Raw genomic sequence first — 57,671 nt, forward strand, 5'->3', positions numbered from 1 at the left:
GGCTGCGGGCGGCGGCGGGGCAGGGCGCGAGGTGATCCCCGAGCAGGGCCTGCCGCAGGCGGTCGACGGCGAGGCGCGGCCGGGGGGCGGGGGCCGGGGGGGGGCCCCCCCCCCCCAGGGGGGGGGGGGGGGGGCGGGGGGGGGGGGGCGCCCGGGGGGGGCCCGGGGGGGGGGGGGGGGCCGCGGGGGCCCCCCCCCCCGCCGGCGGGGGGGGGGGGGGGGGGGGGCGGGGGGGGGGGGGCGCCGCCCCCCCCCCCCGGCTCGTCCCGGCCGGTCTCGGCCGCGATGGCGCTGACCAGGTTGTGCGCGTCCGGACCCGACTCGTTCTCCTTGCCGTACGAGAAGAGGTCGTTGCACCAGCAGACCAGGTCCGCGGCGAGGGTCTCGACGTCGACCAGTGCCGGCTCGACCCGGCGTGCCGCCGCGGGCGGGGCGTCGTACGCCAGGTCGGTCAGGGTGAACGCGGGATGCACGGCGCCGGTGTGCCGGCGTAGCTGGACGTACTCCGCCACCCCGGGGGTGCGCCGGCGCTCCCGGTTCGCCGCCTCCCAGAGCAGGGCCAACAGGTAGTCGCGCACCTGGCCGACGAAGCGCAGCAGCAGCCCGGGGGAGCCGTGGGTCCGGGTCCGCCGGCACAGGTCGTCCAGGGCGCTGCCGAGCGGGTCTCCGCCCGCGTTCCCCGGCGCGCCGTGCCGGTCGAGCACGTCGAGCAGGTCGGCGACGGCCGGGGCCAGCCGGGTGGGTGCCGCGCCGAGGCCGTCCTCGTCGCAGGCGTCGTCGACCACGAACAGCCAGGTGACCAGGTCGGTGAGCAGGCGCAGGCGTTCGCCGGCCGCGTCCGGGCAGGTGCGCCCGGCCAGTTCGGCGGCGGCCGCCCCGCGCAGCCGGATCAGCCGGTGCCCGTTGGTGATCAGGCCGAGTTCCTGTGCCCAGGCCAGGCTCGCCGCGGCGGCCAGGTCGGTTTCGGCGTGCCGGCGCGGGGGGAACGGCGGTTCGTTCAGGGCCGAGACCGCGAAACTTCGCATGTCGCCCTTCCGGATGTGGCCGCCCCGGGGTGGGGCGACGGCCGGACGAGGGTACGTCAGCGCCGATCGACATTCATAATTCGGTCACGAACGGTTCACACCCGTGTGTGATCGGAGAATCGCGATCCGTCAGATGCCCAGCTTGGCGGACCTCAGCCGCCCGGCCAGCTCCGCAGGCCCGTCCACCTGAACCCGGGCCACCCGCTGCCGGCCGGTCAGGAACAGCACCAGTTCGCCCGGCGGGCCGACCAGTCGGGCCCGCTGCCCGCCCCGCCCCGCCGACAACTCGCCGTGCCCGGGCGCCTGCACCAGCAGGTCGGCCGGGAAGCGGCGCAGCGCCAGCCGGCCCAGCACCGCGGCCCGGCGCCACAGAACGGCGTGCAGCCCGGCCGGCAGGTCCCTTGGCTGCCACCCGGGCCGGGCCCGGCGGACGTCCTCGTGGTGGATGTAGAACTCCATGGTGTTGACCAGCTCGTCGGTGAGCGGGTTGCTCACCGGGCTCCACACCGGCGGGCGGCGGACCTGGCCGACCAGCTCGGCGAACGGCCGGGCCGCGATCCGGGCCCGCACCCCCTCGGCGTAGTTGCGCAGGGGCGGCAGCATGATCCCGCCAGCGGCGTCCGGCCGGCGTTCCCGGACAATCAGGTGGGCGGCGAGGTCGCGGACCGACCAGCCCTCGTTGATCGTCGGCGCGTCCGGACCCAGGCTCAGCATGAGGTCGGCGAGCGCGTCGCGCTCCGACCGGGCGTACCGCGTCATCGCCCGATCGTAGGCCGGTCCGGCGCGGTCGGCGCGGCGGTGGCGTCGAAGGCCGGGACGTGATCACCGACATACCCGATGCGGGACGGCGAGATGGACCGGACCCGGTAAGGACGAGGGGGATAATTGCAGCTTACGGCGGGGGAGAGCGTGACCAGCAGGACAAGTCGGGACGTGCTCGGCAGAGGACTGTCCGTGCTCGGCCGGGCGATCCGGGAACAGCCCCGGATCTTCACGGTCGCGGTGGCCGGCAGCGTGCTGTTCGGCGGGCTGGTCATCGCCAGCGCGTACATCGTCGGCGCGGTGGTCGGTGACGTGGTGGTGCCGGCGGTCGAGCGCGGGTCGGTGGGCGTCGCGGCCATCGCCCTCGCCGCCGGGGCCCTGTTCGGCATGAGCGTGCTGCGGGTGGTCGGCATCTTCGGCCGCCGGCTCGGTGCCGGCTACATGCAGTTCCGGCTCCAGGCCGCGTACCGTCGCCGGGTCACCCGCCGCTACCTGGACCTGCCGCTGTCCTGGCACCAGCGCAACGCCACCGGCACCCTGTTGTCCAACGCCAACTCCGACGTCGAGGCGGCCTGGTACCCGATCGCCCCGCTGCCGTTCGCGGTCGGCACGCTGGTGATGCTGGTCGGCGCGGTCGCCTCGCTCTTCGTCACCGACTGGGCGTTGGCCCTGGTCGGGCTGGCCGTGTTCCCGGCGCTGTTCGCCCTCAACGTGGCCTACTCCCGCTGGATGGCCCCCCGCCAGGCCCGCGCCCAGCGGCTGCGCGCGGAGGTCAGCGGGATCGCCCACGAGAGCTTCGACGGCGCCCTGGTGGTCAAGACGATGGGCCGCGAGGCCCAGGAGACCGCCCGGTTCTCCGCCCGGGCCGGTGAGCTGCGCGACGCGCTGATCGCCGTCGGCCGGCTGCGCGGCGTGTTCGACCCGCTGCTGGAGACCCTGCCCAGTCTCGGCACCCTCGCCGTGCTGGTGGTCGGCGCGTTCCGGCTCCGGCAGGGCGCCATCACGGTCACCGAGCTGGTCAGCGTGGCGTTCCTGTTCACCGTCCTGGCGTTCCCGGTGCGGGCCATCGGCTGGGTCCTGGCCGAGCTGCCGCGCAGCGTCGCCGGCTGGGACCGGGTGCGCCGGGTGCTCGACGCCACCGGCGAGATGTCGTACGGGGACGTCGCGCTCGACCCGGCCGACCCCACCCCGGCCACCCTGACCTTCGCCGACGTCGGCTTCGCGTACGAGCCGGCCGAGGCGCACCTGCCCGGCGTCGAGGTGCTCGGTGAGGTCTCCTTCACCGTGCCGGCCGGGAAGACCGTGGCCCTGGTCGGGCCGACCGGCTCCGGGAAGTCGACGATCACCGCGCTGGCGGTCCGGCTGGTAGACCCGCACACGGGCGCGGTCCGCCTCGACGGGGCGGACGTCCGCCAGCTCACCGCCGGATCGCTGGCGGGCGCCGCCGCGCTGGTGGCCCAGGTGCCGTTCGTCTTCGACGACACGGTCCGGGCCAACATCACCCTGGACCGGCCCGACATCGCCGACGACGACGTCTGGGCGGCGCTGCGGCTGGCCGAGGCGGACGGTTTCGTCGCCGCGCTGCCCGACGGGCTGGACACGATGGTCGGCGAGCGGGGCACCTCGCTCTCCGGCGGGCAGCGGCAGCGGCTCACCCTGGCCCGAGCGCTGGCCGGGCGTCCCCGGCTGCTGGTCCTCGACGACGCCACCAGCGCGGTGGACCCCCGGGTGGAGGCGGCCATCCTGGCCGGGCTGCGCGCCCCGACCGCCGGGGGGCCGGCCGCCTCGATCCTGGTGGTGGCGTACCGGCGGGCCACCATCGCGCTCGCCGACGAGGTGATCTACCTGGAGCACGGCCGGGTGCTCGCCCGGGGCACCCACACCGAGCTGCTCGCCACCGTTGCCGGCTACGCCGGCCTGGTCACCGCCTACGAGCAGGCCGAGACCGACCCTCAGCAAGAGCGCACGCCCGACGAGGTAAAGCCGTTGGCCTCGGGCCTGGAGATCGAGGTGGACCGGTGAGCGCGAGGAGTGAGCCTGCGAGCCCCGCAGTCGTGAACGAAAGTGGCAGGGTGAGCGCGAGGAGTGAGCCTGCGGGCCCCGCAGTCGTGAACGGAAGTGGCAGGGTGAGCGTGAGGAGTGAGCCTGCGAGCCCCGCAGAGGAGGGCACCTGGCAGACCCTGCGGCGGGGGCTGGCCCTCTCCCCGGAGCTGCGCGCCGGCCTGGCCGGCACGATCGCCCTGGCGTTGGTCTACATGGTCGGCCGGGTGGCCGTGCCGGTGGCCGTCCAGCAGGGCATCGACAAGGGCATCGTCGGCGGGCTCAACCTGGATGTGGTCTGGACGGTGGTGGCGGTTGCCGTCGCCGTGTTGGTGGTGACCACCACCTGCGGCTACCTGATGATGCGGCGGCTGTTCACGGTCAGCGAGACCGCCCTGGCCAACGTGCGCACCCGGGCGTTCCGGCACGTGCACGACTTGTCGATGCTGCACCAGCAGTCCGAGCGGCGCGGCTCCCTGGTCTCCCGGGTGACCAGCGACGTCGACCAGATCACCCAGTTCCTCCAGTGGGGCGGGGTGATCCTGATCGTCAACCTCGGTCAGCTCGCGGTGACCACGGTGGTGATGCTGGCGTACTCGTGGCAGCTCACCCTGGTGGTGCTCGCCGCGTTCGCGCCGGCGGTGCTGGTGATCCGGCTGCTCCAGCGCCGCCTCGCCGGGGCGCACGGGGTGGTCCGGCAGCGGATGGGGGCGCTGCTCGGGACGATCGCCGAGAGCGTGGTGGGGGCGCCGGTGATCCGGGCGTACGGGATCGCGGGGCGGACGGCCCGTCGGCTGGACGTGGCGATCGAGGGGCAGCGGCAGGCCCAGCAGCGGGCGATCCGGATCAGCATCCTGGGCACCTCGGTGGGGGAGCTGGCGGCCGGGCTGGCGCTGGCCGGCGTCGTCGTCCTCGGGGTCACCCTCGGGGTGGACGGCACCCTGTCGGTCGGTCAGCTCACGGCGTTCCTGTTCCTGGTGACGTTGTTCATCCAGCCGGTGCAGATCGCCACCGAGGTGCTCAACGAGGCGCAGAACGCGATCGCCGGCTGGCGGCGGGTGCTCGACGTGCTGGACGTCGTCCCGGACGTGGCCGACCCGGGCGAGCGGGGGCGGGAGCTGCCGCCCGGCCCGCTGGACATCCGCTTCGCCGGGGTGGGTTTCGCCTACCCGGGTGGCGCGCCGGTGCTGCACGACGTCAGCCTGGAGATCTCGGCGAAGAGCCGGGTGGCCGTGGTGGGGGAGACGGGCAGCGGCAAGACCACCTTCGCCAAGCTGCTCACCCGGCTGATGGATCCGACCGGCGGCGAGGTGCTGCTGTCCGGGGTGCCGCTGCCGCAGGTCCGGTTCGCCTCGCTGCGCACGCGGGTGGTGATGGTCCCGCAGGACGGCTTCCTCTTCGACGCCACTGTCGGGGAGAACGTCCGGTTCGCCCGGCCGGAGCTGACCGACGCCGAGCTGACGGCAGCCTTCACCGAGCTGGGGCTGGTGGACTGGCTGGACGGGCTGCCCGCCGGGCTGGCCACCCCGGTCGGCGAGCGCGGCGAGGCGTTGAGCGTGGGGGAGCGGCAGCTCGTCGCGCTGGCGCGGGCGTACGTCGCCGATCCTGACCTGCTGGTGCTGGACGAGGCGACGAGCGCGGTCGACCCGGCCACCGAGGTCCGCCTACAGCGCGCCCTGGACACGGTGACCCGGGGCCGGACCACCCTCGCGATCGCGCACCGGCTCTCCACGGCGCAGGCCGCGGACGAGGTGATCGTGGTGGACCGGGGCCGGATCGTGCAGCGCGGCCCGCACGACGAGCTGGTCCGCGAACAGGGCTCGGTCTACGGGCTGCTCTACGCCTCCTGGCTGGAGCAGACCCGCTGACCCGGTGGACCGGCCGGAACCCGGCAAGGCGGTGGACGTGGGGGCGCGGGTGGTCTACGGTGCCACTTAGGTAAGCCTAACCTTTGGAGGTGGGTCATGCGCCCCAGCACCGCCCTGCGGCCCAGTCCCGCCGAGATCGTCCGGACCCTGGCCGCCGGCCGGCTGCCGGGCCTGGCCTACCTCGCCCAGCGGCCCGGCCCGTTCCACGTCCGGCACGTCACCGACGCCGAGGGCCGGGTGCTGCTGCTCGTGCCGGTACACAGCGACCTCGCGGCGGCGCTGCCGTCGGGCGACGACGTCGCCGTGGCGCTCGACGTGCTGGACCTGCCGCCGGCTGCCGGCGCCCCGTCGCTGGGTCGGGCCTGGGTCTCCGGCTGGGCGGCCGCGCTGCACGGCGAGGCCGCCCGTCGCGCCGCGCTGGACTACGCCGAGGCGGACCCGACGGGAGACCTGCTCGACGTCGGCACCCGGTTCCGGCTGTACCGCTTCGAGGTGGCCGAGGCCCGCCTGGAACGCCCCGACGGACTGCTCCGGATCGACCCACTGGCGTACGCGGAGGCCGAGCCGGACCCGCTGCACCCGGTGGAGGCGGAGCTGCTGGCCGAGCTCACCGTGCACCACGGCCGGGAGATGACGGCGTACGTCCGGCGGCAGCTCGGTCTGGCCGACGCGGCCCGGGCCGAACCGCCCCGGGTGGTGCGGGTCGACCGGTACGGCCTGGTGGTCTCCTTCGGTTCCCCCGGCGCGCGGCGGCGGGCCCGGTTGGCCTTCCCGAGCCCGGTGGCCGACCACGGCGAGCTGGCCCGGATGCTGCACCCCGTGTTCTTCCGGCACGCCGAGTCACCCCGCCCGACCGGTGCCGCCTGACGGGCCCCGCCGCGCCCGCGTCCCCCGCACCCCCCGCCCGCGTCCCGGCCGCGAGCGGGGGACCAGCTCCGCCGGAGGCGTCGACCGGGCACTACGAGAGGTCGCCGCACAGGTATCGCTGGACCGTCGGGGCGATCGCGGCGACCAGGGTCTCCGCCGGCGCGGAGGCGACCGGCTTCAGCCGGATCACGTGCCGCGTCATGGCCAGCCCGATCATCTGGGTGGCCACCAGCGACCCGCGCAGCGGCCGTTCGGCCGGGTCGACGTCGAGGTGGTCCAGGACCCGGCGCAGCACCTGCGTGACCAGGAACTCGCGCAGCAGCCGGGCGGTCCACTCGTTGCTCACCCCGGATCGCAGCAGGGCCACGGCGCCGGCGCCCGACGGGGAGTCCCAGATCTCCAGGAACGTGCGGACCAGCCGCTCACCGACGCCGTCGGCGTCCCCGCCGAGCACCCGGGGGAACAACTCGCCGGGGTCGATCGGGGCGTCCATCGAGGCCAGGAAGAGCCGGTCCTTGGTGCCGAAGTAGTGGTGCACCAGCGCCGGGTCCACCCCCGCCGCCCCGGCGATCGACCGGACCGAGGTCGCGTCGAAGCCCCGCTCCGCGAATGCGGCCCGGGCCGCGTCGAGGATCGCCTCCCGGGTGTCCGGGTTGCCGGGTCGTCGACCGGTCCGCCGCGCCATCGTCGCCCTTTGCTCGTCCGTCGTCGTGCGGTCCGCGCCCCGGCGGCTCAGCCGCTGCGGCGGCGCAGGGTCGCCGCGGCGAGCACCAGCGCCAGCACCACCGCGCCGGCCACCACCCCGAGGTCCCGCCACATCGTGCCGGTCGGTTCGGCGTGCGCGCCGACCTCCTGCAACGCCTCGACCGCGTACGACAGGGGGAGGGCGTAGCTGACCGCCTGGAGCCAGCCGGCCATCTCGTCGCGGGCGACGAAGAGCCCGCAGAGCAGCAGCTGGGGGATCACCACGACCGGCATGAACTGTACGGCCTGGAACTCGGTGCGGGCGAACGCGCTGCAGAACAGCCCGAGGGCCACCCCGAGCACCGCGTTGACCACCGCGATTCCGATCACCAGGGCGCTGCTGCCGGCGGTGGTCAGCCCGAACACCCAGTACGCCACGGCTGCGGCGATCGCGGCCTGCCCGGCGGCGGCGACGCCGAACGCGATGCCGTAGCCGAACAGCAGGTCGAGTCGGCCGAGCGGGGTGGTGAGCAGCCGCTCCAGGGTGCCGGACGTGCGCTCGCGCAGCATCGCGATGCTGGTCACCAGGAACATGATCACGAACGGGAAGACGCCGAGCAGCACCAGCGCCACCCGGTCGAACATGCTCGGCCGGCCGGGTGGGGTGGGCTGATCGGCATACATGAAGTAGACGAGGGTGAGCAGCAGCGTCGGCACCACCACGAGCAGGGCGACGGTGCGTCGGTCGTGCCGGAGCTGGCGCAGGATGCGTCCGGTGGTGGCGGCCAGGATGCGCGGACTCACGACGCGCCCCCGTCCGGGCCGCCCGGCCGCGACGCGTCCCCGTCCGGGCCGGTGGAGCGGCCCGTGCCGTCGGCCGTGATCCCGGCCGTGCCGCCGGCCCGGATCAGGCGCAGGAACGCCTCGTCGAGGTCGTCGACCCCGGCGGCGGCGCGGACCGCGTCCGGGGTGTCGTCGGCGATCAGCCGGCCCTCGCGGATCAGCAGCAGCCGGTCGCAGCGGGCCGCCTCGTCCATGACGTGGCTGGACACCAGCAGGGTCGTCCCGGCGGCGGCGAGGGCGTGGAACCGGGCCCACAGGTCGGCGCGCAGCACCGGGTCCTGCCCGACGGTCGGCTCGTCGAGGACGATCAGCTCCGGCTCGCCGACCAGGGCGCAGGCCAGCGACGCCCGGCTGCGCTGGCCGCCGGAGAGGGTGCCGACGAGCTGGCCGGCCGCCTCCGCCAGCCCGACGTCGGCCACCGACCGGTCCGCCTCGGCCCGGCCCCGGCCCTGCAGGACGGCGAAGTAGCGGGCGTTCTCCCGGACGGTGAGGTCGGCGTACACGCTGGGCGCCTGGGTCAGGTAGCCGACCCGGCTGCGCAGCGGGGCCGAGCCGGCCGGGCGGCCGAGCACGGTCACCGAGCCGGAGCGGATGGTCTGTACGCCGACGACGGCCCGCATCAGGGTGGTCTTGCCGCTGCCGCTCGGCCCGAGCAGCCCGGTCACCGAGCCGCGCGGCACCGCGCAGCTCACGCCGTGCAGCACCCGCCGCCGGCCACGCTCCACGACCAGGTCGCGGACCGCGATCGCGTGGTCCATCGTCACCTCCAGATTTCATCACCTAATGAAATCAACGCTAGATGAATTGCTTGCCGCGCACAACCGGGGGTTGGCCTCGCACGCGTTCCCAGCGGCACCGCGCTCCGCGTGGTGCCCCGGCTCGTGGCCGGCGAAAGGGGCCCCGGGGCAGGAATGAGAACGACCGGGCACTAGCCTTCGGACCGGGCACTAGCCTTCGGATCCGGACAGCCAGTCCGGCATCGGGCATTGCGCCCCGAACGGGCGTACGGCACGATGGCGCGGTGGGTCACGCTGCGTCACCTGAGAGTGGGTTCCTCGACGACTGGGCCGCGCGGCTGCGGCAGGGGGCCGAGCGGCCCGTCGTCGGCATCCTGTTGCGCGGCAGCCACGCCCGACGAGCCGCCACGGCGCACAGCGACGTCGACCTCGACGTGCTCGTCACCGACGGGGCGCCGCCCCGGTCGGCAGCCCCGCCGATCAACGCCCCGTACGCCGCCCGCCGCGCCTACCTCGCCGAATCCGGCGGTCGGCTGACCCACGTCTCGGTGGCGGTCCGGGACGTCCGCTCCTGGCTGGCCCGGCTGGCCCAGCCGGCCGACTGGGCGTTCGGGTTGCCGGTCACCACGCCCACCCGGCTGCTGTGGGCCGACGAGCACTGGCGCGACCGGATCGACCTGACGGTGCTCTGCCAGCCCGCCGACGAGCCGCGGCTGGAGGAACTGATCGCCACTCTCGGTAAGGTCGCCGGGGCCCGGGCCCGAGAGGACCACCTCGGCGTCCGGCTCGCCGCCGCCGACCTGGCCCGGCTCTGCCCGTCCGTGCTCCGGCTGGCCAACCCGTCGGTGCGGGTGGTGTCCCGGCGGGCCGCGTTCACCGCCGCCCTCGACCTGCCGGTCGCCCCGCCCGGGTACCGCGACGACATGCTGCTCTGTCTCGGCGGGCGGCCGGGCTCCACCGGGCAGCTCTGGGCCGCCGCCGGGCGGCTGGTCACCGGCACCGTCCCGCTGATCCGCCCGTATGCCGACGAGATCGCCGCGGTGGCCGGCACGGACCTGGCCGACGCCCTCGCCGACGGGCGGCTGGACCGCTACCTCGCCCAGCTCACCGGCGTCGCGACGGCCGTACCACGGCCGCGGCGGGAGCCGTCGCCGGCTCCCGCGCCGCGTCCGGGACAATGGGTCACTGTGCCCGTACCTGACGCGCCGACGACCGGCGCCAACGCCCCTGCGAACCCGTCGGCGGCCGATGCGCCGGCCGGCCCGTCCCGGCTCGACCCGGCCGTCGCCGCCCGGCTGCGCCGCGACTCCGACGGCCTGGTGGCCGCCGTGGTCCGCCAGCACGACACGGGCGAGGTGCTGATGGTCGCCTGGATGGACGACGAGGCGCTGCACCGCACCCTCACCACCGGTCGGGCCACCTACTGGTCGCGCAGCCGCCAGGAGTACTGGGTCAAGGGCGCCACCTCCGGCCACCACCAGTACGTCCGCTCCGTCGCCCTCGACTGCGACGGCGACGCGCTGCTGGTCAGCGTCGAGCAGGTGGGCGCGGCCTGCCACACCGGCGAGCGGACCTGCTTCTTCACGGAGCTTCCGGTCACCTCCACCCCGGGAGACCCCTCATGACCGACGGCTCCGTCAGCCCGGACCAGGTCACCTTCGCCGACCTGGCGGCCCGCTGGCGGGTCGTCCCGGTCACCCGCCGGCTGCTCGCCGACGCGGAGACCCCGGTCGGGGTGTACCGGAAGCTGGCCGGCGGGCCGGGCACGTTCCTGCTGGAGTCCGCCGAGCAGGGCGCCGGCCCGGCCGGGTCGGCCTGGTCGCGGTACTCGTTCATCGGGGTACGCAGCGGCGCGACGCTCACCGAGCGGGACGGGACCGCGTACTGGACCGGCCAGCCGCCCACCGGGCTGCCCACCGGGGGCGACCCGGTCCGGGTGCTGCGCGAGACGGTCAAGGCCCTGGCCGGCCCGGCCTGGGATCCGGCCAGCGGCATGCCGCCGCTCACCGGCGGCATGGTCGGCTTCCTGGGGTACGACCTGATCCGCCGCTTCGAGCGGCTGCCCGAGCTGACCGAGGACGACCTCGGCGTGCCCGAGTTGGGCATGATGCTCGCCACCGACCTGGTGGTCCTCGACCACTACGACGGCTCGGCGATCCTGATCGCCAACGCGGTGCTCCCGCCGCCGGACGAGCCGGACCGCGACGCCCTGATCTCCGCCGCGTACCACCACGCGGTGGGGCGGCTGGACGCGATGACCACCGCGCTGTCCCGGCCCATCCCGCCGATGATCTCCACGGTCGACCGGCCGGCGGTCGGCGACGTGGTCAGCCGCACCGAGGAGGGCGGCTACCCGAAGGCCGTCGAGGCGGCCAAGGAGGCGATCCGGGCCGGCGAGTGCTTCCAGATCGTGCTCGCCCAGCGCTTCGAGCGGCCGACCCACGCCGACCCGCTGGACGTGTACCGGGTGCTGCGCACCACCAACCCCAGCCCCTACATGTACCTGCTGCGCTTCGACGGCTTCGACGTCGTCGGCTCGTCGCCGGAGGCGCACCTGAAGGTGAGCGCCGGCCCGGACGGGCAGCGCCGGGCGCTGCTGCACCCGATCGCCGGCACCCGCCCGCGCGGCGACAACCCGGAGGAGGACGCCCGGCTCGCCGCCGAACTGCTCGCCGACCCGAAGGAACGCGCCGAGCACGTGATGCTGGTCGACCTGGGCCGCAACGACCTGGGCCGGGTCTGCCGGCCGGGCACCGTCGAGGTGTCCGAGTTCGCCACCATCGAGCGGTACAGCCACGTCATGCACATCGTCTCGACCGTGGTCGGCACCGTGCGGGAGGACCGGACGGCCTTCGACGCGCTCGCGGCGACCTTCCCCGCCGGCACCCTGTCCGGTGCGCCGAAGGTCCGGGCCATGGAGATCATCGAGGAGCTGGAGCCGGTCCGGCGCGGCCTGTACGGCGGCACCGTCGGGTACTTCGACTTCGGCGGGGACCTGGACATGGCGATCGCCATCCGCACCGCGCTGATCCGGGACGGCCGGGCGTACGTGCAGGCCGGGGCCGGGGTGGTGGCCGACTCCGACCCGGCCGCCGAGGACCAGGAGACCCGCAACAAGGCCGCCGCGGTGCTGGCCGCCATCGCCGCCGCCGAGACCCTCCGGCCGGCCCGGTGACCGGCCCGGCGACCGACCCGACAACCGCGGCGGGGGCGGGCGCGCCGGCCGCGCGGCACCGGCGCGAGATGACGTACGCGGTGCTGCTCTGCCTGGCCGGGGCGGGCCTGGCGCTGTGGGCGTCGACCCGGACCTGGTCGGTCGAGCTGACCGTCCGCCCCGCGCCGCTGCCGCCGGTGCGCGAGGCGCGCACCGGGGCGGGGCTGCTGCCCTGGCTGTCGGCGCTGGCCGTGGTCGGGCTGGCCGGCGGCGGCGCGGTGCTGGCCACCCGGGGGGCGTCACGCCGGCTGATCGGTGTGCTGCTGCTGGCGCTCGGCGTCGCCGTGGCGGCCGGTGGAGGGTACGGCCTGGTCGCCGCGTTCGACGGCGAGGTCAGCCGGCAGTGGCCGGCGCTGTGCCTGGTCGGCGGGCTGCTCGCCGGCGCCGGGGGGGCGCTCACCGCGCTGCGCGGCGCGGGCTGGCCGGCGATGGGGGCCCGCTACGACCGACCGGCCCGGCGGGTCGCCACCGATCCGGGGCCGGCGGCGGCCGGCCCGGTGACCGGGCGGCGCACCACCGAGGCGTGGGACGCGCTGGACCGGGGCGAGGACCCGACGGCCGGCTGACGGGCGGTCAGCCGACCGGCTGGCGCTCGCGGTCGGCGGCCCGGGTGGCAACCAGCTCGGCCACCAGGCGGTCCAGTTCGGCGCGCTGGTCGGCGCGGGCCCGGTCGGCGCAGACCGCCTCCCAGGCGTTGCCGCGCGCGGTACGGATTTGGCCGTCGCCCACCACGGCGCGCTCCAGGGTGTGCACCACCCCGACAGCGAGCGACGCGACGGTACGGGAGATGGTGGTCAGTCGAATGGTCGGGTTGGGCTCGACGTTGCTCATGGTCACCCCGCACGAGGATCGTTCCGACGGTCTCGGGCTGCGCGTCGCCGCGTCACCCGACGCCCCGGGCAGGCGCGTAACCGAGTCTGCCCGAGACAGACGATGCCCGGCTCACGTTTCGCCCCGGTCACCGGCAGATCAACTCTCCGCCGGAGCGGGCGGCCTGGACAGGGCCGTTCCGCCTTGACCTACGTCACAGCACAGCACCCACCGAGATGCGCGGGGGGTGGGCGCGGGCCGACAATGGCCGAATGGGAATGGGTACCCGTCGATGGGCCGACCGGCGCACCCGCCGGCCGCGGGGTCACCGCGATCGATGGGAGTGGTGGCGCTGTGTGACGCGGCGTTCACCGGAAGTCGGGCATTATGCCGCAGCCCATTTCGTGAGGAGCGCCATACCCCCCGGCATCCGGTCCCAGGTGGCGCCCCCTAGCATCGGCCCATGACACCCGGAGAGGGGAGTCCGTTGGTGACTGCTGACCATGCGCACGCGGAGGGGGACGGGGCCGGTCCGGCGGCGTCCGGAAGCGTGCTCGACGAGATCCTGGCCGGCGTCCGAGAGGACGTCGCCCGGCGGCAGGCGCAGGTTCCGCTGGAGCGGATCCGCGAACTGGCCGCCGCCGCGCCCCCGCCGCTGGACGCGTACGCGGCCCTGCGCCGGCCCGGCGTGGCCGTGATCGCCGAGGTGAAGCGCTCGTCGCCGTCCAGGGGACAACTGGCCGAGATCGCCGACCCGGCCGAGCTGGCCGCGGAGTACGCGGCCGGTGGCGCCCGGGCGATCAGCGTGCTCACCGAGGGGCGCTGGTTCGGCGGGTCGCTGGACGACCTGGCCGCCGTCCGGGCCGCGGTGAATGTCCCCGTGCTGCGCAAGGACTTCGTGGTGTCCAGCTACCAGGTGCACGAGGCCCGCGCGCACGGCGCCGACCTGGTCCTGCTGATCGTCGCCGCGCTGGAGCAGAACGCCCTGGTCGGGCTGCTGGAGCGGATCGAGTCCCTCGGGATGACCGGGCTGGTCGAGGTGCACACCGAGGAGGAGGCCGACCGGGCCATGGAGGCCGGCGCCCAGGTGATCGGGGTCAACGCCCGTGACCTGCGTACGCTGGAGGTCGACCGCTCGGTGTTCGAGCGGATCGCCCCCGGCCTGCCCAGCAGTGTCGTCAAGATCGCCGAGTCCGGCGTGCGTGGCCCGCACGACCTGATCCGGTACGCCTCGGCCGGCGCCGACGCCGTGCTGGTCGGCGAGGGCCTGGTAACCCAGTCCAGCCCCCGCGATGCGGTGGCCGGACTGGTCAACGCCGGCAACCACCCGGCCACGCCCCGCCCGGCGCGCTGACCCGCGCCCGGGGCGACAAGCAGCAGCGAGAGGACACCGCGATGAGCGCCGACGCCCCCGCCCCGCCCGGCCGGCTCCCCGACGCCGCCGGTCACTTCGGCCGGTTCGGCGGCCGGTTCGTCCCGGAGGCGCTCGTCGCGGCGCTCGACGAGCTGGACGCGGCGTACCGCAAGGCGATGGGCGACGAGGAGTTCCTCGCCGAGTTCGACGGGCTGCTGCGCGGCTACGCCGGCACCCCCTCGCTGCTCTACCCGGCCGAGCGGTTCTCCGCGAAGATCGGCGCCCGGGTGCTGCTCAAGCGGGAGGACCTCAACCACACCGGTGCGCACAAGGTGCGCAACGTGCTCGGCCAGGCGTTGCTGACCAAGCGGATGGGCAAGCGGCGGGTGATCGCCGAGACCGGCGCCGGCCAGCACGGCGTGGCCACCGCGACCGCCGCCGCCCTGTTCGACCTCGACTGTGTGGTCTACATGGGCGAGGTCGACACCCGGCGGCAGGCGCTCAACGTGGCCCGGATGCGGATGCTCGGCGCCACCGTCGTCCCGGTCACCACCGGCTCGCGCACCCTCAAGGACGCGATGAACGAGGCGATGCGGGACTGGGTCGCCAACGTCGACGACACCCACTACCTGATCGGCACCGCCGCGGGCCCGCACCCGTTCCCCGAGATGGTCCGGGACTTCGTCCGGGGCATCGGCGAGGAGGCCCGCCAGCAGTGCCTCGACCTGACCGGCGCGCTGCCGGACGCGGTCGCGGCCTGCGTGGGCGGCGGCTCCAACGCGCTGGGCATCTTCCACGCCTTCGTCGGCGACCCCGGCGTGCGGCTGTACGGCTTCGAGGCCGGCGGCGAGGGCATGGAGACCGGGCGGCACGCGGCCAGCATCACCGGCGGCTCCTCGGGGGTGCTGCACGGCACCCGCACGTACGTGCTCCAGGACTCCGACGGGCAGACGATCGAGTCGCACTCGATCTCGGCCGGCCTGGACTACCCGGGTGTCGGCCCGGAGCACGCGTGGCTGCACGACAGCGGCCGGGCGACGTACACGCCGGTGACCGATCGCGAGGCGATGGCCGCGTTCGAGCTGCTCTGCCGCACCGAGGGAATCATCCCGGCGATCGAGAGCGCGCACGCGCTCGCCGGCGCGCTGAAGATCGCCCCGGGGCTCGCCGCCGAGTTGGGCCGGGAGCCGGTCATCGTGGTCAACCTCTCCGGCCGGGGCGACAAGGACGTGCACACCGCCGGCGAGTACTTCGGCATCCTCGACAAGGAGCAGTGAGAACGTGAGCCGCATCGGGGTGGCGTTCGACAAGGCCCGCGCCGACGGGCGGGCCGTGCTGGTGGGCTGCATGCCGGCCGGGTTCCCCACGGTCGAGGGCAGCATCGCCGCGATGACCGCCATGGTCTCCGCGGGGGTGGACGTCATCGAGGTGGAGATCCCGTACTCCGACCCGGTGATGGACGGCCCGGTGATCCAGAAGGCCAGCGACATGGCCCTGGCCGGCGGCGTCCGTGTCGCCGACGCGCTGCGCATCGTCGAGGCGGTCGCGGCCACCGGAGCCCCGGTGGTCACCATGACCTACTGGAACCCGGTCGAGCAGTACGGCGTCGACGCGTTCGCCCGGGACCTGGCCGCGGCTGGCGGCACGGGCCTGATCACCCCCGACCTGATCCCCGACGAGGCCGACGAGTGGCTGGCCGCCTCGGACGCGCACGGGCTGGACCGCACCTTCCTGGTCTCCCCGTCGTCCACCGACGCGCGGCTGAGAATGACCGCGGAGCACTGCCGGGGATTCGTCTACGCCACCGCGATCATGGGGGTCACCGGCGCCCGCGCGCAGACCTCCGACGCGGCCCCCGTCCTGGTCTCCCGGCTGCGTGAGGTCACCGACCTGCCGGTCGGCGTGGGGCTCGGCGTCGGCACCGGCGCGCAGGCCGGCACGGTCGCCGGGTACGCCGACGGGGTGATCGTCGGCAGCGCGCTGGTCCGCTGCGTGCTCGACGCGCCCGACCCGGCCGCCGGCCTGGCCGCCCTGCGCACCCTGAGCGCCGAACTCGCCGACGGGGTGCGCAACCCGCGTCGCTGACCCGACCGGGGTGCCGCTGCGGCGGTGCACAGCGGTAGCGTGTGCACCCGTGACCCTCGCCTCGACGATTCCCCAGGCGGCCCTGCCGAGCCCCAGCACGGCCGTCTGGCAGCTCGGCCCGCTGCCGCTGCGGGCGTACGCGCTCTGCATCATCGCCGGCATCGTGGTGGCCTGCGTGGTCACCGAGCGGCGGCTGCGCCGGCGCGGGGTCGCCCCCGGCGCGGTCCTCGACATCGCCGTCTGGGCGGTGCCGACCGGCATCATCGGCGCCCGCATCTACCACGTGATCACCTCCCCGGAGAAGTACTTCGGCGCCGGCGGCGAGCCGCTCAAGGCGTTCGCCATCTGGGAGGGCGGCCTGGGCATCTGGGGCGCGGTGGCCGGCGGGGCGCTCGGCGCCTGGATCGCCGCCCGCCAGCTCGGCATCCCGTTCACCGTGGTGGCCGACGCGCTCGCCCCGGGGCTGCCGCTGGCCCAGGCGGTGGGCCGGCTCGGCAACTGGTTCAACAACGAGCTCTACGGTGGCCTGACGACCCTGCCCTGGGGGCTGCGGGTGCACGACATGGACCCGAGCAACCCCGGCCACGCGAAGGTCGTCGACGGCGAGCCGGTGCTGCTTCCCGGGCTGTACCACCCGACCTTTCTCTACGAGGCGCTGTGGAACGTCGGCGTCGCCGCCCTGGTTCTCCTGCTCGACCGGAAGCTGCGTCTCGGCAAGGGGCGGGCATTCGCGCTCTACGTGATGGGCTACACCGCCGGCCGGTTCTGGATCGAGCTGATGCGCACCGACGAGGCCACCCACATCCTCGGCGTCCGGCTCAACGTCTTCACGTCCGCCCTGGTCTTCGTCGGCGCGCTGATCTACTTCCTGCGGGTCCGTGGTCCCCGGGAATACCTGGTTCCGATCGGCGGGCCCACCCCCGCCCCGGCCGCCACCGGCGGCGACGTCTCCCAGGTCGACCTGTCCCAGCGCGGGGCGGGTGCGCAGGCGACCGCCCCGGAGGGCTACCGGGTGGTGGGCGAGGAACAGTTCAGCGCGTACCGGGACACGGGCGTGGTACCCGACGGGCCCGACGCGGCTGCGGACGACGACACGCCGGGCCCCGCCCGGCCCGACGCGGCCGTGGATGACGACGACGCGCCGGGCCCCGTGCCAACCGGGGACGACGCGCCGGACGACCGCGAGGCGGGCGACGTGCCGGCGGGCGACGAGCGGGCCGGCACGACCGGCCCGCGCGCCACCGACCGGGAGAGCTGAGCGGGGGCGGGGCGGCATGCGTACGGCGGTGGTGGTCGGGGCCGGGATCGGCGGCCTCGCGGTTGCCGGCGCGCTCGCCCGGTCCGGGTGGCAGGTCACCCTCCTGGAGCGCGCCGACCGGGTCCGCCCGGATCCGGCGGCTGTCGTGCTCTGGCCCAACGGGGTACGCGCGCTGCGCGCCCTCGGCCTCGGCGCGGGCCTGGACGCGATCGCCACCCCGCTGCCCGACGGCGGGATACGCCGGCCCGACGGGCACTGGCTGGTGCAGCCCCGCCCCACCCCGGCCGACCGGATGCCGGTGGTGGTGCACCAGGAGGATCTGCACGACACGCTGATCGCGGGCCTCGGCGAGCGGGTGGAGCTGCGCACCGGCGTGACGGTGCGCACGGTCCGGGCCGATCCTGGTGAGCGGCCCTCGGTCGGCGACGGCCGGCAGCGCTTCGAGGCCGACCTGGTGGTCGGGGCGGACGGCACGGACAGCGAGATCCGCCGGCAGTTGGCCCCCGAGGCGGGGGTGATCAGCTCCGGCTGCGCCGCGTGGCGGGCGGTCATCCCCTGGTACCGGGCGCCCCGGCTTCCGGCGGACCAGCCGGCCGGCGGGGAGACCCTGGGCGCCGGGTACCGGTTCGTGGCCGCCTCGCTGGGCGAGCGCGGCTCGTCCGGCGGGTCGAGCCGGGGCGGCATCTACTGGGTGGCCACCGCGGCCGGCGCGCCCCGGCCGGAGTCCCCGGAGACCCAGCTCGCGCTGCTCCGCCGCTGGTACGCCGGCTGGCCCGCCCCGATCGGCGAGCTGCTCGACGCCACAGATCCGGCCGACGTGGTCCAGCAGGAGATCCGCGAGCTGCGTCCGCTGCCCCGCGCCTATGGTTTCCCGGCCGGGCCGGGCGGGGTGGTGCTGCTGGGCGACGCCGCCCACGCCATGCCCCCGCACCTGGGCCAGGGCGCCTGCCTGGCCTTCGAGGACGCCGCCACCCTCGCCTCGCTGCTGCGTGAGGCCCGCCTCCCGGACGCCGTGGCCACCTACGACCGGCTGCGCCGGCCCCGGGCGGCGATCGTGGTCCGGCAGACCCGGCGGATGTCGGCGGTGCTCCAGGCCCGGGGCCGGCTCGCCCTGCGGGCCCGGGACGCCGCCCTGGGCACCATCAGCCCCCGCCTGCTCTCCACCGCGGCCTCCGTCGCCGCCCAGTGGCGCCCCCCGTCCTGACCGACTCTGCCGCCCGGGCGGCCGGGCACCTCCCGGTCGGCCGGCGGGTGCCGGGGAACCGGGCGGCGGGGCGCGCTCAGATGAGCGCGGCGGGCTCCGCGATGCAGGCGGTGCCGATCCGGCGGAAGCCGACCCGGACGTAGACCCGGGCGATCTCCTCGCTGCCGGCGGAGAGGAACACCAGGTCGGTGCCGGCGGCGCGCAGCGCCTGGGCGAGGGCGGCGGTGACCGCCGCGCCGAGGCCCCGGCGGCGGGCCGCCGGCAGGGTGGCGACCCCGGCGATCTCGGCCACCTCCCCGACCCGCATCGCCATCCCGCTGGCCAGCGGACCCTCGGCGGGCGTCCCGGCGAGCGCGGACAGCCGGCGGCCGTCGGCGACTCGGGCCCGCTCCTCCTCCAGCGCCGCCACGTCCAGCTCGGTGACCGCGGCGTCCCGCTGCGCCGGGCCGGCCTCGCCCCGGGCGGTGCCGGCGGCGTAGAACCCGACCGCGGCGACCGCCCGGCGGGCGGCCACGTCGGCGGCGAAGCCGGGCGCGGCGGGGTCCAGCAGCCGCACCGGTACGTCGGTGAACTCCTCGGGAACGGCCATCGCGGCCGGGTCGAGCATCATCAGAGGGGCCTCCAGCACGGCCAGCCCCGCCGAGCGGGCCACCGCCAGCAGGTCCGGGCTACGCTCGTGCACCCACTCGAACGCCTCCGGTATGCCGAGCTCCCGCTGCCGTTCCCGTACGGCGGTCACGTCTGCCAGCGAGGGCGGCTCGGTGGCGTCCAGGCGGGGGCGGGCGTAGAACGGCCAACCCGCCCCTTCCCGGACGAACAGCACCAGGGGGCCGTACTCTTCGGCCCGGGCGGAGTCCCGGGGCACCGCGTCGTAAAAGTGCTCGAGCCGGTCGAACGTCGTAGTCGTCTCAGTCCGTACGTGATCCACCGCGCGAGACTATCGTTCCCAGCATCTGGAAGTGTGATCAATCTGAACTGGCCTTGCGCCGTAACCCCTAACGTAGACTCAATAAACCCATAAGGGCCGACGTCGTCCCGACCATGTTCCAACCTGAGTGACGACAGGAGGCCCGGTGGCCTTTCCGTACCCTCCCAGCCAGCAGTCGGCCCCGCGCGCGACCGGGCTCTACGATCCCGCGTACGAGCACGACGCGTGCGGGGTGGCCTTCGTGGCGGACCTCTACGGCCGGCGCTCCCACGCAGTCGTGGCCAACGGTCTCGGCGCCCTGCTCCGGCTGGACCACCGGGGCGCCCGGGGCGCGGAGCACAACACCGGCGACGGCGCCGGCATCATGATCCAGGTGCCGGACGCGTATCTGCGCGCCGTGGTCGACTTTCCGCTGCCGCCCGCCGGTGAGTACGCCACCGGCCTGGCCTTCCTGCCGACCGATGACGCCGGCGAGGCCCGCGCCCGCCGGGTGCTGGAGAAGTACGCCCTGGTCGAGGGCGCGGAGATCCTGGGCTGGCGGGATGTGCCGACCAACCCGAGCGGTCTCGGCGCGACCGCGCTCGCGGCGATGCCCCGGGTCCGGCAGGTCTTCCTCGCCGCGCGCCGGCTCACCGGCACCCCGGCCGGCCCGGCCGGCTCCCCGCTGTCCGGCCTCGACCTGGACCGGGTGGCCTTCTGCGTGCGCAAGCAGGCCGAGCGGGAGACCGCCGAGCGGGGCGTGCCGGCGTACTTCCCGTCGCTGTCCGGCCGGACCATGGTGTTCAAGGGGATGCTCACCCCCGGCCAGCTTCCCGAGTTCTTCCCCGACCTGACCGACGAGCGGGTCGACAGCGCCATCGCACTGGTGCACTCCCGGTTCTCCACCAACACGTTCCCGTCCTGGCCGCTGGCCCACCCGTACCGGATCATCGCCCACAACGGCGAGATCAACACGATCCGCGGCAACCGGAACTGGATGCAGGCCCGCGAGGCGCTGCTGCGCAGCCCGAACATCCCGGGCAACATCCGCCGGGTCTTCCCGGTCTGCACCCCCGCCGCCTCCGACTCGGCGAACTTCGACGAGGTCCTGGAACTGCTGCACCTGGCCGGGCGCAGCCTGCCGCACGCGGTGCTGATGATGATCCCCGAGGCGTGGGAGAACGACCCGGACATGCGCGCCGACAAGCGCGCCTTCTACCGGTTCCACGCCAGCCTGATGGAGCCGTGGGACGGGCCGGCGTCGGTCGCGTTCACCGACGGCGAGATCGTCGGGGCGGTGCTGGACCGCAACGGCCTGCGCCCGGGCCGCTGGTGGCGCACCTCCGACGGGCTGGTGGTGCTCGGCAGCGAGGCCGGCGTGCTCGACCTCGACCCGGCCACCGTGGTCGCCAAGGGGCGGCTCCAGCCGGGCAAGATGTTCCTGGTCGACACCGTCGCCGGCCGGATCGTCTCCGACGACGAGATCAAGGCGGAGTTGGCCGCCGCGCAGCCGTACGACGAGTGGCTGCACGCCGGGCTGATCGACCTGACCGACCTGCCGCCGCGCGAGCACACCGTCTACACCCACGACTCGGTGCGCCGCCGCCAGCAGACCTTCGGGTACACGGAGGAGGAGCTGAAGATCCTCCTCGCGCCGATGGCCCGCACCGGTGCCGAGCCGCTCGGCTCGATGGGCACCGACACCCCGATCGCCCCGTTGTCCACCCGGCCCCGGCTGCTCTACGACTACTTCCACCAGCTCTTCGCCCAGGTCACCAATCCGCCGCTGGACGCCATCCGCGAGGAGCTGGTGACCAGCCTCCAGCACACCATCGGCGCGGAGGGCAACCTGCTCGACCCGGGTGCGGCGAGCTGCCGGCAGATCGTGCTGCCACACCCGGTGATCGACAACGACGAGCTGGCCAAGATCCTCTCCATCGACGAGGACGGCGACCTGCCCGGCTTCAAGGCCGTGCGGGTCTCCGGGCTGTACCGGGTCCGCGACGGCGGGCCCGGCATCAAGGCCCGGCTCATCGAGATCTGCCGGCACGTCTCCGAGGCGATCGAGGACGGCGTGCGCATCCTGGTGCTCTCCGACCGGGACTCCAACGCCGACCTCGCCCCGATCCCGTCGCTGCTGCTCACCGCTGCCGTGCACCAGCACCTGGTCCGCGAGCAGACCCGCACCCAGGTGGCGCTGATCGTCGAGTCCGGCGACTGCCGCGAGGTGCACCACGCGGCCGTGCTGATCGGCTACGGCGCCGCGGCCGTCAACCCCTACCTGGCGTTCGAGTCGGTGGAGGACATGATCGCCACCGGTGCCCTGCCCGGCGTGGAACCGGTCAAGGCGGTGCGCAACTACGTCAAGGGGCTCGGCAAGGGCGTCCTGAAGATCATGTCGAAGATGGGCATCTCGACCGTCTCGTCGTACTGCGGGGCGCAGGTGTTCGAGGCCGTCGGCCTGGACACCCGCCTCGTCCAGCGGTACTTCCGGGGCACCCCGAGCACCATCGGCGGCGTCGGGCTGGACGGCATCCACGCCGAGGTGGCCGCCCGGCACTCGCTGGCCTGGCCGCCGCCGGGCGCCGTGGCGTCCGACCGGCTGGAGGTCGGCGGCGAGTACCAGTGGCGCCGCGAGGGAGAGCTGCACCTGTTCAACCCGGAGACGGTCTTCCTGCTCCAGCACGCCACCCGCAGCCGCCAGTACGACGTGTTCCGCCAGTACACGGCGAAGGTCGACGAGCTGGCCGCGAAGGCCGGATCGCTGCGTGGCCTGTTCACCCTGCGCACCGGGGTCCACCCGCCGGTGCCGCTGGACGAGGTCGAGCCGGCCATCGAGATCGTCAAGCGGTTCGCCACCGGCGCCATGTCGTACGGGTCCATCTCGGCCGAGGCGCACGAGACCCTCGCCATCGCCATGAACCGCCTCGGCGGCAAGTCCAACACCGGCGAGGGCGGCGAGGACGCCGAGCGCCTGCACGACCCGCGGCGCCGCTCCGCGGTGAAGCAGATCGCCAGCGGCCGGTTCGGCGTGACCAGCGAATACCTGGTCAACGCCGACGACCTTCAGATCAAGATGGCCCAGGGGGCGAAGCCCGGCGAGGGTGGCCAGCTCCCCGGCAACAAGGTCTGGCCGTGGATCGCCCGGACCCGGCACGCCACCCCGGGCGTCGGCCTGATCTCCCCGCCGCCGCACCACGACATCTACTCGATCGAGGACCTGGCCCAGCTCGTCCACGACCTCAAGTGCGTCAACCCGGCTGCCCGGGTGCACGTCAAGCTGGTCAGCGAGGTCGGTGTCGGCACGGTCGCGGCCGGCGTGGCCAAGCTCAAGGCCGACGTCATCCTGATCTCCGGCCACGACGGCGGCACCGGGGCGTCCCCGCTGAACTCGCTCAAACACGCCGGCACCCCGTGGGAGCTGGGGCTGGCCGAGGCACAGCAGACCCTGCTGCTCAACAAGCTCCGCGACCGGGTCACCGTGCAGGTCGACGGCCAGCTCAAGACCGGTCGGGACGTGCTGGTCGCGGCGCTGCTCGGTGCCGAGGAGTTCGGCTTCGCCACCGCCCCGCTGATCGTCGAGGGCTGCGTGATGATGCGGGTCTGCCACCTGGACACCTGCCCGGTCGGCATCGCCACCCAGAACCCGGTGCTGCGCGAGCGGTTCACCGGCAGGCCGGAGTTCGTGGAGAACTTCTTCCTCTTCCTCGCCGAGGAGGTCCGGGGATACCTCGCCGAGCTGGGCCTGCGCACCATCGAGGAGGCCATCGGCCACACCGAGCTGCTCGACGTCGTCGACGCCATCGACCACTGGAAGGCCCGGGACCTCGACCTCGGCCGGGTCCTGCACCTGCCGGAGCTGCCGGCCGGCGCGGCCCGGCGTGGCGTGCGGGCCCAGGACCACGGGCTGGAGCTGGCGCTGGACAACGAGCTGATCGCCCTCGCCGGGCCGGCGCTCACCGACGGCACGCCGGTGCGGGTCGAGGTGGCGGTGCGCAACGAGCACCGCAGCGTCGGCGCGATGCTCGGCGGCGAGGTCACCCGCCGCTTCGGCGGGGCCGGCCTGCCCGCCGACACCGTCGAGTTCCTGCTGCGCGGCACCGCCGGGCAGTCGTTCGGCGCGTTCCTGCCCAGCGGGGTCACCCTGCGCCTGCACGGCGACGCCAACGACTACGTCGCCAAGGGCCTGTCCGGCGGCCGGATCGTCGTCCGCCCGGACGCCACCGCGCCGTTCGTCGAGGGCGAGGCCATGCCGGGCGAGCGCGCCGAGGACCAGATCATCGCCGGCAACACCATCCTGTACGGGGCCACCGCGGGCGAGGTCTTCCTGCGCGGCCGGGTCGGCGAGCGGTTCGCGGTGCGCAACTCCGGGGCGGTGGCGGTCGTCGAGGGCGTCGGGGACCACGGCTGCGAGTACATGACCGGCGGCACGGTGGTGGTGCTCGGCGAGACGGGGCGTAACTTCGCCGCCGGGATGTCCGGCGGCACCGCGTTCGTCTGGAACCTCGACCGGCGTCGGATCAACAGGGAACTGGTCGAACTGTCGCCGCTGCGCGACGAGGAGCGGGACCGGCTGCACGAGTTGGTGCACCGGCACTTCGCCGAGACCGGCTCGGCGGTCGCCGAGGCGCTGTTGAAGCGCTGGCCGGAGGCGGTGGGCGAGTTCACCGCAGTGGTGCCCCGGGACTACCGCCGGGTGCTGGAGATCATGCGGGCCGCCGAAGCCGCCGGCCGCGACGTCGACGACGCGGTGATGAGCGCACTGGCGGCGACAGCCGCCCCAGCGGCGTCGTCGGCGCCAACCGATGCGTCCATGCCGCCCGCCCCCCGGGCGGTCGCCCAGGAGGTGGCTCGTGCCTGACCCGAACGGTTTCCTGCGTTACAACCGGCGGCTGCCCGCGCGCCGCCCGGTGCCGGTGCGGATCAGCGACTGGCGGGAGGTGTACCCGCCGGCCGGCGAGGACCTCGTCCGCGAGCAGGCCACCCGGTGCATGGACTGCGGCATCCCGTTCTGCCACGACGGCTGCCCGCTGGGCAACCGCATCCCGGACTGGAACGACCTGGTCCGGACCGGTAGCTGGGACGCGGCGGTGGAGTCGCTGCACGCCACCAACAACTTTCCCGAGTTCACCGGCCGGCTCTGTCCGGCCCCGTGCGAGGCCGCCTGCGTCCTCGGCATCGGTGGCGGCGACCCGGTCACCATCAAGCAGGTAGAGGTGGAGATCGCCGACGCGGCGGTGACCCGGGGCGGGCTGGAACCCCGCCCGCCGGTGGCCCCGACCGGCCGGTCGGTCGCCGTGGTCGGCTCCGGTCCCGCCGGCCTGGCCGCCGCCCAGCAGCTCGCCCGCGCCGGCCACGCCGTGACGGTGTACGAGCGCGACGACGCGATCGGCGGCCTGCTCCGGTACGGCATTCCCGACTTCAAGCTGGAGAAGCAGCACATCGACCGGCGGCAGGCCCAGTTGGCGGCCGAGGGCGTGCGGTTCCGCACCGGGGTGAACGTCGGCGTCGACGTGACCGCCGAGCAGCTGCGCGAGGCGCACGACGCGGTGCTGCTCGCCTGCGGCGCGCTCCAGGGCCGGGACACCCCCGAGACCCCGGGGCGGGAACTGCGCGGCGTACACCAGGCGATGACGCACCTGGTCGCGGCGAACCGGGTGGTCGCGGCGGCCGGCGAGGGCAGGGCGGCGCTCGCCGTGCTGCCCGACGGCACCCCGATCGACGCGGCCGGCAAGCACGTGGTGATCATCGGCGGCGGCGACACCGCCGCGGACTGCCTCGGCGTGGCCCACCGCCAGGGCACGGCCGGGGTGCACCAGCTCGACCTGTACCCGGAGCCGCCGCACTCCCGCGACGCCGACCGGGACCCGTGGCCGACCTGGCCGTGGCTGCTGCGCAACTACCCCGCCCACGAGGAGGGCGGCGACCGGGTGTTCGCCGCCGCCGTGCAGGAGTTCGTCGACGACGGCACCGGCCAGGTACGGGCGGTGCGGATCGCCGAGGTGACCGTCGAGAAGCGCGACGGCCGGCGGATCGTCACCCCGCTGCCCGGCTCGGAGCGGGAACTCCCGGCGGATCTGGTGCTGCTGGCGATCGGCTTCGAGGGCACCGAGCGACAGCCGTTGCTGGAACAGTTCGGGGTGGCCCGCAACGGCCGGGGAGCGATCGACGCCCGGCCGGACTGGCAGACCGGGGCCGACGGCGTCTTCGTCGCCGGCGACATGCACCGGGGCGCCTCGCTGATCGTCTGGGCGATCGCCGAGGGGCGCGCGGCGGCCGCCGCGATCCACGCGTACCTCGGCGGGGTGGGCGAGCTGCCCGCCCCGGTCGACCCCGCGCGGCAGCCCCTGGCCGCCCGCTGACGGAGCTGGCTTGTCGGGCCGGGACCCGCGTCCCGGCCCGCCGGCCCCGCGCGCGTGGACCGTGGACACTGCGCGTCGCGGGCTGACGCGAACTGTCCGCGGTCCGGGGGCCTGACGGCGGGGCCTGGGTGGGCCCGGCGGCGCGCGGGGCGGGTGTGGGGGCGGGGCGGGTCAGACGGTGGCGAGCAGCGCGTCGAGCGGTCGGGGCAGCGTGTCCCGGCCGACCGCCGCCTCGACGAGCAGCCGCGCGTAGCGCAGTTTGCGGCGCGAGCCGCTGCCCAGGAACCGCCGCAGCTGCGCCTCGGGTTCCCGGCCACGCCAGGCGGGCTGGCCCTGCAACGAGCGGAGCGAGCCGAGGTCGCCCTGCGCGTCGAGGAGCGCCTCGACCTCCGCGACCCCCACGGCGCGGATCAGCTCGTCCTCCAGGTCGTCGACGCAGACGTGGAACCCGAGGCGCTCCAGGTCGGCGCGGGTGCGGGGCGAGCCGGCCCCGGCCGAGACCAGCCCGCGCCGGACTATCTCCTCCTCGCGCCGGTCGTAGAGGCCGGCGAGGCGTACCCCGGCGCCCAGGGGGCCCAGCCCCGCCAGGACGCGGCCGGTCGCGTGCGCCCCGCCGATCGGCACGACCACCACCCGCTCCGCCCCGAGATCCCGGCCGCGCCCGGCGGCGGCGGTCTCCACGGCGATCTGGTCGCTGATGCCCTCGACCAGCACCACGGCCGCGGCATCGTGGACCTTCGCCAGGGCGTGGTCGGTGGCCACGGCCGGGGCGCCCGGGCCACTGAGGTAACCGTCGAGCGCCCTGCGGGCCAGCTCACGGCGGCTGGCCTCATCCATGGGGGTGCCCCGGTCGTCGGCTGGCGTGGGCACCGGGCGGGGCCGCCGGGCCGCCGGCGCCGGTGACCCGTGGTCGGCTCGTCCCGTCGCGGCCATGGCCGCAATCATGGGCCTGCCCCCGCGCGGCGACAAGCGCATAAACCGTGTGGGCCGTACACGACGGCGGCGCCACGGCGGCATCCGAGGTGGTGCGAATGCCGCCATGGCACCGCCGTGGGGCCCGATCGGGGTGGGTCAGCGGGCGTGCAGGTGGTGGGACTCGCGGATCTTGGCCCACGACTTCGGTGCGGCGGGCGCGGCGGCCGGCGCCGTGGCCCCGGACAGCTCCGGGCGGCCCCTGGTGAACAGCCAGGTGGTGAACACCGCGTCCAGGTCCTGGCCGGAGACCTGCTCGGCGAGGGCCTGGAACTGCTCGACCGTGCCGTTGCCGTGCCGGTGGGCGGCGGTCCACTGCGGCACGATCCGGAAGAACGCGTCGTCGCCGACGGCCAGCCGGATCTGGTGCAGGGCCATCGCGCCCCGGTCGTAGACCGCGCCGTCGAAGACGTTGTCGGCGCCCGGGTCACCCGGTGGGACCTGCCAGAAGTCGTCGTCGGCCGGGTAGCTGGCGTAGGTGAAGTCGAACAGCTCCTGCGCCGTGCCCTCGCCCTGCTCCTCCGACCATAGCCACTCGGCGTACGAGGCGAAGCCCTCGTTGAGCCAGATGTGCCGCCAGTCCGCCACCGAGACCGAGGCGCCGAACCACTGGTGGGCGTTCTCGTGGACGATCACGTAGGTGTTCGACCCGCGCCGCCAGAAGCCCGGCCCGTACACCGGGCGGGTCTGCGTCTCCAGGGCGAAGCCGATCCCGTCGACCGGCCCGGCCACGCCGCCCTGCGCCTCGAACGGGTACGGCCCGAAGATCGTGCTGCCCCACTCGACGATCTCGGCGGTCCGTTCGATGCTGGCCCGCGCCGCGGGTGCGAGCGGGCCCAGCGTGGTGCTGTACGCGTTGACCACCGGCTGCCCGTTGGGCGCGGTGTCGGTGACGATGTCGTACTGCCCGACGGCCAGGAACGACTCGTACGTCGCGCCGGGGCTGGTGCTGCGCCAGCTCCACCGCAGCCGGTTGCCCGCCTCGGCCAGCGGCGGGCGGGGCTGCACGCCGTTGCTGACGACCTCGACGCCGGCCGGCACCGACACCGACACGTCCCAGTTCGCCTTGTCGAGGGGGTGGTCGTTGCTCGGGTACCACCACCAGGCCGACTCGGGTTCGTTCACGGCGAGCCCACCGTCGGACGTGCGGGTCCAGCCGCTGTAGCCGTTGACCCGGGTCGTCGACGGCACCCCGGCGTACTTCACCACGATGGTCAGGGACTGGCCCTTGACGATCGGCCGGGGCGCGGTGATCGCCAACTCGTGGACGCCCTCCCGGGCGAAGGTGGCCGACCAGCCGTTGACCCGCACCGACTCGACGCCGAGCACAAAGTCCAGGTTGAACCGGGACAGGTCCTGGGTGGCCCGGGCCAGGATCGTGGTGGTGCCGCTGAGTTGGTCGGTGGCCGGCTCGTAGCGCAGCCGGATGTCGTAGTGGTCTACGTCGTAGCCACCGTTGCCGTAGTCGGGGAAGTAGCTGTCGCCCAGGCCGGGGCTGCCGGGGCTCGGCGCGGCGGGGGCGAGGGTCGGCCGGCCCCAGCCCGATCGGGCGGCGGCCTGGCCGGGGGCGCCGGTCACGGCCGTGCCGGCGGTGGTGACGGTCAGGGCGGCGATGGCCGCCGCGAGAACGCGTCGCACGAGGTGGACTCCCTCCGTCGGGGTGTACGCACAATCAAGCTAATCGACGGTTGTGAACATGTGTGTCCCGCAGGCGAGTTCTCCGATCTATTCCTTCCATCTAGATGTTTCGATAGCATTACCGTCCGGTAATAACCACCAGCCTTGGCCACGCGCGCGGTTCCGAGGATCCACCACCCCTGTCCCGTGGAGGTTCTCCATGCCCCAACGCCCGCTGGCCCGCGCCCTGACGGCGCTGGTCGCCGTCCTCACCGCCGCCGTCGGGGCGGTGGCCGTCCCCGGTGCCGCCCAGGCCTCCGCAGCCGTCAACTACGTGGCCCTCGGCGACTCGTACTCCTCCGGCGTCGGCGCCGGCCCGTACGACCTGTCCACCTGCCTGCGCAGCGAGAAGTCGTACGCCCCGCTCTGGGCCACCGCCCACCAGGTGACCAGCTTCAAGTTCCCGGCCTGCGGCGGCGCGGTCACCGCCGACGTCATCGACAGCCAGGTGAGCGCGCTGAGCACCGGCACCACCCTGGTCACCATCACCATCGGCGGCAATGACGCCGGCTTCGCCGACGTCATCACCAGTTGCCGGTTCGGCAGCACCAGCACCTGCACGGACGCGGTGAACGAGGCGAAGGCCTTCGCCACCGGCGAGTTGCCCGGCCGGCTCGACCGCACCTACGCCGCGATCCGCAACCGGGCCCCGAACGCCCGGCTGATCGTGCTCGGTTACCCGCGACTGTTCGAGACGGGCTCATGCGGGCTGCTCGCGATGAGCACCTACAAGCGCACCATCCTCAACGAGGCCGCCGACCTGCTCGCCTCGGTCACCGCCGGCCGGGCCGCCGCGGCCAGGGCCACCTTCGCCGACACCCGCCCGTACTTCGCCGGGCACGGCGTCTGCGCCGCCGCGCCGTGGATCCGCGACGTCAGCGGCGTCATCGAGGCGTACCACCCGAACGCCGACGGCTACCGCCACGGCTTCCTGCCGGCGTTGACCGCCGTCGCCGGCTGATCCGGGCCAGCCCCGCGGCCGTCCTGGCTGCGGGGCTGTCCGTCGCCGCCACGCGTCCGTTAGGGTTCGCTGGACCGGACGGCCATCGCGTGGGGGGCACAAGGGTGGGCAGGCTCGCGGCGGCGTACGGCCAGGCGGTCACCGCCCATCGGCAGGCCCGCGACCGGTTGGAACGGGCCCGGCTGGCCCTCGGCGCGCCACCGGCGGCCGTGACCGGCGCCGCCGAGGTCGTCGCCCGGCTGGCCCGCCTCGGCGGGCGGCTCGCCGCGCCCACCCCCGGCGCGACCCCGCTGACCGAGGCGCCCGCCGGAGTCCGGGTCGGCGAGGCGGCCACCGTGGACGGTGGCTTCCCGGTGCTCGTCCCGCTCGGCGGCGGCTGCCACCTCACCGTCGACGCCGACGCCCGCGATCCCCGCGTCGGCGAGCTGCTGCGCGCGCTGGTGCTGCGGCTGCTCGCCACCGCCCCGGCCGGCACGGTCCGGGTCGCCGGGATCGACACGGTGGCCTTCGGGGCCACCTTCCTGCCGCTGCGCCCGCTGCTCGACGCCGGGGTGCTCGCCCCGCCCGCCACCACCACCGCCGAGGTCGCCGCGCTGCTCGACGAGGCCGAGCGGCACGCGCGGGCGGCGCAGCACGCCGCCCCGACGCCCCGGGAGCTGCTGGTGCTGGTCGCCGCCGCCGCGCCCCCGCCCCCGGAGCTGGCCAGGCTCGCCGCGCTCACCCACGCCGGCCCGTCCGCCGCGGTCTGCGTACTGCTCGCGGGTCACCCGCAGGCCGGCGCGGCCGACCCGCCGCCGCTGGGCGCGGCCACCGCGCTGCGGCTCATGCAGCGGTACGCCCACGTCGGCGACCCGCCCGGGCACCCGTTCAGCGGCGACGGCTCCGGGCTGGCCGCCCCCGTCGTGCTCGACGGCGACCTGCCGCCGGCCACCGTGGCCGCCCTCGCCGGGCACCTCGGCCCGGCGGTGCGCCGCGACGCCCCGCCCACCTTCGCCGACCTGCTGCCCGCCCGGCGTTGGGCCGGGTCGAGCGCCGCCGGGCTGTCCACCGTGGTCGGCCGGGCCGGGCGGCAGCCGGTCACCGTCGCCTTCGACGACGCCACCCCGCACTGGCTGGTCGCCGGGCGCACCGGCGCCGGCAAGACCGTCTTCCTGCTCGACGTCCTCTACGGGCTGGCCGCCCGCTACTCCCCGGCGCAGCTCCAGCTCTGGCTGCTCGACTTCAAGGAGGGTGTCAGCTTCACCGAGTTCGTCCCCACCGAGCGGGATCCGTCCTGGCTGCCGCACGCCCGCGCCGTCGGCATCGAATCCGACCGGGAGTACGGCCTCGCCGTGCTGCGCGAGCTGCGCCGGGAACTGAACTGGCGGGCGGCGGTGCTGAAGCGGCACGGCGTCACCAAGCTCGCCGACCTGCCCGGCGACGCGGCGGTGCCCCGGATCGTGGCGGTCGTCGACGAGTTCCAGGTGCTGCTCGCCGGCACCGACGCCGTGGCGCGGGAGGCCGTCGACCTGCTGGAGGAGTTGGCCCGCAAGGGCCGCTCGTACGGGGTGCACCTGGTGCTGGCCAGCCAGGCCACCACCGGCATCGAGTCGCTGTACGGGCGCGCCGAGGCGATCTTCGGGCAGTTCCCGCTGCGGGTGGCGCTGCCTGGCGGCGCGGGGGCGCTCGACCCGCTCAACGGGGCCGCCAACGCGCTGCCGATCGGCGCGGCCGTGTTGAACACCGCCGCCGGGGCGGCGGGCGCCGACACCGTGGTCCGCTTCCCCGACGCGTACGCCGCCCGCGCCGACCTGGCCCGGCTGCGCCACGAGCTGTGGCGGGACCGGCCGGCCGGCAACGGCCCCCCGGCCGTCTTCCGGGGGTACGAGCCCGCGCGGCTGGAGGACGATCCCACCTTCGCCGGGCTGCGCCCCGGTGCCGGGCCCCCGGTCGCCCTGGTCGGCCGCACGGTCGACGTGGCCGGCAGCACCGCGTCGTTCACCCTGGACGCCACCCCGGGCCGGCACCTGGCCGTGGTCGGCACCGCGACCGACGGCGCGGACGTGCTGCGGGCCGCCGCCCTGAGCCTCGCCCGGCAGCACGTGTCCGGCGAGGCCCGGTTCCTGCTCGCCCCGCTGGTCGCCGCCGCCGCCCCGGCGGCCGACGACACCGCCGCCGCGCTCGCCGCCGCCGGCCACCCGGTCGAGCGGCTCGACCAGGCCGCCCTGCGGGACCGGCTCGCCGCCTTCGCCGCCACCCCGCCCGCCGCCGGTTCGCCTGCCGCCCCGCCCGCCGCCGCCCCGCCTGACACAGCCCCGCCTGCTGCCGCCTTGACCGTCGGCCGGACCTACCTGGTGCTGTTCGGCGCGGACGCGGCGTCGGCCACCCTCGCCGGCACCGACCCGGTCACCTTCCGCTCCGGCCACGACGACCTGCGCGCCCTGCTGCGCGAGGGCCCAGCCCGCGGGGTGCACCTGCTCGGCTGGTGGCGCGGGCTACGCCGGCTCGCCGACGACCTCGGCGGGTCGCACCACCGCGACGACGCGGCCTGCCTCGTCGCGCTGAACGTCCCGGGTGCGGAGCTGGGGCTGTACCTGGGCGAGCACGACCTCGCCCACACCCCGCGCGCCGACCGGGCTCTCCTGGTGGACCGGCACGACCAGCGCACCCGACTGATCGTGCCGTTCGCGTGGGCCGGGCACGAACGGGACGAGGAGAGCTGACGGTGTCCACCTTCTCCGAGTACGCCGCCCTGGCCCGGCAACTCGCCGACCAGCGCCGCGAGACCGACCAGGACGCCGCCGCCGAGGCCGGCCGCCGCCGCGCCCTGCACACCATGCTCGACCAGCTGACCCGGCGCCTCGCCGTCCAGTCCCACCGCCTCGGCCAGCTTGGTCACGCCATCGGCCTGCCCGCCGACCCGCCACCCGCCGCCGGGGGAGACCGCTCCGGGACGACCGCCCCTGTAAGCAGCACCCCCGGGGCGACGTCGTCCGGCGGAACCTCCGGCCCGGGGGCGGTGCCCGACGGCGGCGCAGCCGCCGCGCCGGGGCAGTCGGGCGTCGGGGCGTACCCACCGGGTGCCCCGGGCGGGGCGGTGGTGGCGCTGCCGGCGGCGGCCGGGGTGCCCGCGCCCCGCGCCGGGGTTACCGACCCGGCCGCGGAGCTGGCCGAGGCCCGGCGGCTCGCCGACGAGACCGACCGGCTGGTCCAGGTCACCGAGGCCGTCGCCCGGCAACCGCCGCTGTTGCCGTCCTGGTCGCCGCTGGCCCGGGCCCTGGCCGTGTACGCCGGCTGCGCGGCGGCCGGGGTGGTGCTGATGTTGATCATGGCGGTGGCCGCCGACCTGGCGGTGGTGGGCCTCGGTGCCCTCTACGCCGCCACCTGCGCCGGGCTGCCGGTGCTCTCCTTCGTCGCCGGGTACCTGGTGCTGGGCCGGTGGGGGCGGCCGGCGCTGGGCTCGGAGCAGCCGCCCCGGTTCGTCCCGCTCGGCTTCGTCACCTGCGTGCTGCTCGTGCCCCTCGCCTACTGCGGCTACCTGCTGCTGTTCCGCCTCGTGCGCTGACCGCGCCGGCCACCGGGCGGGTCAGCCGTCCAGGGCCAGGCGGGCGACCTCGGCGGCGCAGCCCCAGGAGAGGGTGACCCCCGCGCCGCCGTGCCCGTAGGCGTGCACGAGCCGGCCGCCGCCCGGTCCGGCCGGCTGCACCTCCACCCGGGGACCGCCGTGCCGGGCCGGGCGGAGCCCGATCCGCTCACCGAGCACCGGCGCGTCGGCCAGCTCCGGCACCAGCGCCACGCAGCGGCGCCGGATCGCCGCCGCCGTCTCCGGGTCCGGCCGGGTGTCCCACACCCCCGGCTGGAACGTGCCGCCGAGCACCACGTCGTGCCGGCGCGGGTGTACGTAGGTGATCCCGGCCGGATCGTCCTCGTCGCGGAACGAGGTGGTCAGGCCCGGGTTCGCCACCAGCACCACGTGCCCGCGCACCGGATGCACCGCCGGGTCGGCGGCGAGCCAGCCGGCCGCCAGCCCGGTCGCGTTCACCACGGTGGGGGCCGCCTCGAAGGCCTCGTCCAGCCGCTGCACCCGACGGCGCAGCACCCGCCCCCCGCCCGCCTCGACCCGCTCGGTCAGCCACGCCAGGTACGGCGTCATCTCCACCGTGGGCGCGGTGAACCGCAGCAGCGCCGTGTACGGGGCGACGGCCGGCTCGGCGGTCAGGTCCCCGGTCGCCTCGGCCCACCACGGCGGGCCCGCGTAGGGGTGGCGCAGCAGCATCCGGGTCGCCCGGGCCACCACTCCCGGCACCCCGTCGGCCGCCTGGCGGCCCAGTTCCGCGTGGGTCTCCCGGGCCCAGCGCAGCACCCGGGGGTCCTCCTCGGTGTGGCTCGGGTACCAGACCGCGGCGGCCACCGTTGACACGATGTCGGCCGGATCGTCCGCTGTCCACACCGTCACCCGCGCGCCCCGCTCCTGTAGCACCACGGCGGCCGTCAGCCCGATCACCCCGCCGCCGACCACCACCACGTCCGTCGTCTTCTCCGTCATCGCCCGTTCCCTCCGGTCGTCCACAGCGGTCGACGCCGTGGCTGTCGTTCGCTACCTGTCGTCCACGGCCGTAGCGTCGCGTTCTGTCATGCCGTGACTTCGGATCGTGCCCGGGGGGTCGGTGCGCCGTCCAAGACGGAAACCACAGTTGGCGATAGGCGGCGCTTATAATTGCGGCCATGCCCGACTCCTCGACCCGGGACGCCTGGTGGGATCTGCGCCGGCTGCGTTACTTCGCGGTGCTCGCCGAGGAGCTGCACTTCACCCGGGCCGCCGCCCGACTGCACATCGCCCAGCCGGCGCTCAGCCAGCAGATCCGGGCCCTGGAACGCCAGCTCGGCGTCCCGCTCGTGCACCGCACCAGCCGGGGCTGCACGCTGACCGAGGTGGGGCGGCGGGTCGCCGCCGAGGCCGGCCGGCTGCTCGCCGAGGTCGACGCCGGCACCGCCCGCATCCGCGACCTGGTGCGGGGCCGGGACGGCCGGCTCCGGCTGGCGTACACCCGCTCGGCCCGCGGCGGCCGGGTGGACGCCCTGGTGACCCGGTTCCGGGCCGCCCACCCCGACGTGGAGGTGGTCGCCGAGACCGCCTGGACCGCCCCCAACGTCGCCGGCCTGCTCGCCGGCCGGCTCGACGCGGCCTTCGTCCGCACGCCGGTCGAGGAGCCGGGCCTGAGGTGCCGGTTCGTCGAGGCCGAGGAGCTGCTGCTCGCCCTGCCGACCGGGCATCCGCTGGCCGTCGGCCGCCGCCGGATCAGCCGGGCCGAGGTGGTCGACCTGCCCGCCGTGATGTGGCCGCGCGACAACGGCCCCGGCATGTTCGACCGGACCATCGCCCAGGTGTGGCCGCAGGGCGGCTTCCGCCTCGTCCGGCAGGAGCCGGACGACGAGCAACTGCTCCGCGCGGTGGCCGGGGGAGACGTGGTCGCGGCGGTGCCGGCCGGTCGTGCCCGCGCGCTGAAGGTGCCGGGGGTACGGCTGCGCCGGTTCACCGCCCCGACGCCCACCGTGGACGTGCGCCTGGCCTGGCCCCGCGACACCACGAACCCGGCCGTCCACCACCTCCTCGCCCTACTCGACGACGCCTGACCGACCCGGAGCAACCCCGACATGCCGCATTCGCTCTCGGCATTCGCGGACCTTGGACAGTTGTCTTCTGTTGTGGACGATAGGTGTCCAACGTCCGGCGGCGGGCCGGGTCGGTTGACGGGGAGGTGCCGGTGAGCGGCGAGTTGGACGGGTTCGTCATCGGGTACGTGCCGGCGGGGATCGGCGCGGAGGTGTCCGACTTCGCCAGCGAGTGGGAGGACGTGCGCTTCCGCACCCGGGTGTGGGAGCGGCAGGTCGAGGAGGGCTACCGGGTCGACCTGCGGGTGCACGTCCTGCGCGGCGGCGGGCTGGGCACCCTCGACGAGCTGCGCGACTTCCTCGCCGGCTACCACGAGCGGGACGCGGCGCGGTGGCGGCCGACCGAGTTCGTCGACGGAGACGTCACCGGCCTGGTCGGCGACGGCGAGGCGTTCCGGCTGGTCGAGCCGGGCGTGGCGGTCGACGTGCTGGCCGACCCGGAGCGGGTGCCGGAGGCGGAGCTGCGGGCCGTGCTCGCGCAGGTCCACCGCTCGGCCTGATCCCCGCCCGCGCCCGGGGCGCCGGTGGCGGCTCAGCGCTCGTCGCCGGTGCCGGCTCCGTAGGTGGCGTGCAGGAACGACTCGAAGCTCATCAGCATCTGCCCGAGGTCGCCCAGGCTCTCCGGGCTCACGTCGGCCAGCTCGCCCAGGCACCGCATCCAGAGCTGATACCTGTGGGGCGCGTTCGCCACCGCCTGCCGCGCCAGCCGCAGGTCGTTCAGCGCCCGGTCGGCGTTCCCGCGTTCGGCCGCCTCCCGGGCCAGGTCGAACCGATCGTTGGCGAAGCTCAGCAGCAGGCGGAGGTGATCTGCAGCGGCGTCGAGCCGGTCGCGCAGGTTGTCGATCCGGGCCTCGTCGTCCTCGTCGTCGGAGACCAGGAGGGGTAGCTCCTCAGCGGTCAGCGTGGGAACCGGTGCGTCCTCCCCACCCTCGGCGGTGGGGTGCCCGTGGCGGATGGCGCCGAGGCCCGCCAGGGCGGTCAGATCCCTGCCCACCTCCTCGCCCAGGATCACCCCGACCTGGTCAACCGCATTGCTCACCCGCTCGTGGTCGTACTCGGCGAGGTGGTCGTCGAGCTCGGAGGCCAGCTCGGCGAGCTGTTCGGACGCTCCGGCCAGGCCCTCCGCCAGGAATGCGATCTCGTCTTCGAGCCGTTCCAACACCTCGTCGGCGGTACTGAGAACGCTGTCCGGCATAGCTCTCCCGTGTCATGTCGACCCGACTGTGATCGCGAAGAATCTTGACCCATCGGTCGGCGAAGACCATCGATCGCCGCCGCGAAAGTCTGTCGGATAACCGATACGCCGGCTGTAGTGCGGTCGAGCAACCGCTCCCCGGGCCACGCTCCATGGGAGCCGAAAGTAGTTAGCTGACTATTGTCCGATCGGCTATTGCCATTCGACTCGTTGTCCTACCGGGATCGTGGGCGTACGTGGCGACGAGTGTCCTTCAAGGAGTATCTACTCGCTACGGCCATGACCCTGGCCCGCCGGCAACGGCCGGTCTGGTCGTGGATCAGGTGGCGGTACGTCTGCAAGTGCGGCACCGAGCTGCCCTGCCGGCCAGGCGGTGGCACGACGGTCGCTCTTCGTCCATGAGGCCGGGCTCCGGGTACTGAGATCCGACGCCCCGCCCCGCTCGTGAGCAGGGGCGTGTCGCGCGGGACTCCGCCCACAACCACTCGCCTGGTTCGCATTGGAACTCGGGTCTGTCCGCTGCCGTTCATCGTCGGATCCCTGACCGATTATCGGTAGCGAGATCGATTCGGATGCCGGTAGCGTTGTCCGACGTCGATTCCCCGCACGCTTCGACGTCAATCTCACGACTGCGCAATTCCCCGGTCGCTCCGCCGGCCGGCCGATACGCCATGCCTGAGCCCGTCCGCTCTCCGCCGCTCCCCGGGGGAGGGCGTCTCAGTCGAGGAGGCGCCCCGTGCGCGATCCCGATCCTGACCAGGTCAGACCCGCCATTGAGGAACCGCCCGTCGGGGACCAACCCACCGAGCCGCGGGCGACGACCGGGTCGAACCGGATCGAGCAGCGCTTCGCCAACCGTCCGCCGGGATATCCGAACGCGCTGGTCTGGCTGCGCGCCGGCATCATGCGGGACTGGCGCGGGGTGCTCGGCGCGTTCGTGGCCACCTGGTTCTACGTACCTGTGGCCCTGCTCGCCGCCGTGTACGGCGCGTTCAGCCTCGCGGTCATCGGCCTGATCGGCGGCACCCAGGTGGCCGAGTCCGTGCCGCAGGAACTGCGGGACGCGCCGCTGATCGGCGGCCTGATCGACGCCTTCCTCACCCGGTCCGGGGGCGTGCTCGGCGGCTTCATCGGGTTCGGGGTGGGATTCCTGGTCGGTTTTCTGGTGCTGCTGGTGCTGCCCTGGCGCACCGCGGTCGACGAGCCGGCGACCCTGTTCACCGGCCTGGCCGGCATGGTGGCCGCCGCCGCGCTGGTCGGCCTGCTCTACACCCTCTACCGGGTGCTGCTGGAGCCCTGGCTGCTGAGCGTCTCCGGGGCCCGGCGGCTCAGCCGCCGGGAGACCGAGAGACTTCGACCCATCCTGTACGACTGCGCGCAGCGCCTCGGCCTGCCGAGCGTTCCCCGGCTGCTGATCGAGGACAACACGGTGCTGACCAACGCGCGGGCGTACTCCCGGCACGTGGTGGTCACCACCAGCCTGCTCACTGAGTCCGACGAGGACATCGCGGCCCTGCTCAGCCACGAGTTGGTGCACTGGCGCACTGGCGACGAGGTGACCAGCGCGTTCGTCCGGGGGGTCGCGCTGCCGCTGGTGCTGATCCACGCTGTGCCGACCTGGCTGATGCGGACCTTCCCCCACCCGGTCACCGACTTCCTGCTCTTCGTCTTCTTCTGGCCGGTGCTGCTCACCATGAAGTACGTGGTGCTGCCGCTGCACTCCCGGGACGTCCGGGCCGCCGAGTACCGCGCCGACGCCGGCGCCGTGCTCGCCGGTCACGCGCAGGGCATGCGGGACATGCTGGAGCAGCGCAAGTCCTTCGAGAGCGGGCGCAGCGGCTGGGACGAGGCGGTCTGCGCCACCCACCCGGCCTCGGAGCTGCGGCTGGACCGGCTGGAGCGGCTCAGTCCGGTCACCGAGGCCGGTGGGGTTCGGGCCGACGACGACGCGATTCCGGTCAGCTCGGCGGACCTCTTTCCCGGCCCGGGGGCGGTGGCGAACCGGCAAACCCTGGTGGTGGCCGGCGCGCTGGCGCTGGTCTGCTGCCTCGGTGGTTCCCTGCTCACGGTGACACAGTGGGCGCTGTTCCGGCCCCAGGTGGTGGTCGGCGACTACTTCTCTGCGCTCGACGACCACGACGGCCGGGAGGCCCTGTCGCTGCTGGACCCGGACGTGCGGGCCGGCCTGGACGGCGACCAGCTCGCCGCGATGGTCGGGGCGAAGGGCTACCAGCCGCCCACCGACGTGAAGGTGACGTCGATGAAGCGCGACGGCGACGAGGCGGTCGCCACGGTGGCCTTCACCCTCGCCGGCCAGCAGATGACCTCGGAACTGCCCCTGCGGCGGGAGGACTCGGCCAGCCTCGGGCTGTTCCACGGCTGGCGGATCACCGCCGGCCTGACGGCGCTGAGCCTTCCGGGAGTGCCGGGGCTGACCGTCAACGGGGTGGCGGTGCCGGTGGCCGAGGAGGGCACCGTCGTGGCGCTGCTGCCTGGGGCGTACACCCTGGGCGGTGCGAGCAATGCCCTCAGCGAGACGCCGTCGCAGACCGTCGCCGTCCGGCCCGGCCAGGACAGCGTGTCGGACGTGCGGCTCACGCCGACGCTGACCGCGACCGGGCAGGAGGCGGCGGAGCAGAGCGTCCGGCAGTACCTGGACGCCTGCGCCGCGACGACGGTGGCCGCGCCGGAGAACTGCCCGTTCCGCTTCTACAACGGCGCGACGGTCCGGAAGATCGCCTGGAAGATCATCGAGTACCCGAAGATCCAGATGGAGCTGACCGGCCCGACCACGGCCCGGGTGAGCACGCCGTACGAGACGCAGAGGTCGGTACGGGCGACCGGCAGCACCGCGGGCTTCTACGGGACCACCCCGTTCACCGAGGACGAGACCTTCGGTGTCAGCGGGGTCCTGTCGCTGGTCGACGGGAAGCTGACGTTCCGAGCCGGCGACGAGTAGGAGAAAACCCGTGACCGACATGTCGACCCGGCCCGGGCGACCCGTACGGCTGGTGCTGACCCCGCGTGTCGGCCGGCCGCCCCGGGTGCCGCTGCTGGCCTTCATCCACCAGCGTCCGGAGTTTCGCGCGGCGGTGCGGGACGCAGGCGGCGGGCGGACCGGCGGCCGACCCGGCTTCAGCGACGCGGTGATCATCGCGGTGGTGGCCCAGGGGCTGCTGCCGGGGCTGTTCAGCCTGTTGCAGAGCTGGGTCGACCAGCAGCGCACCGAGGCGAGCATCCGCATCCAGGTTGGCGACGCCGAGGTGGAGGTCCAGGTCAACGGCCGGACGGACGCGACGAAGCTGCTCGACCAGGCGACTCGGGCGCTGCGGCAGGCCGGGGGAGTGGGCGCGGATCAGCCCGACCAGCCCGACCAGGCTGGCCCGGCCGCCTGATCGACGGGCCCGACCGGCGGGGCCCCGAGTCCCGCTGGTCAGGCGCGCTCGATCACCACGACCGGGATCTCCCGGTCGGTGTCGCGCTGGTAACCGGCGTACCGGGGGAAGACCTTCGTCATCAGCTCGAACAGCCGGGACCGCTCCTCGCCGGAGACCGTCCGGGCCCGGCCCCGGAAGCGCTCGGGGCCGACCTGCACCTCCACCTCCGGGTCGGCGGCGAGGTTCAGGTACCAGTTCGGGTGCGCCGCCGAGCCCCCGTTGGAGGCGACCAGCACGATCCGGTCGCCGCCGTCCCGGCCGTAGTACAACGCCGTCCGCCGCAGGGTGCCGGACCTGCGGCCCCGGGTGGTGACCAGCAGCGCGTCGTAGCCCTGGTACCTGGCCCCCTCGGCGCCGTCGGTCGCCACGTACCGCCGTACGTGCTTGGCCACCCAGCCGACCGGGCTCTCCTCGATCGTCTCGCCCTGCTCCGGTGCGGCCATGCCGTCGCCTCCTCGCGCTCGCGGTACGCCCCCTGCGTCCCCATCGGAGGGTAACGACCACCGGCCCGGCCGTGGGCCCGGTGCGGGGTCGCCCGGCGCTCAGGCGGCCTTCGCCAGGGCCTCGTACTCGTCGTCGGTGAGCCGCACCTCGGCGGCGGCCACGTTCTCCTCCAGGTGCGCCACCGACGACGTGCCCGGGATGGGGAGCACGACCGGCGAGCGGCGCAGCAGCCAGGCGAGCGCGAGCTGCGCGGGCGTCGCCCCGTGCCCGGTGGAGATCGCGTCCAGCGGCCCGCCCGGCTTCGCCAGGTTGCCGGTGGCCATCGGGAACCACGGGATGAACGCCAGGTCGTTGCGTTCGCAGTAGTCGAGGACGCCCTCGGCGCTGCGGTCGGCCAGGTTGTAGAGGTTCTGCACCGACACGATCGGGGTGATCTCCCGGGCCGCCTCGATCGCATCCACGGTCACCTCGGAGAGCCCGATGTGCCGGATCTTGCCCTCCTGCCTGAGCAGCGCCAGCTCGCCGAGCTGGTCGGCCAGCGGCACCTGGGCGTCGATCCGGTGTAGCTGGTACAGCCCGATGACGTCCAGGCTGAGGTGGCGCAGGCTCAGCTCGCACTGCTGGCGCAGGTACTCCGGCCGGCCCACCGGCCGCCAGTCGGCCGGGCCGGCGCGGGTCAGCCCGGCCTTGGTCGCGATGACCAGGTCGTCGGCGTACGGGTGCAGCGCCTCCCTGATCAGCATCTCCGAGACGAACGGGCCGTACGAGTCCGCGGTGTCGATGAAGGTGACGCCCAGCTCGTACGCCCGGCGCAGCACCCGCACCGCCTCGGCCGGGTCCAACGGATCGCCCCAGACGCCCGGCCCGGTGAGCTGCATCGCCCCGTAGCCGAGCCGGTCGACCTGGAGGTCGCCGCCGATCCGGTACGTGCCGGATGCCTTCGCGGGCTGCCTGCCAGCGTCGTTGCCCATGAGAGCACCCCAATTCCTGTGTGCCGTCGTCGGCGGACCCCGACGTCCTACGGTGGCATTCCCCGGATCGCGGCCCGCAAGCCGATCGCGGGGGGTGCCCGGCGACGCCGGGTCAGGGCCGCAGGTGCAGGGGAGCGGGCACGTGGTCGAGGTGGGCGTGCCGGAACGGTCGGGTCAGCGGGCACGGCTGTAGGCCCAGCGCGTCGAGGATCTCGGTGTGCTGGCACTCGGCGTACAGCCGGGGCGCGTCGTCGAGCGGCACGTCGCCGCGCAGCGCCGCGCCCAGGCGCTCCGCGTCGACCTCGCCCACACCCAGCGCCACGAACGCCGCCGGGTCGGCCCCGGACGGGCCGGGCGACGGCAGCGGGCCGTCCACCGGGTGCAGGGTGCCGTCGAAACCGGCCCAGAATTCGTTGTCGTCGTCGTCCCAGTATTCCGTCACCCAGGAGCGGTCGGAGACGTATCCGTGCGCCAGCTCGCCGGCGGCGTAGACGGTGGCCGACATGACGCTGGAGTCGAAGACGTCGAAGGCCACCGCCGGCTCGCCCGTCACCGTGCTGATCAGCTCGGCCAGGTCGTCGACCTCGGCGTAGCCGCTCTCCTCCTCCTCGCGCGGCACGACCGCCCATCGCCGTGACCCGACCGCTGTCACGTACGCCTCCCGGCCGGCGTCGCCCACCGCCGCGCGCACGGCGGCCAGCTCGCCGACGGCCAGGATGCTCTGATAGCTCGTTCCCATGCCCGGGGACGCTACGACGCCGGTCCGACACCCGTCGGCTGCGGCACCTGGCCCAGGATCAGGTCGGCCGCCCGCCAGGCCAGCGCCATCACCGGGGCGTTCAGGTAGCTCGACACCAGCACCGGAAGCACGGAGGCGTCCACCACCCGCAGCCCGTCGACTCCGCGCACCCGCAGCTCGGGGTCGACGACGTGCTCGTCGCCCGGCCCCATCGCGCAGGTGCCCACCGCGTGGTACCCGCAGTAGCCCAGCGCCAGCGTCGCCTCGACGATCTCCCGGTCGTCGCGCACCTCCGGGCCGGGCACGGTCTCCACCGCGATGCGCCCGGCGACCGGGTCCGTCGCGAACAGCTCCCGCATCCGCCGGAAGGCGTTCACGGCGACTCGCCGGTCGTGCGGGGTGTCGAGATAGTTGGCGACGATCCGGGGCGGGGCCGACGGGTCGGCCGAGGTGATGGTGAGGCTGCCCTCGCTGTCCGGCCGGGTGACCGTGCACAGCCCCATCATCCCCGGCTCGGACTCCAGCTCCAGCGCGTGACCGGGGCGGCGTGGCGCCGCCGAGAAGGGCGCGACAAGTAGCTGCGCGTCCGGATGATCGACGTCGGGGGTGGAGCGGAAGTGCGCCCCGATGTCCTGCACGGGCAGGCTCAGCGGCCCGCGCCGGGTCAGCGCGTACCGCAGCGCGGCCAGCCCCTGCCCGACCAGGCTGCCCAGCATGTGGTTGTAGCCGCCGTTGCCGGCCAGCCGGAACTGGACCGGCGTCGACCGGTGCTCGCGCAGCCCGCGCCCCACCCGGGGCCGGTCCAGCAGCACGCTCACCCCGGCCCGGTGCAGCGTGTCCGCCGGCCCGATCCCGGAGACCTGCAACAGTTGCGGGCTGGCGATCGCCCCGGCGGCGAGGATCACCTCGGCCGAGGCGGCGTAGTCGACCGTCCGTCCCGCGCGGCGGGTCCGCACCCCGATGGCCCGGCCGGCGTGGACGAGGATTCGCAGCGCCTCCGTCTCCACGGTCACGGTCAGGTTGGGCCGGTCCCGGACCGGGTGCAGGAACGCGTCGGCGGCGCTGACCCGGCGTCCGTCGCGGATCGTCGCGGTGACGTAGCCGATCCGCTCGCCGTCCTCGGCGTTCAGGTCGTCCACCCGACGCCAGCCCAGCGCCTCCCCGGCGCCGATCGTCGCCTCGCACAGCTCGTCGGTGCCGGTCGCCGAGGACAGCCGCAGCGGCCCGCCCGCGCCGCGCGTCTCGGAGGCCCCCAGCGGGTGGTCCTCCAGCCGCTTGAAGATCGGCAGCAGGGTGTCCCAGCCCCAGCCCGGGTTGCCCAGCCGCTCCAGCCCGTCCCAGTCGACCCGGTCGCCCCGGCCGTACACCATGCCGTTGATCGAGCTGGACCCGCCGACCAGTCGGCCGCGCTGCCACACCTCGCGCCGCGCGGGCGTCGCCTCCGCCGGGTAGTGCCACGCGGTGCGTCGGTCGTCCATCAGCCGGCTGAACCCCTTCGGCAGCCGCACGAAGGGGCTGCGGTCCCAGCCGCCCGCCTCGACCAGCAGCACCCGGGTAGCCGGGTCCTCGCTCAGCCGGTTGGCCAGCACGCACCCGGCGGCGCCCGCGCCCACCACGACATAGTCGTACTCCTGCACGGGGCCTCCCGCTTCGACGGATACGAGAACCACTCAGAAGGTAGTTGCTCGATCACCGAGGGGAAAGGTCGGGGTCGCCCCGCGCGTCCGTCGGGTCACCCGGCGTGGCGGATCGGTCCGAGTGGCCCCGCCGCCGGCCCCGCCCGTGCGACGCTGGCCGGGGGAGGAGCGCCATGACGGGGATGCGGCAGGTCGACTTCGCGCTCGACACCTACGAGTGCATCGTGCTCTACCCGGGCCCCTCCGGGCGGGCCCTGCCCGACGAGACGGTCCAGCGGTTGCAGGCCGAGCACACCGAACACATGCGGGCCCTGCAACGACGGGGCATCGTGCTGGTCGCCGGTTCGATCGACGGCCCCGCCCGCGAGCCCGACCCGCCGATCGGCTTCGGGCTGTCCCGCACCGGCTCGGTGGACGACGTGCGCGGCGTCATGGAGGCCGACCCGGCGGTGCAGGCCGGGCTCTACCGGGTGGACGTGCTGACGTTCCTCTGCCCGGCCGGCGCGGTGGAGTTTCCCCTGGCCAAGACGGAGAGCTGACCGCTCGGCAGCCGACGGGGTGTCGGCATCGTGACGGCGGTCGCGGCCCGTCCGCTGATACCGTCGTCCAGTGGTGGGGAGCGCACCCGAGGGAGGTGACGCCGGGCGGTAGGATTCCCGGCGCGCGGTCGCCGATGCCCGCCGACACGACGATTCCGGACGATGGTTCCGGGTGTGAGTCCGCCCGCCGGGTGCGCGGGTGTGGCGCGTCGTCGCAGAACTGTTCCGCAATCCGAAAGGGGTCGGCCCGTAGACCGACCCGGAGGAGAGACTAGCCTGATGGGCGTGACACGCCGCGCGAAGATCGTCTGCACTCTTGGCCCCGCCACCTCGTCCCCGGAGCGCATCCGGGGGCTCGTCGAGGCGGGCATGAACGTGGCGAGACTCAACTTCAGCCACGGCAGCCACGCGGACCACGAGGCGGTCTACCGACTCGTCCGCGAGGCCTCCGACGCCGCCGGCCGGCCGGTGGCCCTGCTCGCCGACCTCCAGGGCCCGAAGATCCGGCTCGGCCGGTTCGCCGACGGCCCGCACGAGTGGCGCACCGGCGACTCGGTGGTGATCACCGGGGACGAGATCCTGGGCACCAAGGAGCGGGTCTCCTGCACCTACCGCAAGCTCCCGCAGGAGGTGAAGGCCGGCGACCGGCTGCTGATCGACGACGGCCGGGTGGCCGTCGAGGTCAGCGACGTGGTCGGCAACGACATCCGCTGCCTGGTCACCGAGGGCGGCCCGGTCTCCAACAACAAGGGCGTCTCGCTGCCCAACGTGGCCGTCAGCGTCCCGGCCCTGTCCGACAAGGACGCCGAGGACCTGCGCTTCGCCCTCGGCCTCGGCGTCGACATGATCGCGCTCTCCTTCGTCCGCTCGGCGGAGGACATCAAGCTCGTGCACAACATCATGGCCGAGGAGGGCGTGTACCGGCCGGTGCTGGCCAAGGTCGAGAAGCCCGAGGCGGTCGACCACCTCGAGGCGATCGTGCTGGCCTTCGACGGCGTCATGGTCGCCCGCGGTGACCTCGGCGTCGAGATGCCGCTGGACCAGGTCCCCCTGGTGCAGAAGCGCGCCGTGCAGCTCTGCCGGGAGAACGCCAAGCCGGTCATCGTGGCCACCCAGATGCTCGACTCGATGATCGAGAGCTCGCGGCCGACCCGCGCCGAGGCCTCCGACGTGGCCAACGCGGTGCTCGACGGCGCCGACGCGGTGATGCTGTCCGGCGAGACCAGCGTCGGCAAGTACCCGGTGCTCACGGTCAGCACCATGGCCAGGATCATCACCACCACCGAGGCCGGCTCGATCGGGGTGCCCCGGCTCCAGCACGACCCGCGCACCCACGGCGGGGCGCTCACCGTCGCCGCGTCCTCGATCGCCAGGGCCATCGGCGCGAAGGCCCTGGTGGCCTTCTCGCAGACCGGTGACACCGTCAAGCGGCTCAGCCGGCTGCACTGCGACCTGCCGCTGTTGGCCTTCACCCCGGTGCCCGAGGTGCGCAGCCAGCTCGCCCTCTGCTGGGGCGTGGAGACGTTCCTGATGCCGTTCGTCGAGCACACCGACGACATGTTCCGCCAGGTCGACCAGGCGCTGCTCGGGCTCAACCGGGCCAACCCGGGCGACTACGTGGTGATCGTCGCCGGCAGCCCGCCCGGCACCCCCGGCTCCACCAACACCCTGCGGGTGCACCAGCTCGGCTCGCTGGTCGACGCGGCGTCCGCGCGGGCGTTGCAGTGACCGACCCGGTCGCCGTCGGCCAGGCTGCCGTCGACCAGCTCCTCGGGGTCCTTGACCTGGAGCAGACCGACAAGATGACCTTCCGGGGGGTCAGCCCCCCGGTCGGTCCGCAGCGGGTGTACGGCGGCCAGGTCGCCGGCCAGGCCCTGGTCGCCGCCGGCCGCACCGTCGACCCGGAGCGGTTCGTGCACTCGCTGCACGGCTACTTCGTCCGGCCCGGCGACCCGTCCGAGCCCATCGAGTACCAGGTGGAGAACGTCCGCGACGGCCGGTCGTTCTCCGTGCGCCGCTCGGTGGCGCTCCAGCACGACCAGCCGATCTTCTTCATGTCGGCGTCGTTCCAGCGGACCGAGGAGGGCCTGGACCACCAGGACCCCACCCCGCCGGACGTGCCCGGGCCGGACGACGTGCCCACGATGACCGACCGGCTGTCCCGCTACCCGGAGCGGCTGGGCATCTGGGGGCAGATCCCGCGCCCGATCGACGTGCGCTACGTGGGCGAGCCCGGCTGGGTCCGCCCCGGCGACCGGCCCGCCGACCCGCACCAGCGGGTCTGGATGCGCATCGACGGCAAGCTGCCCGACGACCCGCTGCTGCACGCCTGCGCCCTGACGTACGCCTCCGACCTGACCCTGCTGGACTCGGTGCTGTCGGTGCACGGCGAGGTGTGGGGGCCCGGCGGCGTGGTCGGGGCCAGCCTCGACCACGCCCTGTGGTTCCACCGGCCGTTCCGGGCCGACGAGTGGTTCCTGTACGACTGCGGCAGCCCGTCCGCCTCCGGCGCGCGTGGGCTGGCCACCGGCCGGGTTTTCAGCACCGACGGCCGGCACGTCGCCAGCGTCGTGCAGGAGGGCCTGCTGCGCCGGGTCGGCACCTGATCAGAAGCTGCTGACCAGCTTCACGAACGCCTCGTCGATCGTCGCCGGGTCTCTGGCGTCGAACGCCTTGCCGGCGCTGGCCTTGGCGATCTTGTCGAGGGTGGCGAAGTCGGAGTCCTGGTCGAAGGCGACGCAGAAGACCTTCACCGGCCGCTCCGGGTCCAGCGCAATGTCCTTCAGCAGCCGGGCGAGGTCGCTGTCCTTCGGGTACTCGTTCTTGCCGTCGGTGAGGACCACCACCGCGTTGATCCGGTCCGGATCGTAACTGGCGAGGAGCTGGCGGTGCGCCGAGCGGACCGTCGCGTACAGCGCGGTGCCGCCGTCGGGCTTCAGGCCGCCGAGCTTGCCGGTGAAGCGGGCCTCGTTGAACGGCGAGAGCCGAAGCTCCTCGCGGTGCGGCTTCGGGCGCTGCGACGTCTCCGAGGAGAACGACCAGAGGGCGACCTGGTCGGCCGAGTTGAGCAGGCGGACCGCCTTGCCGGCGGCGTCGGTGGCGACCTGGAGCCGGGACTTGCCGCCGACCTTCTTGGTCATCGAGCCGGAGACGTCCACGGCGAACAGGATGTTCGCCTTCTTGCGCAGCGTGCTCCACCCGCGCAGGATCGCGTCCACCACCTCCGGCTCCGGCGGATCGAAGTAGGTGAGGTTCCCGGCGGGCCCGCCCCGCACGACGGCGACCAACTCGTCCGAGGGCCGGCGTTCGTGGTCGCGGAAGCCGAGCTCGGCGAAGCTGCGCTGCTGCGGGCCGTCCTGGAGGAAGAGCAGGAAGTCCTGCGCCGCCGCGCGCTGCGCCTCGTCGGCCGAGGGCAGCACCACGTACGGGTGGTCGAGGTTGAAGGTGCCCTCCTTCGGGTGCACCGCCACCAGCGGGACCCGGGGCTTCTGGCCCGGCGTGGGGCTGAGCTGCCCCTGGTTGTACTGGTAGACCAGCTCCTCCTGCACCACGACCGCGCTCATGTCCCGCGTCCGCGCGTCTCCGCCCGCGCCCAGGTCCGCCTCGGCGAGGTCGCGCAGCAGGTCCACCGAGTCGTCGCTGTAGTGCGAGACGTTCGCCTCGATCTCGCGGACGAACCGGGTCACCGGGGGCTGCGCCAGGTCGGGCTCGGTCAGGTCGCTGGAGCGCTGCACCGCCGCGTAGTAGGTCGCGATGGTGGCCGCCAGCCCCGAGGTGGACAGGTTGGGGTTGTCCTTGCCGAAGGTGAACCGGCCCCACTCGGGCCGGCCGAAGGCCGCCCAGCCCTGGTCCCCGGACAGCCCGAGGACGTCCGCCCAGCCGAGGGGGCCGCGCTGCTGCACCAGCTCGCCCTTCTCCTTGGGCATGGCGATGACCAGCGGGCTGTTCGCGATCGACGGGTACCGGTCGGGGGTCTGCGCGGGCCGGCCTTCCTTCTCGTCCAGCAGCCGCAGCCGACCGGTCCACAGCGACGACGTCGGCAGCCACACTTGCGGCGCCGGGATCGCCGGCTGCTGTCTGGCCCAGCCGCCCGCCAGCGCCTCCATCGCCTTGCCCGAGTTGAGCCCGTGCACGGTCACCTGGGCGCAGCGCCCGCCGAAGCGCCGATCGCTGTCGTTGTACTTCGCGGCGAGCTGACCGAGCAACTGGTCCTTCTCCGTCGAGGAGTTCACCTCCAGCGCCACGCACGAGGAGCGGTCCGCGCCGGGGTCCGGCCGCACGATCACGTACGCCGCGGCGATGACCGCGAACCCGGCGACGACGGCCACCGTCAACGGCAACCATGGCCGGGCGGAAGGCTGACCGGTGGCCATCGGATCCTCCAGGGGTTCGCGGGGGTTCAGGAGCCGGGGTAGGCCGCCGGGCCGCCCCGGTCGGACGTGGGCGCCGCCCCGGATCCGTCCGGTGCGGGGGCGTCCGGTGCGGTGGCTCCGGGCAGCGCGGTGGCGACGAGTAGACGGACACCGTAGACCACGACGAAGGTCACCGCCCCCACGGCGGCGGCGGTGCCCGGGGCGGTGGTCGCCACGTACCCGGCGGCCCCGCCGGCCGCGCCCAGGAAGATGGCGGCCGAGATCCCCCAGGCGTCGGCGTACTGCCGGCGCACCCGCCGCGACCACGTGTCCCGCGCCGGCCCGCGCGCCGCCGGCCGGTACGTGGTCGGCCCGTGCGTCGTGGGCTGGTGGGCGGTGGGCGGTGGAGCCGGCGGCCTGTACGTCGTGGGCTGGTGGGCGGTGGGCGGTGGAGCCGGCGGCCCGTACGTCGTGGGCTGGTACACGGTCGGCCCGTGTGTCGTCGGTGGGTGAACGGTCGGCTCGTGCATCGCCGGTTGGCGGGGGACCAACTGGGTGGCCGCCGCGTCGGTGCCCGCCCGCAGCGCCGTCTGGATCGGCACCGGTGCCCCGGCGTGCGGGGTGTGCCCCAGCAGGCGCAGCAGAACCTGTTCGGCCGGCGGCCGGGCCCGGTGGTCCTTGTCCAGGCACTGACCGACCAGCTCGCCCAGCGGGCCGGAGAGGCCGGCCAGATCCGGCGGGTCGTGCAGCACCCGGTTCATCACCGCCACGACCGTCCCGGTGCCGAACGGCGGTCGGCCCGCCGCGGCGAACGCGATGGTCGCCGCCCAGGCGAACACGTCGCTGGCCGGGCCCACCTCGTCGTCGCGGAACCGCTCCGGCGCCATGTACGGCGCGGTGCCCATGATCCTGCTGGTCATCGTCTCGGTGACGTCGAGGGCCCGGGCGATGCCGAAGTCGATGACCCGGGCGCCGTCCGCGCCGAGGACGACGTTGTCCGGCTTGAGGTCGCAGTGCACCACGTCGGACTGGTGGATCGCGGCGAGCGCGGTGGCGGTGCCCACTGCCAGCCGGTGCAGGGCGTTGCCGGTGACCGGGCCGTACTCGCGGACGTGCCGTTGCAGGGTCAGGCCCTCGATGTACTCGCTCACCACGTACGGCGGGTCGCTGTCCACGTCCGCGAAGAGGATTTGCGCGGTGCAGAACGGCGTTACCCGCCGGGCGGCGGCGATCTCCTTGGCGAACTGGGCCTTGGCGCGCGGGTTGTGGTGCAGGTCGAGGTTGATCATCTTGACGGCGACGAACCCGCCCTGCTGTTCGCGGCCCAGGTAGACCACGCCCTGGCCGCCCGCACCGAGGCGACCGAGCAGTTCGTAGGGGCCCGCCCGGTCCGGATCCCGCGGACCCAGCGGCGTCATCTCCGGCATCGCTGTGGCTGCCCCTATCGGCCTGGCTGTCTTCCGCTCTGCGCGCTGACGCGTCGTCGGGCACCCGTCGTGCGACGACACCGGTATGGTGCCACGACCGCGCCACCGACGAGAGCCGCCCGGCCGGGCGGTGGGACGAGGGCGGTTCGACCGTTCGGCCGAGGGGCGGCAGCCTGACCGATCGGCTCGGCGACTAGCCTGGCCGACATGCGTCTCTCCGCTCGGGTCGACTACGCCCTCCGCGCGGCCGCCGAACTCGCGGCGGTCGCCGACGGCGCCGGCACCGGCCGGGCCCGCCCGGTGACGGCCGAGCAGATCGCCAAGACGCAGGAGATTCCGCCGAAGTTCCTGGAGAGCATCCTGCTGCAGTTGCGCCGCGGCGGGATCGTGCACGCCCAGCGCGGCCCCGAGGGCGGGTACTGGCTGGCCCGGCCGGCCGCCGACATCTCCCTGGCGGAGGTGATCCGGGTGATCGACGGGCCGCTGGCACACGTCCGGGGGCAGCGCCCGGAGCAGCTCGGCTACCTCGGCGCCGCCCGGGCGTTGCAGGACGTGTGGATCGCCCTGCGGGCCAGCGAGCGGGAGATCCTCGAACTGGTCACCGTCGCGGACGTGGCCAACGGCACCCTGCCCGCGCGGGTCAACGAGCTGGCCGCCGACCCGCGCGCCTGGAGCTGACCGGCGCCACCCGCGCCACCCACCATCGCCACGGATCGCCGACCGCGCCACGGGTGGCGGCCGTCCGGCGCGTCCCATCAGCCGATCGGGGACTTGACCCGGGTCCACCCGTGCCGCATTGTCGACCAAGTCGATAGGAGATACCGAAAAGTCAGGGGGCGCTCGTGCGCAAGCTGCTGGTCCTTGCCCTGGTCGGGCTCGTCGCGCAACTGATCGACGGGTCGCTCGGCATGGCCTACGGGCTGACCTCGTCCACCCTGTTGCTCGTCGCCGGGGTCGCCCCGGCCGCCGCGTCGGCCTCGGTGCACCTGGCCGAGATCGGCACCACGCTCGCCGCCGGGGTGGCCCACTGGCGGTTCGGCAACGTCGACTGGCGGGTGGTCGCCCGCATCGCCGTTCCCGGCGCGCTCGGCGCGTTCGCCGGCGCCACCTTCCTCAGCGCCATCTCCACCGAGGCGGCCGCGCCATGGATGGCCGCGATCCTGTTCACCCTCGGCGCGTACCTGCTGGTGCGCTTCTCCCGGCCGCTGCGCGTCAACCGCGCCGCCGGTGGGCTGCGCAGCCGGTTCCTCGGCCCGCTGGGCCTGGTCGCCGGCTTCGTCGACGCGACCGGCGGTGGGGGATGGGGTCCGGTCGCCACCCCGGCGTTGCTGGTCTCCGGCCGGATGGAGCCACGCAAGGTCATCGGCTCGGTCGACACCGCCGAGTTCGTGGTGGCGGGCGCGGCGAGCGTCGGCTTCCTGATCGGCCTCGGCACTGAGGGTTTCCTGCTGCCGACCGTCGCCGCCCTGCTGATCGGCGGCCTGATCGCCGCCCCGATCGCCGCCTGGCTGGTCCGGATCGTCCCGGCCCAGCTTCTCGGCGCCACCATCGGCGGCGTGATCGTGCTGACCAACGCCCGCACCCTGATCCGCGTCGGAGGCCTCCCCGGCGGGGCCCAGTGGCTGGTCTACGGGCTCCTCGCCGCCGGCTGGCTCGTCGCGATCGTCCTGGCCGTCCGCGCGCTGCGCCGTGTCCGCGACGCCCGCGCCACGGTCGAGGCCGCCACCGGGTCGGGGGAGACGGCGGCCCCGGAGCGGTCCCTCCCGCTGGCCACCGTCGAAGGCTGACGGACCTCGTCAACGATTCAGCTCCACAGCGTTCCGAGCAGCGGCTTCCGCCCGGGGCCGGACATCGCCCGGCCCCGGGCGCGGGGTGGGTGCGGGGCCGGACGAGGTCACTCGCGCTAGGCCGACGGTTTCCCGGCCGCCTCGCTCAGCAACTCCCACGCCTCGTCCACGTGCGCCTGTGTGGTCAGTGGCGAGCCGACCGCGAGGCGCAGCGTGTACCGGCCGGCGACCCGGGTGTGGGTGAGCGACACCCGGCCCGTGGCGTTGACCCGGGACAGCAGTTCGGCGCTGGCCTCGTCGCCGGCGGTGAGCCGGAAGCAGACCAGCGAGAACGGGTGCGGCGCGGCGAGCGCGAACCGGTCGTCGGCGCGGACGTGGGCGGCGAACCGGTCGGCGAGGGCCACCCCGGAGCGGATGTGCGCCCGCAGCCCTTCCACCCCGTACCAGCGCAGCACGAACCACAGCTTCAGGGCGCGGAACCGACGCCCCAGCGGCACCTGCCAGTCCCGGTAGTCGATCACGGCGCCGGTCTCGGTCGCCGCGTTGTGCAGGTACTCCGGCAGCACCGTCAGCGCCTCGACCAGCTCACCGGAGTCGGCCACCCAGAACGCGTCGCAGTCGAAGCCGGTGAGCAGCCACTTGTGCGGGTCGAAGCAGTACGAGTCGGCGTACTCCAGACCGACGTGCGACCAGCGCAGCTCCGGGCAGACCGCCGCTGCCCCGGCGTACGCGGCGTCGACGTGCAGCCAGACGCCGAGCTCCGCGCAGATCGCGCCGATCTCCGGCAGCGGGTCGACGGCGGTGGTGGAGGTCGTGCCGATCGTGGCCACCACGATCGCGGGCACGTCGCCGGCCGCCAGGTCCGCTCGGATCGCCTCGCGCAGCGCGTCCGGGCGCATGGCCAGGGTTTCCGGGTCGACGTCGACCACCCGTACCCCGTCGAGGCCCAGCCCGGCGATCCGGGCCGCCTTCTCGATGGACGAGTGGCCCTGGCTGGAGGTGTAGGCGCGGTAGCGGCGGTCGATCCCGGCGGCCCGCCACCGGCCTCCACTGGCCCGGTGCAGCGCGGCGAGGGTGGCCACCAGGGTCGCCGAGGAGGCGGAGTCCTGGATCACGCCGCCGCCGCTGCCGGTGGAGCGGAACCGCTGCGGCAGGTCGAGCAGCCCGGCCAGCCAGTCCAGCACCACCGTCTCCAGTTCGGTGCAGGCCGGGCTGGTTGCCCACAGCATGCCCTGCACGCCGAGCCCGGAGCTGATCAGGTCGCCCAGCACGCTCGGGCCGGAGGTGTTCGCCGGAAAGTAACCGAAGAAGCTCGGGTGCTGCCAGTGGGTCAGGTGCGGGGTGACCAGGTCGTCCAGGTCGGCGAGCAGGGCCTCGACCGGCTCGCCGTGCGTGGTCGGGCCGGTCGGCAGCGCGGCTGCCAGCGTCCCCGGCGGGGCCTGTGAGGTGACCGGGCGCCGCCCGAGCGTCGCCCAGTAGTCGGCGATCCAGTCCACCGCCGCGTGCCCGGCCCGGCGGAACTCCTCGGGGTCCATGTGCTCAGCCATCCGCCGAGTTGATCAAATCCCGCCGCCGAGGGCAAGGTCCCGTCCGGGGGTGCTTCCGACGGGCGGGGTCGACGCGGCTGTTGCCTGTCGGAAAGCGTTGTCCTAGCATTCGTGCAGCGCGGAGTCGAACTACGGACGTCAATGCGTCTCCCCACCGCCCCAGCGCGGCGCACCGCCACCGCAGGCCCAGGGCAGGCCGACGGGCATCGCGTCGCCGCGCGCCCGACCTCCCCGGAGGCACGCCCGTGCACCCCAGCAGATCCCGTCGCCGCGCCGTCCTGCTCGCGGCGGCGGCCACCACCCTCACCGCCACCGCCCTCACCGCCGGCACCCTCGGCGCCGTGGCGGCCTCGGCCGCCGCCGGCTGCCGCGTCGATTACAGGATCACCAACCAGTGGGGCGGCGGCTTCGGCGCCGACGTCACCGTCACCAACCTCGGCGACCCGGTCAACGGCTGGACCCTCACCTGGTCCTACTCGGCCGGTCAGCAGGTCGCCCAGGCGTGGAACGCCACCGTCACCCAGTCCGGTGCCCAGGTCACCGCCCGCGATGCCGGCTACAACGCCGCCATCGGCACCGGCGGCACCGCGAACTTCGGCTTCAACGCCTCGTGGAACGACGCCAGCAACCCCGTTCCGGGGAGCTTCGCGCTCAACGGCACGACCTGCACCGGCACCACCCCGCCGCCGACCACGCCGCCCCCCACCCCGCCGCCGACCACGCCGCCCCCGACCACGCCGCCCGCCGGGGCGAAGCAGGTCGAGGACCTCGACCGGGGCCTGATCAGCGTCCGTTCCGGCAGCGGGAACCTCGTCTCCTGGCGGCTGCTGGGCACCGAGACCTCCGGGGTGTCGTTCAACCTCTACCGGGGCTCGACCAGGGTCAACGGCAGCCCGATCGCGGGTGCCACCAACCACCTCGACAGCGGGGCCGCCGCCGGGTCGGCGTACACGGTGCGGGCCGTGGTGAACGGCGTCGAGCAGGCGGCGTCCGGGCCGGCGCTCCAGTTCGCGGGCGGCTACCTCGACGTGCCGATCCAGCCGCCGGCCGGGGGCACCACCCCGACCGGGGAGGCGTACACCTACGCCGCCAACGACGCCAGCGTCGGCGACCTCGACGGTGACGGCCGGTACGAGATCGTGCTCAAGTGGGACCCGTCCAACGCTAAGGACAACTCCCAGTCCGGCTACACCGGCAACGTCTTCGTCGACGCGTACACCCTGACCGGCACCCGGCTGTGGCGCATCGACCTCGGGCGCAACATCCGGGCCGGCGCCCACTACACCCAGTTCCAGGTGTACGACTACGACGGCGACGGCCGGGCCGAGGTGGCCATGAAGACCGCCGACGGCACCCGCTCCGGCACCGGCCAGACCGTCGGCGTCTCCTCGGCGGACCACCGCAACTCCAGCGGGTACGTCCTGTCCGGCCCCGAGTACCTGACCATGTTCGACGGCCGGACCGGCGCGATCGCGTCCACCGTCAACTACGACCCGCCGCGCGGCACCGTCTCCTCCTGGGGCGACAGCTACGGCAACCGGGTCGACCGGTTCCTCGCCGGCACCGCCTACCTCGACGGCCAGCGCCCCTCACTGATCATGGCCCGGGGCTACTACACCCGTGCCGTGATCGCCGCCTGGGACTTCCGCAACGGCACCCTCACCAGGCGGTGGACGTTCGACTCCAACGCCTCCGGCAACTCCGCCGCCGCGGGCCAGGGCAACCACCAGCTCTCCGTCGCCGACGTCGACGCCGACGGCCGGCAGGAGATCGTCTACGGCGCGGCCACCATCGACGACAACGGCCGGCTGCTCTACTCCACCGGCAACGGCCACGGCGACGCCCTGCACGTCGGCGATCTCGACCCCAGCCGCGCCGGCCTGGAGATCTTCAAGGTCGACGAGGACGCCAGCAAGCCCAGCTCCTGGTTCGCCGACGCCCGCACCGGGCAGATCATCTGGTCGACCGCCGCCTCCGGCGACAACGGCCGGGGCGTCTGCGCCGACATCTGGGCCGGCAGCCCCGGCGCCGAGTCCTGGTCGTCCGCCGTCGACGGCCTCGCCAACACCAGGGGCCAGAACGTCGGCCGCAAGCCGTCCTCGGCGAACTTCCTCGCCTGGTGGGACGGAGACCCGGTGCGCGAACTCCTCGACGGCACGAAGATCGACAAGTACGGCACCGGCGGCGAGACCCGGCTGCTCACCGGCAGCGGCGTCAGCTCCAACAACGGCACCAAGTCGACCCCGGCGCTGTCCGGCGACATCCTCGGCGACTGGCGCGAGGAGGTCGTGTGGCGCACCAGCGACAGCACGGCCCTGCGCATCTACAGCACCCCGACCCCGACCGGCACCCGGATCCACACGTTGATGCACGACCCGCAGTACCGGGCCGCGATGGCGTGGCAGAACACGGCCTACAACCAGCCGCCGCACCCGGGCTTCTTCATCGGGGACGGCATGGGAGTCCCGCCCGTGCCGAACATCTATCTGCGCTGAGCGCTCGTCGTGCTGGATGCCCCCTGCCCACCGGGGGCACCGGCGAGGCAGGGTGGCAGGCACCGGGCCGCAGCCGCGGAATCCGCACAGCTCCGGCCCGGTGCACCACACCGCGACACCCCCGACCCGTCCCGACCGGGGAGTGCCGTACCACCACCGGAACCAAAGTTACGCGGTGTCCGCGTCGAGGGGGTGACGCCGTTATGAAGACCGTGTTTCGGGCGTTTCCAACAAGGTTCACCCGTCCCGGCGCAGCCCGCCCACCACCTTGTCCGCGATCAACTCGTACGAGCGCACCCGGTCGGCCACGTCGTACACCAGCGTGGTCAGCATCAGCTCGTCCGCGCCGGTGCGCTCCAGCAGGCCGGTGAGCTGCCGGCGCACCGTCTCCGGCGACCCCAGCGCCTGCCCCTCCCGCCGGGCGAGCGCGAACTGCCGCTCCGCCTCCGTGTACGGGTACGCCGCCGCCTCGTCCGGCGTGGCGAGGGGCTCCGGCCGCCCCGAGCGCAGCCTCAGGAACGACAGCGCGCTCGGCCCCGCCAGCCACTCCGCCCGCTCGTCGGTGTCCGCGCAGACCGCGTTCACCGCCACCATCGCGTACGGCTTCTCCAGGAACCGCGACGGCCGGAAGTGCTGCCGGTACAGCGCCAGCGCCGGCAGTGTGTGCTGCGCGCTGAAGTGGTGCGCGAACGAGAACGGCAGCCCCAACAGCCCGGCGAGCTGCGCGCTGAATCCGCTGGACCCCAGTAGCCAGACAGCGGGCTGTAGGCCCCGCCCCGGCGTGGCCGTGATCGGCCCCGGGCGCTCCCCGGAGAAGTAGTTCATCAGGTCGGCCAGTTCCCGGGGGAACCCCTCGGCCGACAGCCCCTCCATCGTCCGGCGCAACGCCAGCGCGGTGACCTGGTCGGTCCCCGGGGCCCGGCCGATCCCGAGGTCGATCCGGCCCGGGTGCAGCGCTTCGAGGGTGCCGAACTGCTCGGCCACCACCAGCGGGGCGTGGTTGGGCAGCATCACCCCGCCCGAGCCCAGTCGGATCGTCGAGGTGTTCGCCGCCAGGTGCGCGAGCAGCACCGCCGGCGCGGAGCTCGCGATCGCCGGCATGTTGTGGTGCTCGGCCACCCAGAACCGGCGGTAGCCCAACTCCTCCGTGCGCCGGGCCAGCTCGGTGGTGTGCCGCAGGGCCGCGCCGGCGGTGGCGCCGGCCGCGACCGGGGCAAGATCAAGAACAGACATCGGTACGTTGATCACGCGATCGTCCAACCCGCCCAGTGCCGGAATTGTTCCCCTCGCCGGGTACGTGTAACTCAACCCATCCCGCGCGCCTGCTCGAAGATCAGGCTGGTCTGGGTGTGCTGCACCGCCGGGTCCACCGCGAGATGGTCCAGCACGAAGTCCCGCAACGCGTCCCCCGACGCCGCCCGCACGTGTAACACGTAGTCCTCCGCGCCCGCCACGTGGAACACCGACACCACCCCGGGCAGCCGCACCGACCGGGCCCGGAACGCGTCCACCGCCGCCCGCTCGTGCGCCGTCAGCCGCACCGACACCAGTGCCTGCAACGGCAGTCCCACCGCGGCCGGGTCCACCTCCGCGTGGAACCCCCGGATCGCCCCGCACTCGCGCAGCGACCGGGTCCGGGTCAGGCATGTCGACGGTGCCACCCCCACCCGGTCCGCCAGGGCGTTGTTCGGCAGTCGGCCGTCCACGGCCAACTCGGTCAGGATCGCGCGATCGACGTCGTCCAGGGCGGCGAAGGGCCGCACATCATTCGGTGCGAGGGGCATTCCACCATCCTGCTCCGAATCATCGCGTTGTCAAA

General features: G+C 74.4%; 45 protein-coding genes and 2 pseudogenes. 27 read left to right on the forward strand and 20 right to left on the reverse strand.

The genetic code is table 11. The features are described 5' to 3' along the window. A partial coding sequence (locus ACFYZF_RS22395; RefSeq protein ID WP_387023725.1) for a terpene synthase family protein occupies positions 1–1,025 on the reverse strand: 1,025 nt, incomplete at its 3' end. Between the two features lie 129 nt (positions 1,026–1,154). Beyond that, on the reverse strand, positions 1,155–1,784 hold the full coding sequence (locus ACFYZF_RS22400) for a TIGR03085 family metal-binding protein (RefSeq protein ID WP_387023727.1): 630 nt from the start codon (positions 1,782–1,784) through the stop codon (positions 1,155–1,157). A 150-nt stretch (positions 1,785–1,934) separates the two neighbouring features. Between ACFYZF_RS22400 and ACFYZF_RS22405 the strand changes: the two genes are divergently transcribed. The 3 genes from ACFYZF_RS22405 (at position 1,935) to ACFYZF_RS22415 (ending at position 6,562) form a co-directional block, all read left to right on the forward strand. Beyond that, positions 1,935–3,809 carry an ABC transporter ATP-binding protein gene (locus ACFYZF_RS22405; RefSeq protein ID WP_387023729.1) on the forward strand — a complete coding sequence of 625 codons (1,875 nt, stop codon included), beginning with the start codon at positions 1,935–1,937 and terminating at the stop codon, positions 3,807–3,809. 110 nt (positions 3,810–3,919) lie between these two features. Beyond that, positions 3,920–5,695, forward strand: coding sequence for an ABC transporter ATP-binding protein (locus tag ACFYZF_RS22410; RefSeq protein ID WP_387023731.1), 1,776 nt, complete (start codon positions 3,920–3,922; stop codon positions 5,693–5,695). 114 nt (positions 5,696–5,809) lie between these two features. Continuing rightward, positions 5,810–6,562 (forward strand): DUF2470 domain-containing protein, encoded by a 753-nt coding sequence (locus ACFYZF_RS22415; protein WP_387023969.1) that lies wholly within the window; start codon positions 5,810–5,812, stop codon positions 6,560–6,562. A gap of 91 nt (positions 6,563–6,653) precedes the next feature. Here the strand turns inward: ACFYZF_RS22415 and ACFYZF_RS22420 are convergent, their stop codons facing one another. From ACFYZF_RS22420 to ACFYZF_RS22430, 3 genes and pseudogenes are all read right to left on the reverse strand, one after another. Beyond that, entirely contained in the window at positions 6,654–7,247 is a 594-nt protein-coding gene (locus tag ACFYZF_RS22420) for a TetR family transcriptional regulator (RefSeq protein WP_387023733.1), read from the reverse strand. 47 nt (positions 7,248–7,294) lie between these two features. Continuing rightward, entirely contained in the window at positions 7,295–8,050 is a 756-nt protein-coding gene (locus tag ACFYZF_RS22425; protein ID WP_387023735.1) for an ABC transporter permease, read from the reverse strand. A 77-nt stretch (positions 8,051–8,127) separates the two neighbouring features. Beyond that, positions 8,128–8,847: pseudogene (locus tag ACFYZF_RS22430) on the reverse strand (ABC transporter ATP-binding protein); the annotation flags it as partial. Positions 8,848–8,888: 41 nt separating this feature from the next. Here ACFYZF_RS22430 and ACFYZF_RS22435 point away from each other — a divergent pair. The 4 genes and pseudogenes from ACFYZF_RS22435 to ACFYZF_RS22450 all read left to right on the forward strand — a co-directional run. Next, positions 8,889–9,833: pseudogene (locus tag ACFYZF_RS22435) on the forward strand (hypothetical protein); the annotation flags it as partial. A gap of 180 nt (positions 9,834–10,013) precedes the next feature. After that, the gene (hisI, locus tag ACFYZF_RS22440; RefSeq protein ID WP_387023971.1) at positions 10,014–10,451 is read left to right on the forward strand and encodes a phosphoribosyl-AMP cyclohydrolase; all 438 of its coding nucleotides are present in this window, start codon (positions 10,014–10,016) and stop codon (positions 10,449–10,451) included. Then, positions 10,448–12,001 carry an anthranilate synthase component I gene (locus tag ACFYZF_RS22445; protein WP_387023737.1) on the forward strand — a complete coding sequence of 518 codons (1,554 nt, stop codon included), beginning with the start codon at positions 10,448–10,450 and terminating at the stop codon, positions 11,999–12,001. The genes hisI and ACFYZF_RS22445 overlap by 4 nt, the downstream gene beginning before the upstream one ends. Before the next feature lie 68 nt (positions 12,002–12,069). Next, positions 12,070–12,606: a Trp biosynthesis-associated membrane protein gene (locus tag ACFYZF_RS22450; protein ID WP_387023973.1), complete on the forward strand. Its 537-nt coding sequence runs from the start codon at positions 12,070–12,072 to the stop codon at positions 12,604–12,606. Between the two features lie 7 nt (positions 12,607–12,613). Here ACFYZF_RS22450 and ACFYZF_RS22455 read toward each other — a convergent pair whose 3' ends face one another. Beyond that, the gene (locus ACFYZF_RS22455; protein WP_387023739.1) at positions 12,614–12,871 is read right to left on the reverse strand and encodes a hypothetical protein; all 258 of its coding nucleotides are present in this window, start codon (positions 12,869–12,871) and stop codon (positions 12,614–12,616) included. Positions 12,872–13,400: 529 nt separating this feature from the next. Here ACFYZF_RS22455 and trpC point away from each other — a divergent pair. Genes trpC through ACFYZF_RS22480 form a run of 5 tightly spaced genes read left to right on the forward strand, consistent with a single transcriptional unit; the run spans position 13,401 to position 18,751 of the window. After that, positions 13,401–14,204 (forward strand): indole-3-glycerol phosphate synthase TrpC, encoded by an 804-nt coding sequence (gene trpC / locus ACFYZF_RS22460; protein ID WP_387023975.1) that lies wholly within the window; start codon positions 13,401–13,403, stop codon positions 14,202–14,204. Between the two features lie 41 nt (positions 14,205–14,245). Then, positions 14,246–15,481, forward strand: a complete 1,236-nt coding sequence (trpB, locus tag ACFYZF_RS22465; RefSeq protein WP_387023740.1) for a tryptophan synthase subunit beta — start codon at positions 14,246–14,248, stop codon at positions 15,479–15,481. Positions 15,482–15,485: 4 nt separating this feature from the next. Next, the gene (gene trpA, locus ACFYZF_RS22470; RefSeq protein WP_387023742.1) at positions 15,486–16,289 is read left to right on the forward strand and encodes a tryptophan synthase subunit alpha; all 804 of its coding nucleotides are present in this window, start codon (positions 15,486–15,488) and stop codon (positions 16,287–16,289) included. A 49-nt stretch (positions 16,290–16,338) separates the two neighbouring features. Next, complete coding sequence (gene lgt, locus ACFYZF_RS22475) at positions 16,339–17,547, forward strand: prolipoprotein diacylglyceryl transferase (RefSeq protein WP_387023744.1); 1,209 nt, start codon at positions 16,339–16,341, stop codon at positions 17,545–17,547. 16 nt (positions 17,548–17,563) lie between these two features. Continuing rightward, on the forward strand, positions 17,564–18,751 hold the full coding sequence (locus tag ACFYZF_RS22480; RefSeq protein WP_387023746.1) for an FAD-dependent oxidoreductase: 1,188 nt from the start codon (positions 17,564–17,566) through the stop codon (positions 18,749–18,751). Between the two features lie 76 nt (positions 18,752–18,827). Here ACFYZF_RS22480 and ACFYZF_RS22485 read toward each other — a convergent pair whose 3' ends face one another. Beyond that, positions 18,828–19,679, reverse strand: coding sequence for a GNAT family N-acetyltransferase (locus tag ACFYZF_RS22485; protein ID WP_387023748.1), 852 nt, complete (start codon positions 19,677–19,679; stop codon positions 18,828–18,830). Between the two features lie 145 nt (positions 19,680–19,824). Here ACFYZF_RS22485 and gltB point away from each other — a divergent pair, with 145 nt between their 5' ends. Together gltB and ACFYZF_RS22495 are read left to right on the forward strand one after the other, a co-directional pair. Continuing rightward, complete coding sequence (gene gltB / locus ACFYZF_RS22490; RefSeq protein WP_387023750.1) at positions 19,825–24,519, forward strand: glutamate synthase large subunit; 4,695 nt, start codon at positions 19,825–19,827, stop codon at positions 24,517–24,519. Next, entirely contained in the window at positions 24,512–26,020 is a 1,509-nt protein-coding gene (locus ACFYZF_RS22495; RefSeq protein WP_387023752.1) for a glutamate synthase subunit beta, read from the forward strand. The genes gltB and ACFYZF_RS22495 overlap by 8 nt, the downstream gene beginning before the upstream one ends. A 171-nt stretch (positions 26,021–26,191) precedes the next feature. Here ACFYZF_RS22495 and ACFYZF_RS22500 read toward each other — a convergent pair whose 3' ends face one another. Then, positions 26,192–26,857, reverse strand: a complete 666-nt coding sequence (locus ACFYZF_RS22500) for a TOPRIM nucleotidyl transferase/hydrolase domain-containing protein (protein ID WP_387023754.1) — start codon at positions 26,855–26,857, stop codon at positions 26,192–26,194. A gap of 234 nt (positions 26,858–27,091) precedes the next feature. After that, positions 27,092–28,630 carry a M1 family metallopeptidase gene (locus ACFYZF_RS22505; RefSeq protein WP_387023756.1) on the reverse strand — a complete coding sequence of 513 codons (1,539 nt, stop codon included), beginning with the start codon at positions 28,628–28,630 and terminating at the stop codon, positions 27,092–27,094. Positions 28,631–28,829: 199 nt separating this feature from the next. On the opposite strand from ACFYZF_RS22505, the gene ACFYZF_RS22510 reads away from it, so the two are divergent. The 3 genes from ACFYZF_RS22510 (at position 28,830) to ACFYZF_RS22520 (ending at position 33,174) form a co-directional block, all read left to right on the forward strand. After that, complete coding sequence (locus ACFYZF_RS22510) at positions 28,830–29,630, forward strand: SGNH/GDSL hydrolase family protein (protein ID WP_387023758.1); 801 nt, start codon at positions 28,830–28,832, stop codon at positions 29,628–29,630. Between the two features lie 104 nt (positions 29,631–29,734). Further along, the gene (locus ACFYZF_RS22515; protein ID WP_387023760.1) at positions 29,735–32,332 is read left to right on the forward strand and encodes an FtsK/SpoIIIE domain-containing protein; all 2,598 of its coding nucleotides are present in this window, start codon (positions 29,735–29,737) and stop codon (positions 32,330–32,332) included. A gap of 2 nt (positions 32,333–32,334) precedes the next feature. Continuing rightward, positions 32,335–33,174, forward strand: a complete 840-nt coding sequence (locus ACFYZF_RS22520) for a hypothetical protein (RefSeq protein WP_387023762.1) — start codon at positions 32,335–32,337, stop codon at positions 33,172–33,174. Positions 33,175–33,195: 21 nt separating this feature from the next. Here the strand turns inward: ACFYZF_RS22520 and ACFYZF_RS22525 are convergent, their stop codons facing one another. After that, positions 33,196–34,155, reverse strand: a complete 960-nt coding sequence (locus ACFYZF_RS22525; protein WP_387023764.1) for an FAD-dependent oxidoreductase — start codon at positions 34,153–34,155, stop codon at positions 33,196–33,198. Between the two features lie 179 nt (positions 34,156–34,334). Here ACFYZF_RS22525 and ACFYZF_RS22530 point away from each other — a divergent pair, with 179 nt between their 5' ends. Together ACFYZF_RS22530 and ACFYZF_RS22535 are read left to right on the forward strand one after the other, a co-directional pair. After that, positions 34,335–35,243: a LysR substrate-binding domain-containing protein gene (locus ACFYZF_RS22530; RefSeq protein WP_387023766.1), complete on the forward strand. Its 909-nt coding sequence runs from the start codon at positions 34,335–34,337 to the stop codon at positions 35,241–35,243. Between the two features lie 131 nt (positions 35,244–35,374). Beyond that, a complete protein-coding gene (locus ACFYZF_RS22535; RefSeq protein WP_387023768.1) occupies positions 35,375–35,782 on the forward strand; it encodes a hypothetical protein in 408 nt (135 codons plus the stop codon). A gap of 32 nt (positions 35,783–35,814) precedes the next feature. Here ACFYZF_RS22535 and ACFYZF_RS22540 read toward each other — a convergent pair whose 3' ends face one another. Further along, positions 35,815–36,477 carry a hypothetical protein gene (locus tag ACFYZF_RS22540; protein ID WP_387023770.1) on the reverse strand — a complete coding sequence of 221 codons (663 nt, stop codon included), beginning with the start codon at positions 36,475–36,477 and terminating at the stop codon, positions 35,815–35,817. Positions 36,478–37,213: 736 nt separating this feature from the next. On the opposite strand from ACFYZF_RS22540, the gene ACFYZF_RS22545 reads away from it, so the two are divergent. After that, positions 37,214–39,436, forward strand: a complete 2,223-nt coding sequence (locus ACFYZF_RS22545) for a M48 family metalloprotease (protein WP_387023771.1) — start codon at positions 37,214–37,216, stop codon at positions 39,434–39,436. 19 nt (positions 39,437–39,455) lie between these two features. After that, on the forward strand, positions 39,456–39,872 hold the full coding sequence (locus tag ACFYZF_RS22550; protein WP_387023976.1) for a hypothetical protein: 417 nt from the start codon (positions 39,456–39,458) through the stop codon (positions 39,870–39,872). Between the two features lie 38 nt (positions 39,873–39,910). On the opposite strand, the gene ACFYZF_RS22555 is transcribed toward ACFYZF_RS22550, so the two are convergent. The 4 genes from ACFYZF_RS22555 to ACFYZF_RS22570 all read right to left on the reverse strand — a co-directional run bounded on the left by ACFYZF_RS22555 (position 39,911) and on the right by ACFYZF_RS22570 (position 43,705). Next, on the reverse strand, positions 39,911–40,357 hold the full coding sequence (locus ACFYZF_RS22555; RefSeq protein WP_387023773.1) for a nitroreductase family deazaflavin-dependent oxidoreductase: 447 nt from the start codon (positions 40,355–40,357) through the stop codon (positions 39,911–39,913). Positions 40,358–40,456: 99 nt separating this feature from the next. Next, on the reverse strand, positions 40,457–41,329 hold the full coding sequence (locus ACFYZF_RS22560; protein WP_387023775.1) for an aldo/keto reductase: 873 nt from the start codon (positions 41,327–41,329) through the stop codon (positions 40,457–40,459). Between the two features lie 112 nt (positions 41,330–41,441). Next, entirely contained in the window at positions 41,442–42,068 is a 627-nt protein-coding gene (locus tag ACFYZF_RS22565) for a hypothetical protein (protein ID WP_387023777.1), read from the reverse strand. An 11-nt stretch (positions 42,069–42,079) separates the two neighbouring features. Further along, complete coding sequence (locus ACFYZF_RS22570) at positions 42,080–43,705, reverse strand: GMC family oxidoreductase (RefSeq protein ID WP_387023779.1); 1,626 nt, start codon at positions 43,703–43,705, stop codon at positions 42,080–42,082. Between the two features lie 173 nt (positions 43,706–43,878). Between ACFYZF_RS22570 and ACFYZF_RS22575 the strand changes: the two genes are divergently transcribed. The 3 genes from ACFYZF_RS22575 (at position 43,879) to ACFYZF_RS22585 (ending at position 46,850) form a co-directional block, all read left to right on the forward strand. Next, positions 43,879–44,244, forward strand: a complete 366-nt coding sequence (locus ACFYZF_RS22575) for a YciI family protein (RefSeq protein WP_387023781.1) — start codon at positions 43,879–43,881, stop codon at positions 44,242–44,244. 279 nt (positions 44,245–44,523) lie between these two features. Further along, the gene (gene pyk / locus ACFYZF_RS22580) at positions 44,524–45,972 is read left to right on the forward strand and encodes a pyruvate kinase (protein ID WP_387023782.1); all 1,449 of its coding nucleotides are present in this window, start codon (positions 44,524–44,526) and stop codon (positions 45,970–45,972) included. Continuing rightward, positions 45,969–46,850: an acyl-CoA thioesterase gene (locus ACFYZF_RS22585; RefSeq protein WP_387023784.1), complete on the forward strand. Its 882-nt coding sequence runs from the start codon at positions 45,969–45,971 to the stop codon at positions 46,848–46,850. Before pyk ends, ACFYZF_RS22585 begins: the two co-directional genes overlap by 4 nt. Here the strand turns inward: ACFYZF_RS22585 and ACFYZF_RS22590 are convergent, their stop codons facing one another. Then, positions 46,851–48,617 (reverse strand): substrate-binding domain-containing protein, encoded by a 1,767-nt coding sequence (locus ACFYZF_RS22590; RefSeq protein WP_387023785.1) that lies wholly within the window; start codon positions 48,615–48,617, stop codon positions 46,851–46,853. A 26-nt stretch (positions 48,618–48,643) separates the two neighbouring features. After that, positions 48,644–50,023: a protein kinase gene (locus ACFYZF_RS22595; protein ID WP_387023787.1), complete on the reverse strand. Its 1,380-nt coding sequence runs from the start codon at positions 50,021–50,023 to the stop codon at positions 48,644–48,646. Positions 50,024–50,230: 207 nt separating this feature from the next. On the opposite strand from ACFYZF_RS22595, the gene ACFYZF_RS22600 reads away from it, so the two are divergent. Further along, on the forward strand, positions 50,231–50,701 hold the full coding sequence (locus ACFYZF_RS22600; RefSeq protein WP_387023788.1) for an RrF2 family transcriptional regulator: 471 nt from the start codon (positions 50,231–50,233) through the stop codon (positions 50,699–50,701). A 164-nt stretch (positions 50,702–50,865) separates the two neighbouring features. Further along, positions 50,866–51,810 carry a sulfite exporter TauE/SafE family protein gene (locus ACFYZF_RS22605; protein WP_387023790.1) on the forward strand — a complete coding sequence of 315 codons (945 nt, stop codon included), beginning with the start codon at positions 50,866–50,868 and terminating at the stop codon, positions 51,808–51,810. A 116-nt stretch (positions 51,811–51,926) separates the two neighbouring features. Here the strand turns inward: ACFYZF_RS22605 and ACFYZF_RS22610 are convergent, their stop codons facing one another. Beyond that, positions 51,927–53,357, reverse strand: a complete 1,431-nt coding sequence (locus tag ACFYZF_RS22610) for a pyridoxal-dependent decarboxylase (RefSeq protein ID WP_387023792.1) — start codon at positions 53,355–53,357, stop codon at positions 51,927–51,929. Between the two features lie 245 nt (positions 53,358–53,602). On the opposite strand from ACFYZF_RS22610, the gene ACFYZF_RS22615 reads away from it, so the two are divergent. Further along, positions 53,603–55,852, forward strand: a complete 2,250-nt coding sequence (locus tag ACFYZF_RS22615) for a cellulose binding domain-containing protein (protein WP_387023794.1) — start codon at positions 53,603–53,605, stop codon at positions 55,850–55,852. Between the two features lie 237 nt (positions 55,853–56,089). On the opposite strand, the gene ACFYZF_RS22620 is transcribed toward ACFYZF_RS22615, so the two are convergent. Continuing rightward, positions 56,090–57,085, reverse strand: coding sequence for an LLM class flavin-dependent oxidoreductase (locus tag ACFYZF_RS22620; RefSeq protein WP_387023796.1), 996 nt, complete (start codon positions 57,083–57,085; stop codon positions 56,090–56,092). Positions 57,086–57,156: 71 nt separating this feature from the next. After that, entirely contained in the window at positions 57,157–57,636 is a 480-nt protein-coding gene (locus ACFYZF_RS22625; protein WP_350885069.1) for an Lrp/AsnC family transcriptional regulator, read from the reverse strand. Positions 57,637–57,671 lie beyond the last annotated feature (35 nt).

The organism is Micromonospora sp. NPDC001898 (genome assembly GCF_042891255.1).
In the GTDB taxonomy this organism is placed as follows: domain Bacteria; phylum Actinomycetota; class Actinomycetes; order Mycobacteriales; family Micromonosporaceae; genus Micromonospora.

What these genes read in the sequence shown, in the direction of transcription:
- ACFYZF_RS22400 (WP_387023727.1), bottom strand. Translation starts at nt 1,784, where the DNA reads ATGACGCGGTACGCCCGGTCGGAGCGCGACGCGCTCGCCGACCTCATG.
- ACFYZF_RS22420 (WP_387023733.1), bottom strand. Translation starts at nt 7,247, where the DNA reads ATGGCGCGGCGGACCGGTCGACGACCCGGCAACCCGGACACCCGGGAG.
- ACFYZF_RS22445 (WP_387023737.1), top strand. Translation starts at nt 10,448, where the DNA reads ATGACCGACGGCTCCGTCAGCCCGGACCAGGTCACCTTCGCCGACCTG.
- ACFYZF_RS22450 (WP_387023973.1), top strand. Translation starts at nt 12,070, where the DNA reads ATGACGTACGCGGTGCTGCTCTGCCTGGCCGGGGCGGGCCTGGCGCTG.
- ACFYZF_RS22455 (WP_387023739.1), bottom strand. Translation starts at nt 12,871, where the DNA reads ATGAGCAACGTCGAGCCCAACCCGACCATTCGACTGACCACCATCTCC.
- trpB (WP_387023740.1), top strand. Translation starts at nt 14,246, where the DNA reads ATGAGCGCCGACGCCCCCGCCCCGCCCGGCCGGCTCCCCGACGCCGCC.
- ACFYZF_RS22480 (WP_387023746.1), top strand. Translation starts at nt 17,564, where the DNA reads ATGCGTACGGCGGTGGTGGTCGGGGCCGGGATCGGCGGCCTCGCGGTT.
- ACFYZF_RS22500 (WP_387023754.1), bottom strand. Translation starts at nt 26,857, where the DNA reads ATGGATGAGGCCAGCCGCCGTGAGCTGGCCCGCAGGGCGCTCGACGGT.
- ACFYZF_RS22510 (WP_387023758.1), top strand. Translation starts at nt 28,830, where the DNA reads ATGCCCCAACGCCCGCTGGCCCGCGCCCTGACGGCGCTGGTCGCCGTC.
- ACFYZF_RS22525 (WP_387023764.1), bottom strand. Translation starts at nt 34,155, where the DNA reads ATGACGGAGAAGACGACGGACGTGGTGGTGGTCGGCGGCGGGGTGATC.
- ACFYZF_RS22530 (WP_387023766.1), top strand. Translation starts at nt 34,335, where the DNA reads ATGCCCGACTCCTCGACCCGGGACGCCTGGTGGGATCTGCGCCGGCTG.
- ACFYZF_RS22540 (WP_387023770.1), bottom strand. Translation starts at nt 36,477, where the DNA reads ATGCCGGACAGCGTTCTCAGTACCGCCGACGAGGTGTTGGAACGGCTC.
- ACFYZF_RS22550 (WP_387023976.1), top strand. Translation starts at nt 39,456, where the DNA reads ATGTCGACCCGGCCCGGGCGACCCGTACGGCTGGTGCTGACCCCGCGT.
- ACFYZF_RS22555 (WP_387023773.1), bottom strand. Translation starts at nt 40,357, where the DNA reads ATGGCCGCACCGGAGCAGGGCGAGACGATCGAGGAGAGCCCGGTCGGC.
- ACFYZF_RS22560 (WP_387023775.1), bottom strand. Translation starts at nt 41,329, where the DNA reads ATGGGCAACGACGCTGGCAGGCAGCCCGCGAAGGCATCCGGCACGTAC.
- ACFYZF_RS22565 (WP_387023777.1), bottom strand. Translation starts at nt 42,068, where the DNA reads ATGGGAACGAGCTATCAGAGCATCCTGGCCGTCGGCGAGCTGGCCGCC.
- ACFYZF_RS22575 (WP_387023781.1), top strand. Translation starts at nt 43,879, where the DNA reads ATGACGGGGATGCGGCAGGTCGACTTCGCGCTCGACACCTACGAGTGC.
- pyk (WP_387023782.1), top strand. Translation starts at nt 44,524, where the DNA reads ATGGGCGTGACACGCCGCGCGAAGATCGTCTGCACTCTTGGCCCCGCC.
- ACFYZF_RS22590 (WP_387023785.1), bottom strand. Translation starts at nt 48,617, where the DNA reads ATGGCCACCGGTCAGCCTTCCGCCCGGCCATGGTTGCCGTTGACGGTG.
- ACFYZF_RS22595 (WP_387023787.1), bottom strand. Translation starts at nt 50,023, where the DNA reads ATGCCGGAGATGACGCCGCTGGGTCCGCGGGATCCGGACCGGGCGGGC.
- ACFYZF_RS22600 (WP_387023788.1), top strand. Translation starts at nt 50,231, where the DNA reads ATGCGTCTCTCCGCTCGGGTCGACTACGCCCTCCGCGCGGCCGCCGAA.
- ACFYZF_RS22610 (WP_387023792.1), bottom strand. Translation starts at nt 53,357, where the DNA reads ATGGCTGAGCACATGGACCCCGAGGAGTTCCGCCGGGCCGGGCACGCG.
- ACFYZF_RS22620 (WP_387023796.1), bottom strand. Translation starts at nt 57,085, where the DNA reads ATGTCTGTTCTTGATCTTGCCCCGGTCGCGGCCGGCGCCACCGCCGGC.
- ACFYZF_RS22625 (WP_350885069.1), bottom strand. Translation starts at nt 57,636, where the DNA reads ATGCCCCTCGCACCGAATGATGTGCGGCCCTTCGCCGCCCTGGACGAC.